Source organism: Emticicia fluvialis, from assembly GCF_024793945.1.
In the GTDB taxonomy this organism is placed as follows: Bacteria; Bacteroidota; Bacteroidia; order Cytophagales; family Spirosomataceae; genus Emticicia; species Emticicia fluvialis.
Genome location: NZ_JANUSD010000002.1, coordinates 288,358 through 345,853 on the forward strand (window position 1 = coordinate 288,358; position 57,496 = coordinate 345,853).

At 41.3% G+C, this 57,496-nt stretch carries 56 protein-coding genes and 1 tRNA gene (1 of these 57 cut by a window edge); 36 read left to right on the forward strand and 21 right to left on the reverse strand.

What is annotated here, in order from left to right:
* The 10 genes from NZ848_RS03160 to folE form a co-directional block, all read left to right on the forward strand.
* A protein-coding gene (locus NZ848_RS03160) for a CRTAC1 family protein (protein ID WP_259014325.1) crosses the window boundary here: on the forward strand, window positions 1–1,922 show its 3' portion. It extends 337 nt beyond the left edge of the window; 1,922 of the gene's 2,259 nt are visible here — the last part of the coding sequence; its start codon lies beyond the left edge, outside the window; it ends in the stop codon at window positions 1,920–1,922.
* Between the two features lie 35 nt (window positions 1,923–1,957).
* On the forward strand, window positions 1,958–2,812 hold the full coding sequence (locus tag NZ848_RS03165) for a hypothetical protein (protein WP_101725463.1): 855 nt from the start codon (window positions 1,958–1,960) through the stop codon (window positions 2,810–2,812).
* A 21-nt stretch (window positions 2,813–2,833) separates the two neighbouring features.
* Window positions 2,834–4,081 carry an MFS transporter gene (locus tag NZ848_RS03170; RefSeq protein ID WP_259014326.1) on the forward strand — a complete coding sequence of 416 codons (1,248 nt, stop codon included), beginning with the start codon at window positions 2,834–2,836 and terminating at the stop codon, window positions 4,079–4,081.
* An 11-nt stretch (window positions 4,082–4,092) separates the two neighbouring features.
* Window positions 4,093–4,662 (forward strand): carboxymuconolactone decarboxylase family protein, encoded by a 570-nt coding sequence (locus NZ848_RS03175; RefSeq protein ID WP_259014327.1) that lies wholly within the window; start codon window positions 4,093–4,095, stop codon window positions 4,660–4,662.
* A 231-nt stretch (window positions 4,663–4,893) separates the two neighbouring features.
* Entirely contained in the window at window positions 4,894–5,427 is a 534-nt protein-coding gene (locus tag NZ848_RS03180) for a hypothetical protein (RefSeq protein ID WP_259014328.1), read from the forward strand.
* Between the two features lie 161 nt (window positions 5,428–5,588).
* Entirely contained in the window at window positions 5,589–7,757 is a 2,169-nt protein-coding gene (locus NZ848_RS03185) for a TonB-dependent receptor family protein (protein ID WP_259014329.1), read from the forward strand.
* A gap of 58 nt (window positions 7,758–7,815) precedes the next feature.
* The gene (locus tag NZ848_RS03190) at window positions 7,816–9,006 is read left to right on the forward strand and encodes a DUF3179 domain-containing protein (RefSeq protein ID WP_259014330.1); all 1,191 of its coding nucleotides are present in this window, start codon (window positions 7,816–7,818) and stop codon (window positions 9,004–9,006) included.
* A gap of 109 nt (window positions 9,007–9,115) precedes the next feature.
* Window positions 9,116–9,607, forward strand: coding sequence for a gamma carbonic anhydrase family protein (locus NZ848_RS03195; RefSeq protein ID WP_101725458.1), 492 nt, complete (start codon window positions 9,116–9,118; stop codon window positions 9,605–9,607).
* A gap of 302 nt (window positions 9,608–9,909) precedes the next feature.
* Window positions 9,910–10,329, forward strand: coding sequence for a 6-pyruvoyl trahydropterin synthase family protein (locus tag NZ848_RS03200; RefSeq protein ID WP_253533847.1), 420 nt, complete (start codon window positions 9,910–9,912; stop codon window positions 10,327–10,329).
* Window positions 10,289–10,990: a GTP cyclohydrolase I FolE gene (folE, locus tag NZ848_RS03205; RefSeq protein ID WP_253533848.1), complete on the forward strand. Its 702-nt coding sequence runs from the start codon at window positions 10,289–10,291 to the stop codon at window positions 10,988–10,990. Before NZ848_RS03200 ends, folE begins: the two co-directional genes overlap by 41 nt.
* 14 nt (window positions 10,991–11,004) lie before the next feature.
* Here folE and NZ848_RS03210 read toward each other — a convergent pair whose 3' ends face one another.
* Window positions 11,005–12,822 carry an ABC transporter ATP-binding protein gene (locus NZ848_RS03210; RefSeq protein WP_259014331.1) on the reverse strand — a complete coding sequence of 606 codons (1,818 nt, stop codon included), beginning with the start codon at window positions 12,820–12,822 and terminating at the stop codon, window positions 11,005–11,007.
* A gap of 258 nt (window positions 12,823–13,080) precedes the next feature.
* Here NZ848_RS03210 and NZ848_RS03215 point away from each other — a divergent pair, with 258 nt between their 5' ends.
* Window positions 13,081–14,367, forward strand: coding sequence for a Gfo/Idh/MocA family protein (locus NZ848_RS03215; RefSeq protein ID WP_259014332.1), 1,287 nt, complete (start codon window positions 13,081–13,083; stop codon window positions 14,365–14,367).
* A 164-nt stretch (window positions 14,368–14,531) separates the two neighbouring features.
* Window positions 14,532–15,788 (forward strand): alkaline phosphatase family protein, encoded by a 1,257-nt coding sequence (locus NZ848_RS03220; protein ID WP_259014333.1) that lies wholly within the window; start codon window positions 14,532–14,534, stop codon window positions 15,786–15,788.
* Between the two features lie 14 nt (window positions 15,789–15,802).
* Here NZ848_RS03220 and NZ848_RS03225 read toward each other — a convergent pair whose 3' ends face one another.
* The 4 genes from NZ848_RS03225 to NZ848_RS03240 all read right to left on the reverse strand — a co-directional run bounded on the left by NZ848_RS03225 (window position 15,803) and on the right by NZ848_RS03240 (window position 22,955).
* Complete coding sequence (locus tag NZ848_RS03225) at window positions 15,803–17,305, reverse strand: malate:quinone oxidoreductase (RefSeq protein ID WP_259014334.1); 1,503 nt, start codon at window positions 17,303–17,305, stop codon at window positions 15,803–15,805.
* Window positions 17,306–17,353: 48 nt separating this feature from the next.
* Entirely contained in the window at window positions 17,354–19,855 is a 2,502-nt protein-coding gene (locus NZ848_RS03230) for a DEAD/DEAH box helicase (protein ID WP_259014335.1), read from the reverse strand.
* A 64-nt stretch (window positions 19,856–19,919) separates the two neighbouring features.
* Window positions 19,920–21,374 (reverse strand): S41 family peptidase, encoded by a 1,455-nt coding sequence (locus NZ848_RS03235; protein ID WP_259014336.1) that lies wholly within the window; start codon window positions 21,372–21,374, stop codon window positions 19,920–19,922.
* Between the two features lie 87 nt (window positions 21,375–21,461).
* A complete protein-coding gene (locus NZ848_RS03240) occupies window positions 21,462–22,955 on the reverse strand; it encodes a S41 family peptidase (RefSeq protein WP_101725450.1) in 1,494 nt (497 codons plus the stop codon).
* A 308-nt stretch (window positions 22,956–23,263) separates the two neighbouring features.
* On the opposite strand from NZ848_RS03240, the gene nusB reads away from it, so the two are divergent.
* The 12 genes from nusB to recJ all read left to right on the forward strand — a co-directional run bounded on the left by nusB (window position 23,264) and on the right by recJ (window position 33,644).
* Window positions 23,264–24,400 (forward strand): transcription antitermination factor NusB, encoded by a 1,137-nt coding sequence (nusB, locus tag NZ848_RS03245; protein ID WP_253533856.1) that lies wholly within the window; start codon window positions 23,264–23,266, stop codon window positions 24,398–24,400.
* Window positions 24,401–24,495: 95 nt separating this feature from the next.
* The gene (locus NZ848_RS03250) at window positions 24,496–24,816 is read left to right on the forward strand and encodes a YtxH domain-containing protein (RefSeq protein ID WP_101725448.1); all 321 of its coding nucleotides are present in this window, start codon (window positions 24,496–24,498) and stop codon (window positions 24,814–24,816) included.
* Window positions 24,817–24,845: 29 nt separating this feature from the next.
* Window positions 24,846–25,298, forward strand: coding sequence for a DUF1573 domain-containing protein (locus tag NZ848_RS03255; RefSeq protein WP_253533857.1), 453 nt, complete (start codon window positions 24,846–24,848; stop codon window positions 25,296–25,298).
* Between the two features lie 41 nt (window positions 25,299–25,339).
* A complete protein-coding gene (gene yajC, locus NZ848_RS03260) occupies window positions 25,340–25,618 on the forward strand; it encodes a preprotein translocase subunit YajC (RefSeq protein ID WP_101725446.1) in 279 nt (92 codons plus the stop codon).
* A gap of 77 nt (window positions 25,619–25,695) precedes the next feature.
* Window positions 25,696–26,349: a hypothetical protein gene (locus NZ848_RS03265; protein WP_259014337.1), complete on the forward strand. Its 654-nt coding sequence runs from the start codon at window positions 25,696–25,698 to the stop codon at window positions 26,347–26,349.
* A 116-nt stretch (window positions 26,350–26,465) separates the two neighbouring features.
* Entirely contained in the window at window positions 26,466–26,771 is a 306-nt protein-coding gene (locus NZ848_RS03270; RefSeq protein WP_101725444.1) for a DUF721 domain-containing protein, read from the forward strand.
* Between the two features lie 77 nt (window positions 26,772–26,848).
* A complete protein-coding gene (locus NZ848_RS03275; protein WP_259014338.1) occupies window positions 26,849–27,808 on the forward strand; it encodes an ion channel in 960 nt (319 codons plus the stop codon).
* A gap of 25 nt (window positions 27,809–27,833) precedes the next feature.
* Entirely contained in the window at window positions 27,834–28,745 is a 912-nt protein-coding gene (locus NZ848_RS03280; RefSeq protein WP_259014339.1) for a S66 peptidase family protein, read from the forward strand.
* 11 nt (window positions 28,746–28,756) lie between these two features.
* Window positions 28,757–29,119, forward strand: a complete 363-nt coding sequence (locus NZ848_RS03285; RefSeq protein WP_259014340.1) for a DUF1304 domain-containing protein — start codon at window positions 28,757–28,759, stop codon at window positions 29,117–29,119.
* Between the two features lie 149 nt (window positions 29,120–29,268).
* A complete protein-coding gene (locus NZ848_RS03290) occupies window positions 29,269–29,757 on the forward strand; it encodes a hypothetical protein (protein WP_259014341.1) in 489 nt (162 codons plus the stop codon).
* Window positions 29,747–31,891: a 3-hydroxyacyl-CoA dehydrogenase NAD-binding domain-containing protein gene (locus NZ848_RS03295; RefSeq protein WP_259014342.1), complete on the forward strand. Its 2,145-nt coding sequence runs from the start codon at window positions 29,747–29,749 to the stop codon at window positions 31,889–31,891. Before NZ848_RS03290 ends, NZ848_RS03295 begins: the two co-directional genes overlap by 11 nt.
* Window positions 31,892–31,928: 37 nt before the next feature.
* Window positions 31,929–33,644, forward strand: a complete 1,716-nt coding sequence (gene recJ / locus NZ848_RS03300; protein ID WP_259014343.1) for a single-stranded-DNA-specific exonuclease RecJ — start codon at window positions 31,929–31,931, stop codon at window positions 33,642–33,644.
* Window positions 33,645–33,683: 39 nt separating this feature from the next.
* On the opposite strand, the gene NZ848_RS03305 is transcribed toward recJ, so the two are convergent.
* Window positions 33,684–34,292 (reverse strand): DinB family protein, encoded by a 609-nt coding sequence (locus NZ848_RS03305; RefSeq protein ID WP_259014344.1) that lies wholly within the window; start codon window positions 34,290–34,292, stop codon window positions 33,684–33,686.
* Window positions 34,293–34,331: 39 nt separating this feature from the next.
* Complete coding sequence (locus NZ848_RS03310) at window positions 34,332–34,916, reverse strand: Crp/Fnr family transcriptional regulator (RefSeq protein WP_259014345.1); 585 nt, start codon at window positions 34,914–34,916, stop codon at window positions 34,332–34,334.
* A gap of 121 nt (window positions 34,917–35,037) precedes the next feature.
* Between NZ848_RS03310 and lptB the strand changes: the two genes are divergently transcribed.
* Both lptB and NZ848_RS03320 read left to right on the forward strand, forming a co-directional pair.
* Window positions 35,038–35,775, forward strand: coding sequence for an LPS export ABC transporter ATP-binding protein (lptB, locus tag NZ848_RS03315; RefSeq protein ID WP_101725435.1), 738 nt, complete (start codon window positions 35,038–35,040; stop codon window positions 35,773–35,775).
* A 143-nt stretch (window positions 35,776–35,918) separates the two neighbouring features.
* Window positions 35,919–36,638, forward strand: a complete 720-nt coding sequence (locus tag NZ848_RS03320; protein ID WP_259014346.1) for a Bax inhibitor-1/YccA family protein — start codon at window positions 35,919–35,921, stop codon at window positions 36,636–36,638.
* A gap of 64 nt (window positions 36,639–36,702) precedes the next feature.
* Here the strand turns inward: NZ848_RS03320 and NZ848_RS03325 are convergent, their stop codons facing one another.
* The 5 genes from NZ848_RS03325 to NZ848_RS03345 are packed head-to-tail and all read right to left on the reverse strand — an operon-like array spanning window position 36,703 to window position 40,278.
* A complete protein-coding gene (locus NZ848_RS03325) occupies window positions 36,703–38,250 on the reverse strand; it encodes a DUF4153 domain-containing protein (RefSeq protein ID WP_259014347.1) in 1,548 nt (515 codons plus the stop codon).
* Between the two features lie 52 nt (window positions 38,251–38,302).
* The gene (locus NZ848_RS03330; protein ID WP_253533869.1) at window positions 38,303–38,596 is read right to left on the reverse strand and encodes a winged helix-turn-helix domain-containing protein; all 294 of its coding nucleotides are present in this window, start codon (window positions 38,594–38,596) and stop codon (window positions 38,303–38,305) included.
* 44 nt (window positions 38,597–38,640) lie between these two features.
* Window positions 38,641–39,252, reverse strand: a complete 612-nt coding sequence (locus NZ848_RS03335) for a hypothetical protein (protein ID WP_253533870.1) — start codon at window positions 39,250–39,252, stop codon at window positions 38,641–38,643.
* Window positions 39,249–39,593: a diacylglycerol kinase family protein gene (locus NZ848_RS03340; protein WP_259014348.1), complete on the reverse strand. Its 345-nt coding sequence runs from the start codon at window positions 39,591–39,593 to the stop codon at window positions 39,249–39,251. Before NZ848_RS03340 ends, NZ848_RS03335 begins: the two co-directional genes overlap by 4 nt.
* Window positions 39,583–40,278, reverse strand: coding sequence for a DUF1361 domain-containing protein (locus NZ848_RS03345; RefSeq protein ID WP_259014349.1), 696 nt, complete (start codon window positions 40,276–40,278; stop codon window positions 39,583–39,585). The genes NZ848_RS03340 and NZ848_RS03345 overlap by 11 nt, the downstream gene beginning before the upstream one ends.
* 261 nt (window positions 40,279–40,539) lie before the next feature.
* Here NZ848_RS03345 and uvrC point away from each other — a divergent pair, with 261 nt between their 5' ends.
* A complete protein-coding gene (gene uvrC, locus NZ848_RS03350; RefSeq protein ID WP_259014350.1) occupies window positions 40,540–42,354 on the forward strand; it encodes an excinuclease ABC subunit UvrC in 1,815 nt (604 codons plus the stop codon).
* A gap of 2 nt (window positions 42,355–42,356) precedes the next feature.
* Here the strand turns inward: uvrC and NZ848_RS03355 are convergent, their stop codons facing one another.
* A complete protein-coding gene (locus NZ848_RS03355) occupies window positions 42,357–43,235 on the reverse strand; it encodes a serine hydrolase (protein WP_253533874.1) in 879 nt (292 codons plus the stop codon).
* 187 nt (window positions 43,236–43,422) lie between these two features.
* Here NZ848_RS03355 and NZ848_RS03360 point away from each other — a divergent pair, with 187 nt between their 5' ends.
* Complete coding sequence (locus NZ848_RS03360) at window positions 43,423–43,560, forward strand: hypothetical protein (RefSeq protein ID WP_259014351.1); 138 nt, start codon at window positions 43,423–43,425, stop codon at window positions 43,558–43,560.
* Between the two features lie 61 nt (window positions 43,561–43,621).
* Here NZ848_RS03360 and NZ848_RS03365 read toward each other — a convergent pair whose 3' ends face one another.
* The gene (locus NZ848_RS03365) at window positions 43,622–45,271 is read right to left on the reverse strand and encodes a lamin tail domain-containing protein (RefSeq protein ID WP_259014352.1); all 1,650 of its coding nucleotides are present in this window, start codon (window positions 45,269–45,271) and stop codon (window positions 43,622–43,624) included.
* 94 nt (window positions 45,272–45,365) lie between these two features.
* The gene (locus NZ848_RS03370) at window positions 45,366–45,746 is read right to left on the reverse strand and encodes a hypothetical protein (RefSeq protein ID WP_259014353.1); all 381 of its coding nucleotides are present in this window, start codon (window positions 45,744–45,746) and stop codon (window positions 45,366–45,368) included.
* A gap of 181 nt (window positions 45,747–45,927) precedes the next feature.
* On the opposite strand from NZ848_RS03370, the gene NZ848_RS03375 reads away from it, so the two are divergent.
* The 3 genes from NZ848_RS03375 (at window position 45,928) to NZ848_RS03385 (ending at window position 47,297) form a co-directional block, all read left to right on the forward strand.
* Window positions 45,928–46,575 carry an MgtC/SapB family protein gene (locus NZ848_RS03375; RefSeq protein WP_259014354.1) on the forward strand — a complete coding sequence of 216 codons (648 nt, stop codon included), beginning with the start codon at window positions 45,928–45,930 and terminating at the stop codon, window positions 46,573–46,575.
* A 50-nt stretch (window positions 46,576–46,625) separates the two neighbouring features.
* The gene (locus NZ848_RS03380; protein WP_259014355.1) at window positions 46,626–47,051 is read left to right on the forward strand and encodes a hypothetical protein; all 426 of its coding nucleotides are present in this window, start codon (window positions 46,626–46,628) and stop codon (window positions 47,049–47,051) included.
* A 63-nt stretch (window positions 47,052–47,114) separates the two neighbouring features.
* On the forward strand, window positions 47,115–47,297 hold the full coding sequence (locus tag NZ848_RS03385; RefSeq protein ID WP_101725422.1) for a hypothetical protein: 183 nt from the start codon (window positions 47,115–47,117) through the stop codon (window positions 47,295–47,297).
* Window positions 47,298–47,761: 464 nt separating this feature from the next.
* On the opposite strand, the gene NZ848_RS03390 is transcribed toward NZ848_RS03385, so the two are convergent.
* Complete coding sequence (locus NZ848_RS03390; protein WP_259014356.1) at window positions 47,762–51,856, reverse strand: hybrid sensor histidine kinase/response regulator; 4,095 nt, start codon at window positions 51,854–51,856, stop codon at window positions 47,762–47,764.
* 322 nt (window positions 51,857–52,178) lie between these two features.
* On the opposite strand from NZ848_RS03390, the gene NZ848_RS03395 reads away from it, so the two are divergent.
* From NZ848_RS03395 to NZ848_RS03410, 4 genes are all read left to right on the forward strand, one after another.
* Window positions 52,179–52,622 carry a GNAT family N-acetyltransferase gene (locus NZ848_RS03395; RefSeq protein WP_253533881.1) on the forward strand — a complete coding sequence of 148 codons (444 nt, stop codon included), beginning with the start codon at window positions 52,179–52,181 and terminating at the stop codon, window positions 52,620–52,622.
* Window positions 52,623–52,743: 121 nt separating this feature from the next.
* Complete coding sequence (locus NZ848_RS03400; protein ID WP_259014357.1) at window positions 52,744–53,187, forward strand: hypothetical protein; 444 nt, start codon at window positions 52,744–52,746, stop codon at window positions 53,185–53,187.
* A gap of 11 nt (window positions 53,188–53,198) precedes the next feature.
* Window positions 53,199–53,498 carry a DUF3817 domain-containing protein gene (locus NZ848_RS03405; protein WP_253533883.1) on the forward strand — a complete coding sequence of 100 codons (300 nt, stop codon included), beginning with the start codon at window positions 53,199–53,201 and terminating at the stop codon, window positions 53,496–53,498.
* 21 nt (window positions 53,499–53,519) lie between these two features.
* A complete protein-coding gene (locus NZ848_RS03410; protein WP_259014358.1) occupies window positions 53,520–54,449 on the forward strand; it encodes an AraC family transcriptional regulator in 930 nt (309 codons plus the stop codon).
* Between the two features lie 23 nt (window positions 54,450–54,472).
* Here the strand turns inward: NZ848_RS03410 and NZ848_RS03415 are convergent, their stop codons facing one another.
* Both NZ848_RS03415 and NZ848_RS03420 read right to left on the reverse strand, forming a co-directional pair.
* Entirely contained in the window at window positions 54,473–54,682 is a 210-nt protein-coding gene (locus NZ848_RS03415) for a hypothetical protein (protein WP_101725415.1), read from the reverse strand.
* A gap of 104 nt (window positions 54,683–54,786) precedes the next feature.
* Window positions 54,787–55,608 carry a class I SAM-dependent methyltransferase gene (locus tag NZ848_RS03420; protein ID WP_259014359.1) on the reverse strand — a complete coding sequence of 274 codons (822 nt, stop codon included), beginning with the start codon at window positions 55,606–55,608 and terminating at the stop codon, window positions 54,787–54,789.
* A gap of 159 nt (window positions 55,609–55,767) precedes the next feature.
* Between NZ848_RS03420 and NZ848_RS03425 the strand changes: the two genes are divergently transcribed.
* Complete coding sequence (locus NZ848_RS03425; RefSeq protein WP_259014360.1) at window positions 55,768–56,601, forward strand: universal stress protein; 834 nt, start codon at window positions 55,768–55,770, stop codon at window positions 56,599–56,601.
* Window positions 56,602–56,657: 56 nt separating this feature from the next.
* Here NZ848_RS03425 and NZ848_RS03430 read toward each other — a convergent pair.
* The 3 genes from NZ848_RS03430 to NZ848_RS03440 form a co-directional block, all read right to left on the reverse strand.
* Window positions 56,658–56,731 (reverse strand) — tRNA-Ile (locus NZ848_RS03430).
* An 87-nt stretch (window positions 56,732–56,818) separates the two neighbouring features.
* Window positions 56,819–57,040, reverse strand: a complete 222-nt coding sequence (locus NZ848_RS03435; RefSeq protein ID WP_253533887.1) for a hypothetical protein — start codon at window positions 57,038–57,040, stop codon at window positions 56,819–56,821.
* A 5-nt stretch (window positions 57,041–57,045) separates the two neighbouring features.
* Window positions 57,046–57,486 (reverse strand): SRPBCC family protein, encoded by a 441-nt coding sequence (locus NZ848_RS03440; RefSeq protein WP_259014361.1) that lies wholly within the window; start codon window positions 57,484–57,486, stop codon window positions 57,046–57,048.
* Between the last annotated feature and the right edge of the window lie 10 nt (window positions 57,487–57,496).

Sequence of the window (57,496 nt, forward strand, 5' to 3'; positions counted from 1 at the left end):
ATGCCGAAAGAACCCTGACCAGCCTGGGAATTGCCAGTTTGCGATTGGCCGAACGCCAGAATTGTGTGAATAATCATACGGCAGAATCGTGCGTGATACCCATAATTAATACAGGTATCCATAAAATAAAAGGCGGGTCTCGCAGAGCCATAGAGGTTTATGAGACAATTCTTTCAAGAAACCCTTCTGATTATGAAGCACAGTGGCTACTAAACATAGCCTACATGACCATAGGTGAATATCCGGCTAAAGTACCGGCTCAATATCTGATTCCTGATTTAGATAAAGACAAGTCAGGCTATGATTTGAATCCTTTTACTGATGTAGCTCCGGGCCTCAACCTGAATTTAAAAAACAAAGCAGGTGGAACTATCCTGGAGGATTTCAATAATGACGGATATCTGGATATAGTAATTTCAGACCTGGGGCTTGATGGTTCAATGCATTATTTTAAAAACAATGCAAACAACACTTTTAGCGATGTGTCGGAGAAGTCGGGCCTGTCAAAATTTAAAGGTGGGCTGAACATTATGCAAACCGATTATAACAATGATGGATTCATCGACATTTTTGTTTTAAGAGGGGCCTGGATGCCCGACCCGTTTGGTAAACAGCCTAATTCGTTATTAAAGAATAATGGAAACGGAACCTTTACTGATGTGACGATTGACAGCGGCTTGTATTCGTTGCACCCAACACAGGCCGGGGTATGGAGAGATTTTAATAATGATGGCTGGCTGGATTTATTCATTGGCAACGAAACCGCCAATATGGGCGAAATGCACGGTTGCGAGCTGTATATAAATAATAAAAACGGCACTTTTACCGATATAACCATTGACGCCGGCTGCGACCTGAATCTGTTTATTAAAGGCGTAACCGCAGGCGACTACGACAATGATGGGTGGCAGGACATATTTATTTCAACCCATCAGGAAACCAAAGTGCTTTTAAAGAATAAAGGAGTGCAAAAGAATGGAAAACTAAAATTTGAAGATGTTACGCAGGCCTCCGGTTTGAGTGAGCTAAGAAATTTTACGTTCCCGACCTGGTTCTGGGATTACGATAACGACGGCTGGCTTGATATATTCGTTTGCGGATACCAGGCCGACCACTCAATGGCTTATTCAGTAGCCACTGATGCGTTGGGCATACCTAACCGCGGAAGTAAAATGTATCTTTTCAAAAACAACCATGATGGCACTTTCAGGGATGTATCGGTTGAAGCGGGCATCAGCCACAGCATATTTGCGATGGGGTCTAATTTCGGAGATATAGATAATGACGGATACCCGGATATGTATCTCGGAACCGGAAATCCTGATTACCAGTCGCTAGTTCCTAATAAGCTTTTCAGAAACATCGGAGGTAAAAAATTTGCTGATGCCACCATTTCAGCGCGTGTGGGTAATCTGCAAAAAGGGCATGGTGTGGGTATCTCTGATTTAGATAATGACGGCGACCAGGACATTTTTATTGAAGTGGGTGGGGCTTATCCCGGTGACTCCTACAATAATTCATTGTATCTGAACCCCGGTCAGAATAATAACCGCTGGATTAAACTCATACTGGAAGGCAAAAGAAGTAACCGTTTAGGAATCGGTGCCAGAATAAAAGTTACGTTCAAAGAAAATGGAATAAGCAGGTCTGTTTATCAGGACCTGAGCTCAGGGGGAAGTTTTGGTTCATCATCTCTCAGAAGAGAGATAGGCATCGGAGAGGCCAATATAATTGATGAAATTTCTATCATCTGGCCGGGTTCTGGCACAAAGCAGGTTTTCAGAAATATAAAGCCAAATCAACTGCTTAAAATTACCGAGCGAAACAATAAACCCAAAGAAATTAACATTAAAACCCTTAATTTTGGAGGAGATAATAAAAATATTCCTATTTGTATTACACCTGCCGTTAAAGCCATTTAGCGCCTCAATGGCAGGATTGAAAGATTCAAAGACTGATGAGTACTAAAAGTTTAATTCTGATTAATCCATTTTCGGGGCGGTATTCTTATGAAGAAAAACTTTTCTTCTGGTTGCGCTTTGGCGTTTTAGGCTGCTTTGTAGGGCACGGATTCTGGGGCCTTGTATTAAAGAAAGGCTGGGTTCCATTTTTTAAGGTTTTCTTTATTAATGAACCCATAGCTTACAATTTTATGCCTGTCATTGGCACTATGGATATTCTGATTGGCTTGGTTGTGTTTTTTTATCCCAACAGAGCTTTCCTGTTATGGGCGTCTTTCTGGACATTATTTACGGCCATGCTGCGCCCTTCGGCCAGTATGGGTATGTCTGAGTTTTTTGAAAGAGCTGGTAATTATGGTATACCCATTCTGTTTTTGCTGGTGCATGGCTTGCCTGCTACTGCTAAGCAATGGTTTGAGAAACTGAAACCTTTGGGCTCGGTATCCTATATGCAGGCAAGTGTAATTGAGTGGGTATCAAGGCTGAGTCTGTTCAGCTTACTGGCCGGGCATGGCGGGTTGGCGGTATTCATGAACCACCCAACACTAATTAAGAATATGACAGGGGTAGGGTTGCCGATGACCGGAGTAAACCTGCAGATTTTTGGTCTGGTAGAGATATCGCTGGCGTTTCTGGTTTTGCTCAAGCCTCGCATACCTGGTCTGTTAATCTTTATTTGCTTATATAAGTTAGGCTATGAGTTACTTTTTCCGATTGTGGGCAACCCGATAGATATTTTTGAAACCATTGAACGCATGGGTGATTACGTTTTGCCCATTATACTTTTTGAGTATTATCAATCAAAACATTTTAACCAGAGCCGGCAACATACAATGGCGCCGAAAGCCTGATTACTAACCCTAAAAACCTGAATGAAATTGAAAACTAACCCGACACAAACAATTTTGTCTCCTAAAATAAGAGCAATGGCATTTATTCTTTGTGTAATCAGCTATGCTTTCGGAGGTACGGTTTCAACGCTGATGTCGGTGTACTTACCGGTTGCGGTACCACAACTGCTGAACGGCACAATAACTGAAGCCCGGCTTGGCGAAGTTGGAGCCTACATTAGTGCAGTATCGTTATATGGCTGGATGATAGGCGGAATACTTTTTGGAATCATAAGCGATAAAATCGGTCGTAAAAAAGTTCTGGTTTTTGTTACAGCTCTTTATGGCGCCGCAACCCTTCTTACAGTTTTTGTGCCTAACTGGTATATGCTGCTGGTTTATCGTTTTCTTTCCGGCATGGGTGTGGGTGGGGTGTTATTGGTAACTACTATTTATATATCAGAAATTTGGATTGAGAAAACGCGTCCGATTATGGTAGGTGTGCTGGCAGTTGCTTTTCCGTTGGGCATTGTGGCATCCGGAGGTTTAAACGTACTTTTTTCAGAGTGGCGTCAGGCTTTCTGGCTTGGGCTTATTCCTTCAATTACGGCAGTGCTGATAGGATTATTGCTGCCTGAATCTCCCAAGTGGAAAAACATTCAGAATGGGCCCGCTACTTCAATTAATGATTTGTTTAATGAAGCTTATCGCCCGAATCTGGTTACTGGTTCAGTTATTTTCGGGGCAGTGTTGATAGGCCTGTGGGGCATTTTCTCGTGGTTGCCTACCTGGGTGCAATCTTTGTTACCTGCCGGGCAAGACGGCCAGAAAGAAAGAGGAATAACCATGATGCTGCTGGGTATGGGAGGTATTGTCGGTGGGGTGATGTCTGGCTTTCTGATACGCGCTTTTGGAAGCCGAAAAACGCTGATGCTTACCTTTGTGGGTTGTGTAGGTGCCTGTTGCCTGCTTTTTATAACCAATAAGGTATTCAGTACGATTGTTTATGCCGAAGCCGGTTTGCTTGCTCTATGTTTTGGTATCAGTCAGGGTGCATTATCAAGTTATATTCCTGAGTTATTTCCTACCAGCATAAGGGCAACGGCAACAGGTTTTTGTTTCAATGTGGGTCGTTTCTTTACTGCCACTGCTGTGTTTTTTGTAGGTAGTCTGGTTACCCTATTCGGTGGATTTGGAAACGCGTTGCTTGCCTTTTCAGTAACATTTGTAGTGGCCCTGCTGGCCGCATACCTAACCCTGGATAAGAAGTCGAACCTGATTAACTCATAATATTTGTAGCAATGGCACATATAAAATTACCTGAAGAAGATTTACTGCCCGGCATACGCGGGTTAATGGCTTTCAGGCCAGATACAGCGAAACCACTTAATGCTTTAGCTGAGGTGTTGCTGAGAGATGAAAACAATAGTTTGTCAAGGGGAGAACGCGAGGCCATTGCCACGTACGTATCTTACCTGAACGACTGCTTCTTTTGCCAGCATGTGCATGGCGCTGCCGCGCAATGTTATCTGGAAGACGATGGCACGCTGATTGGCCAGATAAAGAGAAATTTAAAAGAGGCACCCATTTCAGACAAACTGAAAGCGCTGCTGGCCATTGCAGCCAGCGTGCAGGAAGGAGGAAAAAACGTGACTACTGAACAGGTTGAAGCTGCCAAAGCCGCAGGCGCAAGCGATAAAGAGATTCATGACGCCGTTTTAATAGCCGCCTCATTCTGTATGTTTAATCGTTACGTTGACGGTCTGGGAACATGGGCACCCACCGACCCACAGGTATATATACCCAGAGGTATGCGCATAGCGGCTGAAGGTTATGCCAGCTTTGATTCCATGAAAAGCATAGGAAAATAGAAGATCGGTACTTTGTGGTTTTGTTTTTACATACGTAGTTTTCATACACTGTGCATTATTTTGGTGCACAGTGTTTAGCTTTAAACATTGGGTTTATACCCAGAACAACCATTGCCTGACAAAGAAATTAGTGTTTTGTTTTTAGTTAAATAATTTCAACTCTGCACTTCTTTTAGAGGTGCAGAGTATCTTACAAACTTTTAAAATATCTCTTTAGCTCAGATTCATATATTGAAAAGAATAGCATCCATAGGCCTCTTACTGCTTTTGCTCAATCATTTGTTCGGGCTTACAATTGCCATGCTGTTTTTTGAAGATAATTATCAGACACATTCAAATACAATTATAGAAGATAAGTGGAAGGTGATAAAATTGCCGGCTTCAAACAAAACCATAAGTATTGACAATACCATAAAAGAAGGTTTAATAAGAAGTGGCAATGAGTTTTATAACGTAATGCACGAATATCAGGAAAACGATACTTTGTATGTAATACTGAAGTCGAACCAAAATGCACAGGAACGATTTGATGAACTGACTTCGCTGGTTCAGGGAATGTTTGACGCTGACACGCCACAAAGTCCATTGAGTAAAGCCATGAAGTTATATGGTGGTTTGCTTAAGGTGTATCTGTCAAACGACACAGACCTTCAACTTATTAAACCATGTTTGGTTTCTAATCCTTCACAACCATTTAAAGAGCCGGAAAAACGGTATGCCAGCGTTATCAATCTGTTGCATACACCCCCTCCTGAGTTAACCTGATTTTATATACAAGTACAAAGGTATAATGGTCCGGCTTCGGAGTGTTATACCTCTTTTCTGTTTAATAAAATCAGTATTAATCTAAAGGAACAGAACAAAAGAGCGTTACAGGTGGTAACTTGTATGGCTTTTTTGTTCCGGTAAAACACGTTATGAAATCAATGCAAATACTAGGCATACTGCTGGTATGTCTCAACCCACTATATGCCCAGAAGACAGATACCGTCAAAGTAAGAGAATTAGAGCAGGTAAACATAATAGACCAAAGCTACCGAAACAATGTAGAAAGGCTACCGCTTACCCAAGGTACGTATCTTTTAGGAGGTAAGAAAAACGAAGTAATTAATGTGCTGGGTCTGGATGCCAACATTGCAGAAAAGACACCGCGCCAGATATTTGCCAAAGTGCCGGGCGTATTTGTTTATGACATGGATGGCACCGGCAACCAGACCAATATTTCAACCCGTGGTTTAGACCCACACCGTGGTTGGGAATTCAATATCCGGGCTGATGGTGTCATTACCAATTCTGATATGTATGCTTATCCGGCCAGCCATTTCAGCTTACCGATGGAGGCTATCCAGACTATACAGTTGGTACGAGGCACGGGCTCGTTACAATACGGAGCCCAGTTTGGCGGTATGCTCAACTATATATCTAAACAACCGGATACCACCAGAGCCTTCAGTTTTGAAACCATTAGCTCTATTGGCTCTTTTGGTCTGCTGAGCAGCTACAACGGTGTAAGCGGTAAAATAGGTAAATTACAGTATTATGGGTATTTTTCGAAGAGACATTCAGATGGTTACAGAGATAACTCTCAGAGCGATTATAATGGCGAAGCCATCGGGTTAATTTATGAGGTCTCTAAAAATGTAATATTAAAAGCCGATTTTAAACATTCAAAATATCTATACCATGTGCCCGGTCCTTTAAGTGATAGTATGTTTTACGCAAATCCGCGTCAGTCAAGTCGGTCGCGTAATTATTTTAACCCATCAATTTACATTCCGTCTGTATCTGCCGATTTTCGGTTGGGTTCGCGCACGCGGGCTTCAGTGGTAGCATCGGCAGTTTTGGGTGCAAGAAACAGCGTATTATTTGATAAGACCGTAAACATAGCCGATGCCATTGACCCAACTACTTTGCAGTATGCCAACAGGCAGGTTGATATTGATAAATTTAACAGTTACACGCTTGAAGCACGTTTATTACATCATTATAATTTAGGCGGTGTGTCATCGGTGCTGGTAACTGGTGTGCAGTTGATGAGCAATGACCTGAATCGCCAGCAATTGGGTAAAGGCACAACAGGAACCGACTTTGATTTATCAAAAACCGGAGATTGGGTGAGAGATATGCACCTTAAAACAAAAAATGTGGCTTTTTTTGTAGAGAACAGGTTTGCTATCACTTCAAGGTTGTCAATAACGCCGGGCCTGAGGTTAGAAACCGGAGCCTCCAGGCTAAGCGGCAGAATAGCTTATTATGATGCTAATCAATTGCCTACCACTATTTCGCATCATTTCCCTTTATTTGGTTTGAACACCACTTATCAGTTAAATAAAGACCAAAGCATTTATGCGGGTTTTGCTCAGGCTTATCGTCCGGTGGTTTTCAAGGATATTATCCCGTCGGCAACTTATGAGAAGATAGATAAAAACCTGAAAGATGCCTCAGGATACAATGCTGAAATAGGCTACCGAGGCCATACCGAACACTGGAAGTGGGATATCAGCGCTTTTCAGATTCAATATAATAACCGCATGGGTATGACCTACGGAACCGAGGCCAATGGTAACTTTTATTATTTGCGTACCAATATTGGCGATTCGAGAACGAATGGTATTGAAACTTTTATTGAGTATGATACTCGTTTTTCGTCTAAATCGTCAATGTCAGTTTTTACTTCCACTTCTTATATGGATGCCCGTTATCAGGATGCTGCCATACGTGTTGGCGACAAAAATGTGAGTGTAAAGACCAACAAAGTGGAAAGTACCCCGGAGTGGATAAGCCGCAACGGAATAACATTCCGTTATACGAAACTCAGCGTAACTGCTTTGCATAGCTATACAGCAAAAAGTTATGCCGATGCCCTGAATACCGTAAAGCCGTCTGCCAATGGTGCGGTAGGTCTGGTACCTTCTTATGCCCTGCTTGACATAAACGCCAGCTACCGTTTAACAAAAAACCTGATGGTGAAGCTGAATATCAATAACCTGACCAACAAACAATACTTTACCAAACGCCCGGGTTTTTATCCGGGTCCTGGGGTATGGTCATCAGACGGTCGTAGTATAAACCTCACCGTAGGATTGAAATTATAAACGAATTCCCTTTTGTGGCCCAATCCGGGCGACAAAATTTCAATTTAACCACAAAGCAATGAACCTTACACTCAAAAACCGTTTGTTCTGGATAGGCGCAGTTGTGTTTATCTTACCTGCACTGGTTCAGGCGTATTTATTAATGCCTTTTCCCGGAAGCCAGGATTTAGAGGCAATTAAAACAACCTATTTTCTTGAGAAAATTATTCTGCCGTCAAGAATTATAGGTTTGTTGTTACTTATTGTTCCGGTTTGGTCTTTTCTAACAAACGGCACAATAAAGCAGAAGGTCTGGCTGGGAGTCGTTGCGCTCATAAGCATAGGTTTATTTTATTTTACGGATGTGGCGTATCGCGCTCAGGAAATGTTCAAAGAACCTGTAAAAATACAATTTGCCGGTAAAAAGGACAATCGGGTACCTGACAGCCTGTTGGTAATGACAGTAGTTAACGGTGGTGTGGCAAAGGCATATCCGATTCAATATGTTGGGTACCACCACAAAATACAAGACAATGTAGCTGGTAAGCCCGTGTTAGTTACCTATTGTACCATGTGCCGCACTGGTTTGGTATTCAGCCCGCTTGTTGATAGAAAACTGCAGACTTTTCGTTTGGTTGGTGCCAGACATTATAATGCTGTGATTGAGGATTCAGACACCAGATCGTGGTGGTATCAGGCAACCGGAGAAGCCGTTGCGGGTAAGCAAACAGGGAAACAACTGGATATCATTCCGTCAGAACAGATAACCCTGAAAGCATTTTTTGAGCGGTATCCGGAGGGATTGGTTTTTCAACCAGACAATACTTTCAAAGAAGGATATGAAGTTTTAAAAACGTATGACCGCCGAGAGAAAAAAGATGAAGACTCTCTTACCAACCCCGGTAAAGTATGGGATAAAAGCTGGGTTGTGGGTATTAGTGCAGATGGAAAAAACAAGGCTTACGTCTGGAAGAATCTGGTAAATGTAACAACATTGAATGATAAAGTGGGCAATACCCCATTGGTTATAGCCATAGAGGCCGATAACTACTCGTTTCATGTTTTTACCAGAACCGTTGAAGGTAAAATTCTGAATTTTGTGCCTGACGCTGCAGGTATAAGAGACAAAGAAACCCATAGCCTCTGGAACTGGCAGGGCGAATGTACCGAAGGGGAATGGAAAGGTAAAAAACTAACAAAGATATACGCAAGGCAAGAATACCTGAGAGCCTGGAAACAGTTTCATCAGCCTACAGAAATCTGGCCCTGATAAAAGGCACTAACTGGTATCAATTTTAAATGCGGTGAATTTTTGCGAATTTGATTAGTGAAAATTCATCGCATTTGTGTTTCTTCGTAAAAGATTAAACAAATATGATATGGCTAATTTTATAGCGCCCGGTGCCAGTGTGATGGGCGATGTGTCGCTGGGAGACGATGTTTCTGTCTGGTATTCAGCTGTAATAAGAGCAGATGTAGAAAAAATTGTGGTGGGCAATAGAAGTAATATTCAGGACGGTGCCATTCTGCATGCTGATTTTGGCGAGCCTACCATTATTGGCGAAAGCGTAACTGTAGGGCACGGCGCCATTGTACATGGGGCTAGTGTGGGCGATTACTCGCTGATTGGCATGAGAGCTACCATTTTGAATAGAGCCAGAATTGGCAAATACTGTATTATAGGCGCCAATGCACTGGTAACTGAGGGAACCGAGATTCCGGACTATTCAATGGCCGTGGGTACCCCTGCCAGGGTAATTAAAACTTTGCCTCCTGAAATAGCCGAAAAACTTGCCATGAGCGCCGACCACTACGTTGAAATGGCTCTGGCGCATAAAAAAGGTACTTACCCATTAATGAAACCTGAGTAAATTTGTGCATTAAGTAAAACAAAAAAAGAATCCTATATAGTCTGTGTTTTTTTTGTAAATAGTTTATAGTAAGTTGATTAGTGTATATTTGTTAAATTTCTGTAACTTTTTTTGTTTTATTTTGTTATAGAAATATTAAACAGAATATAATTCATTAAAGACTTAGATATCCGCAGGTTTAGTTTAAAAGTGTTGCTGACAACCTTTCAGACGACTTTTAAACTTTGAGACTAAATCTATGGCATCTCACCGAAATGACATTAAGAATAAGTGCTCAAAGTTATTAAATCAGAAAAAAAATAATGAGTTCTAAAAGAGTTGCGGTGTTCAGGAAAGAACATTTCAATGCCGCTCATCGTCTGAATAATCCTAACTGGTCAGACGAAAAAAACGAACGCGTGTATGGAAAATGTAATAATTACAATTTCCATGGCCATAACTATGACCTGATTGTGCAGGTAACCGGCGACGTAGACCCGGAGTCAGGATATGTTATGGATATGAAGCTGCTCAGCGATTTAATAAAGATGGAAATACTGGATAAGTTTGATCATAAAAACCTGAACCTGGATACAGACGAATTCAAAGATTTAAATCCGTCGGCTGAGAACATAGCCATTGTAATTTACGAAAAGTTGCGGGTAAAACTGCCTGAACATTTAGACCTTAGAATCAGATTATATGAAACCGAACGAAACTTTGTTGAATACCCTGCTATTTGAACAAGATACCAATACTACACTTATGGAAGACGAATTAGGCGATGACCACAGAGGAACAGCCGAGGATACTCCCTTGCGTGCCGATGCTTTTGACCTAAGCGATGAAGAAAAAATTGCCCGCATTGAGTTCTATTTCCGCCAGATAATGGATACCCTGGGCCTTGACCTGACTGACGATTCGCTCAATGGCACGCCCAAAAGAGTAGCCAAAATGTATGTTAAAGAGTTATTTCAGGGCCTTAACCCGGAAAACAAGCCATCAGTAACCCTTTTTGACAACAAGTATCAATATAACGAAATGCTTGTAGAGAAAGATATTTCGTTTTATTCTAATTGCGAGCACCACTTTGTGCCTATTTTCGGTAAAGCTCATGTAGCTTATATCGCTAACGGTAAGGTAATAGGCTTATCGAAGCTTAACCGAATTGTGCAGTATTTTTCTAAAAGACCACAAGTGCAGGAGAGACTTACCGTGCAGATTGCTAAAGAATTGCAGCGTATACTGAACACAGAAGATGTAGCAGTGGTGATGGACGCCAAGCATTTGTGCGTAGCCTCACGCGGAGTTCAGGACGATACCTCATCAACCATTACGAGTTTTTATGGGGGTAAATTTCAGCAGGAAGCAACTAAGGCTGAGTTTCTGAAGTATATCGGATAATTTTGTTCAATTCATCAAATGTCCTTTGCCGATAGGGTAAAGGACATTTTTTTTACCTCTTCGCCCTGCAATTGCTTTTCGTAAAGCTCTTTGTAAACGCCTGCTTTTTTTATTAATTCTTCATGCGTGCCTTGTTCAACAATTACTCCCTCATCCAGCATCAGAATTTTATCGGCCAACTTGGCTGATGAAACCCGGTGAGAGATAATAACCGAAGTACGGTTCTTCATAATTCTTTCCAGGTTATTCAGAATAATGTTTTCGGTGTTGGTGTCAACTGCCGACAGACAGTCGTCCAGTACCAGTATTCTGGGTTCGCGGGCTATGGCACGTGCAATAGAAAGGCGTTGTTTTTGTCCACCAGATAATGTAATTCCCCTTTCACCCAGTTTGGTTTCAAACTTGTCCGGAAAATCCATAATGTTTTTATACAAATCGGCATCTTTTACTGCCTGCACTACTTGTGCATCAGTAATGTCAGGCGAACCGAATTTGGCATTATTCAGAATGGTGTCTGAAAACAGGAATACTTCCTGTGGTACGTATCCCATCTGGCTGCGTACATGTTGAATGTTATAATCTTTAATAGAAGTACCATCAATCAGAATATCGCCCGATGTAGGGTCATACATTCTGCCAATCAGGTTGGCAATGGTACTTTTGCCTGAGCCCGTTGTGCCGAGTATAGCCACCGACTCCCCGGCTTTAATATCCAGATTGAATCCTTTCAAAGCCTGAATACCTGAGTCCGGATAAATGAAGTCTACGTTTCTGAATGTTATATCACCTTCAATTTCTTTGGTCAGGTTCTTTTCAGAAACAATATCGGTTTTTATCTGCAGAAATTCATTGATGCGTTGTTGTGATGCCGCTGCTCTTTGTATCTGGCTTGAGGTCCATCCCAGTGCTGTCAGTGGCCATGTAAGCATAAAAACATACATGATAAACTCTGTGATATTGCCCGGTGTAAGCCTGCCGGCTATAATCTCCTGCCCGCCAATATAAACACAAAGCACTGTACTTAAGCCAATCAGCAAGGCAATGGTAGGCGAGAACAGCGCATCAAAACGGGTAAGCGACAACGATTTTGATTTATATACATTGCTTTCTTTTCTGAATCGTTCAACCGAGTCATCCTCACGGGCAAATGCTTTTAGCACTCTGATGCCCGAAAACGCTTCCTGAACAAATGTTGACAATTGGGAAAGGCTTCGCTGAATTTCTTCTGAACGCTTATTAACAGATGTACTTACAAAAAATATACTGGCCGATAGCAAAGGCATAGGTAGTAAAACCCACCAGGTGAGCCTTTCATTTACAGAAAACATATAACTGATAACCAGTACAACCAGCACCACCATGTTCATGAGATACATAATAGATGGCCCGATATAAACCCGCACCTTGCTCACGTCTTCCGAAATACGTGCCATTAAGTCGCCGGTGTTATTTTTCCTGTAGAAACTCAGGGGCAGTGATTGATAATGCGCGTAAATCTCGTTCTTCATGTCATACTCAATATGGCGCGACATCACAATCAGTGTTTGCCTAACAGCAAACAGAAAAATGCCTTTCAGAATGGCCATTACTAAAATCAGTAATCCATAAACCCCTATGCTTGTGCTGAAAACATCATACATATCGTTCTGTACCCTGGTGTTGTCGAACAGCAGGTAAACATCATACGTTTCTTTTACAAGGTCCAGGGCATGGCGTACAACCTGTGCAGGTATGATACCAAAAAGATTCGATATGATTGTAAAAATTGTACCCAGTATGAGGTACCATTTATATTTAAGCAGAAACTTGTTGAGGTAGGCTAAATGCTTCACAAAAAATACAGGTTTTATTTCGGCAGGCATACTTTACCCGAAGAAACTATATAAAGCTAACAGCAATTTTTTGAAATTTGTTGCATCTTCGGTGAAAGCCCATAAAAATTATTCTGAGGTAATTCTTTCGCCTTCTAATCTGAAATAGCCTTGTGCCGGTGGTAAGCCGGCCACTTCTAAATTAAATTGTTTGTTGCAAAGTATTTTTTTAACTTGTATGCTTCAAATATTCACCCCTCTACTATAATAATCTTAACAATGAAAAACCTTATCAATCGTCGTGATTTTATCCGGCAAGGTGGTGCAGCAGCATTAGGAATGGCACTATTACCCGGCATGGTGCGCAAAGTAGCTCCCAGCGACCGTCTGCGAGTAGCCCATATCGGCCTTGGCGGAATGGGCAACAGCCACATGAACTGGTTTGCCGCTTTGCCTGAGGTAGAGGTAGTGGCATTGTGTGATGTTGATTCTGAACACCTGAACGCCAGTCTCAAAAGCCTGCAAACCAAGCAACCCAATACCAAAGCACAAGGCTATGCCGATTTCAGACATATTCTTGACCGTAAAGACATTGACGCCGTAACCTGCGCCACCCCCGACCACTGGCACGCCCAGGTAGCTATTATGGCTTTTCAGGCCGGAAAAGATGTTTATGGCGAAAAACCGCTATCTTATAACGTAAGAGAAGGCCAGCAGATGCTGAAAGCCATGAAGAAGCATGACCGTATTTTTCAGCTGGGTACCCAGATACACGCCGGCGATAACTACCACAGGGTTGTGGAGCTGATTAAAGCAGGTGCCATTGGTAAAGTACATACTGTAAGATTATGGAAAAGCGGCTTCCCTCCGGTTTTAGGGCCTGCCAATTACCAGACGCCACCTGCAAACCTTAACTGGGACATGTGGCTAGGGCCTGCGCCTTATTCGCAGTACACGCCTGAGCGCTGCCATTTTACCTACCGTTATTTTCTTGATTATTCAGGCGGGGTGTTTCAGGATTTCTGGTGCCACATTGCTGACGTAGTCTGGTGGGCTATTGAACCTAAAGGTCTAACAACTATAAAAGCCAAAGGAGAAGCACCTGAGGGCATTGGCGATGCACCTAAATGGATAGATATTGATTACCAGTTTGATGGCCTGAAATTGCACTGGACATCTCAGCCACCGGCCAATGTAGCAGGTGCCGAAAAAATGGGGATAGGGGCGTACTTTGAAGGTGAAAAAGGAACCCTGCTTTGTGATTATGGCTCTCGCACTATCACCATCAATGGAATTGCCATGAAAGATATACCAGAGATACCGGTTACAATTGTCCGTTCTGCGGGGCATCAGCAAAACTTTGTTACGGCTGTAAAGAACCGCTCTTTACCGGAGTCTCACCTGGAATACGCCCGGCAGATGACCATGCCCATGCACCTGGGGCTGATTTCGTACAGATTGGGCCGTGAGCTACACTGGAATGCCAGAAAAGAAAGATTCAGACACGATTCTGAAGCCAATGCAATGCTTTCGAGGGAATATCGCAAAGGTTGGGACCTGATATAAGTACACATACTTTTTTCATTTTAGAAGAGGGGCTGTCTTGTTGCAAGGCAGCCCCTTTCTTAACAATTTTATATCAATGAGTTTGACAGAATTTTTACTGATTTATACTACATTGCCGCCATTTGGCACTTCTTGAAGTTTTTACTTTATTAGTCAATACCATCATGTTTCGCTTCTCAAAAAATGTATTTTTTCTGATGGCAGTGATTTTTGCCGGTGGTTCGGTATCAGTTTTTAGCCAGAACGCAAAAAAGCCTTATGTAGTTATGGTTTCGTTTGATGGTTTCAGACATGATTATGTAGAGAAATACCAGCCAGAAAATATCAGGAAATTTATAAAAAAAGGAGCCGCTGCCACCAGAATGCTGCCTTCGTATCCCAGCAAAACATTCCCCAATCATTACACGCTGGTAACAGGATTGTATCCTGAGCATCATGGGCTGGTAGACAACAGTTTTTATGATGCAGGCAGAGACGCCCACTATACCATCAGGCAGAGAGACAAAGTGGAGGACTCATATTATTACGGCGGCCAGCCCCTCTGGCAATTGGTACAGCAACACGGCATGAAAGCGGCTTCATTTTTCTGGGTGGGTTCAGAGGCGCCGGTAGGGGGCCAGTATCCATCCTATTTTCATAAATATGATGGTGCCGTGCCGTATAAAAACCGTATTCAGGCGGTTTTTGACTGGTTGAATCTGCCGGAGGCACAAAGACCACATCTGATAACTGTTTACTTTGACATGGTAGATACCAAAGGGCATGAGTATGGCCCCAATGCGCCTGAAACCAAAGCCGCAGTAATGCAGGCAGATAGTCTGGTTGGGTTGCTTATGAACGGTTTAAAGAAGATAAAATTACCTGTGGATGTAATACTGACAGCAGACCACGGAATGTATGAAATGAAAAACCAGCCCGAAACATTTATTTATACCGAAGACCTGCTGGAGGGATTTGATAAAAACGACTTTGTGTTTGTGAATAGTGGTACGCACGCCGGTATTTTTCTGAAAAATAAAGGTATTGAAGATGCTATTATCCGGTCTATCGGTGCCAGGCAGAAGCATTTTAAAGTGTACAAAAGAGCAGATATGCCACCGCATCTGCATTTCAATAATCACCTCCGAATCGGTGATATAATGCTACTGGCTGAACCCGGCTACGGGTTTTATTCAAAAGAAAGCCTTACCAAAAGACCCGAGGTCAGAAAGGTTTGGGGGGTACATGGGTACGACCCCCAGGCCGTACCCGAAATGGGAACCATTTTTTATGCGCAGGGGCCACATATTAAAAAAGGAATGGAAATCCCTGAGTTTAAGAATATCCATGTCTATCCATTCATAGTAACTTTATTGGGGATACCCATGCCTGCCGATATTGATGGCGATGCCACAGTATTACAAGCAATTATTAAGAAATAATACCCAATGGTTTTTCAGGAGAAAGTTTTCTCTTTCAGGCGTAGAGCTTCTGTTGTGCGCGCTCTTACAGCTAATGCGAGTTCGGCATCGGTTTCAAGCGATTGCCCGTAAGACGGAATAAGCTTTTGCAATTTGCTTTGCCATTTTGGAGAGGCTTCTAATGCCGGAAAGCACTTTTTTATTAAATCGAGCATAATAGAAACAGCAGTAGAAGCACCAGGAGAAGCACCCAGTAAAGTAGCCAGTGAGCCGTCTTTGGCATAGACTACTTCAGTGCCGAATTCAAGTACGCCACCTTCTTTTTCGTCTTTTTTAATTACTTGTACGCGTTGCCCTGCTGTCATCAACTCCCAGTCTTCCAGTCTGGCAGTGGGCATATAATCCAGCAATGCTTCCAGGCGGTCTTGTGGCGACTGCGTTACTTGTTCAACCAGATATTTGGTAAGTGGTATATTATGAGCCCCTGCCGAAATAAGTGGCCAGATATTATTCCATTTAACAGAGTGGGGTAAGTCCATATAAGAACCATGTTTCAGAAACTTGGTAGAAAAACCTGCAAATGGCCCAAAAAGCAGGGCTTTCTTGCCATCTATTATTCGGGTGTCCAGATGTGGAACAGACATAGGCGGAGAACCCACACTTGCTTTACCATATACTTTAGCGCAGTGTTTTTCTATTAAATCTGGTTTGTTGCAAACCAGCCATTTACCGCTTATCGGGAAACCCCCATACCCGCGGCCTTCCGGAATATCAGATTTTTCAAGTAGTGGTAACGAACCCCCGCCGGCGCCTATAAAAACAAACCGTGCCTTATGATTTTGCTCTTTGCCCGTATTCAGATTCTTTACCTCTATTTCCCATTCGCCGTTGTTTAGTCTTCTGATGTCTTCTACCTCATGGTGGAGATTCAATTCAACACCATCAGATTTTTCAAGATAATCAAACAAAAAACGTGACACAGCCCCGAAGTTTACGTCAGTACCTATTTCCATGCAAGTGGCTGCCACTTGCTGTGTTTTGTCTCGCCCTTCCATAATCAGGGGCGTCCAATTTTTTATTTCATCATAATTGTCCGAAAACTCCATGTCTTTAAACAAATGATGCTGACGCAGTGCCTGATATCGTTTTTTCAGATATACAGTGTTTTCTTTACCCCATACAAAACTCATGTGGGGTATGCGCCGTATCATCTGGCCCGGGTCATTGATGATGCCTTCCTGTACCAAAGTAGACCAGAACTCTTTGGAGGTTTCAAACGAGGCAGCAATTTTAACGGCTTTATCTATATTGATACTGCCGTCAGGTTTTTCAGGCGTATAGTTGAGTTCGCAGAAAGCAGAATGGCCTGTGCCGGCGTTATTCCAAGCTTCCGACGACTCCGCCGTTACTCTGTCCATTCGTTCAAAGATTTTTATTTTCCATTCAGGTTCCAGTTTTTTTAATAAGGTACCCAGCGTGGCGCTCATGATACCGGCGCCAATCAGAATAACATCACTTACGCTATCATTACTTGTCATATTTTTAATCGGTTTTTAAGAACCTTAAATGGGTATCAGAGACCTTCATTACTGTTTCATAATCACCCCAAATAAAGAGCCTAATGCCTGCACGGCATCATTGATTACTTCCTCGTTTTCTACTTCTATTTTCAGAAACACACGGCCAGTCTCATCTTTTTGCGTAATACTGTCTATCATGTCTCTGGTTGCCTGTGGGTCTTTCAGGGTTTTACCTAACTGTGCTAAAAAATGAATGCCAGTCTGAATTAGCTCATGCGTTGGCTTGCTGCTATTAGTATTGATGGCGGGCTCTGGCTCTGGTTGATTTACATCATCATCACCCGGAAAAGCCGCCGACTCATGGGTTGTGCTTGCGGTAGTTTCATCGGCAATTTCATATTTAATATTTTCTTCAGCATTTTCAGCAACTTCTTCGGGTTCTGTCATCTGGTTGTCTTCAGGCACAAGTGTCTCCACCGAGTCCATAAATTGCCTGAACTCATCTTCACCTACAAAGATGGTGTCTTCTCCGCCGTCAAGTACGCCCTTTGCTATCGCGCCTTTAAATTGCAGTACATCCAGCATACGTTGTTCTATAGTACCTGCGGAAATGAGATTGATAATGGAAACGTTGTTTTCTTGTCCGAGCCTGTAAATACGGCCAATTCTCTGTTCAAGCACCGCCGGGTTCCAGGGGATATCCAGATTAATCAGTAAAGAGGCATTTTGCAGATTCAGGCCTACGCCTCCGGCATCTGTTGATAAAAATACACGGCTGGCAGGGTTGGTTTGAAAGTTCTCCAGTAATTCTTTTCGTTTTAGGCTTTCAATCCCTCCGTGCAGGTGTTCAAACTGTACATGCCGTTTTTCGAGTTCTTCGGCTACCAATCGGGTCATCCGTTCCCACTGGCTGAAAACCACCACTTTTTCATCTGAATGCTGCAATACTTCATCCAGAATATTCATTACCTCATCTACCTTGGTATCATGTCTTGTTTTCTGGTCAAGTATAAAGGTGCTGTCACAAATCATCCGCATCTGGTTGAGTGTCAATATCAGGCGTTTGCGGTCTGTTTCGTTCAGGAATCCTGCCTTTCGCCACCTTGTTACCAATTTGGCTACATTGTCTCCCAAATCGTTATGGATTTTTGTCTGCTGGGGTGTCATTGGCACCAGCAGGTTTTTATCCATCCGTATGGGTAATTCAGAAAGTACCTCCTTTTTTGTCCGTCTTAATAATACATCGCTCAGGTCTGCTGCAATCTTGTTCAGATTCTTATAGCCAATAATTTGCCCCGACTCATCAGTTATCTGATGTTCGTTCAGAAAATGATGCATTGGGCCTAACCGGTACACATCTATAAACTGCATAATTGAATACAGTTCTTCCAGCTTGTTTTCAATGGGGGTGCCGGTCAAAACTATGGCGTAAGGTGTAGAAATCTTTTTAATTTGCTGCGAAACCTTCGTTTTCCAGTTCTTGATACGCTGGGCTTCATCCAGAATAACCAGGTCAGGCTCCATTCTGTTCAGCCAGTCAAGGTCATGTGTCATGGTATGGTAACTTACCACCACATAAAAGGCATCTGTACTGCGCCAGTAGCGATCTTTGCGCTTTTGCAGGCTACTTTCCACTACATAAACACTGCTGTCTGTAAATCTTTCAATTTCGGCCTTCCACTGATATTTTAGCGAAGTAGGACACACCACCAGAACCCGGTTAATACCCAGCTCTTTTTTGTAGAGTTCGGCAGTGGCAATGGCCTGCAGGGTTTTACCAAGCCCCATTTCGTCGGCTATCAGGCTTTTACCAGCCAGAGCAGCAAAAAAGACACCTTTGCGTTGATAAGGGAAGAGTGATGCCTTTATCAGGTTATTGAAATAACCGTCGTTTTCGCCATCAGGAATAACCCGCCAGAGGTAATCCCGTCGGCGTATCTTATCTCTTTCGGCAATTACAAAATCAAGGGCATCAGGGTAGCACCTGAAAGTATTGCTTAATGCTGCGGCTTTTTCAAGAAACAACTCAAATACAGCAAAAGAAGCAGGCTTTAAGGTTCCATCGGCATTAAAATAGGTTTGTGCCAGCGCTTCAAATTCATCTTTCTTATAAGCACCGATACGGATTCTGATCAGTCGGCCATGCCTGTAATCGACATATACAGAGGTATAAGCAGGCTCAAAACCATCTTTCATGGCTTTTTTGAAGCCTTTCAGTTCGCTCAGATGGTGCATTACTGCACTGATATGCTTGCAGACACCAAGGCGGTTCGTCTTGAAATCGAAGCAATCGCAGTAGTTCCGGCTGTCGTCGGCACTTCTGATAGCAACTTTGTATGTATTATTGGTGAGGGCATTGGTTACCTGGAAATCGGAGAAGAACTCCCGGTTGCCCACATTGATGATTCTGAATTCGTGTTCATTGTCTTTTCCGAATTGCCTGCGTAATGCCACCTGCCATTCTTCAAGGGTCAGATTATCCGGTTTGCGATGATAGGATATTTTCTTAGGTATTTCAACCTTGCTTTTCTTGGTATCCTTGCCCGGAGATGTTTTTTTAATTGCCATTTCAAAATTGTAAAAAACAGATGAAAAGTATTCAAATTGCAACTTATGAATTTTATGGCCGAAGTTATCTTTTGCCAGCCTCCTTGCTTTTTCTAATCATATCTACCGTAAAATCAATGACACTTGTGTTATTCTTTATCAGTTCTTCATAATTGCGGTTTACCTCGTAGTCAAGGTCAAGAAAAAATCCTTTATTTACTTTATTTGGTAAGCGATGCACAATTTTGTAAAGCGGAGTATGTACAATAAATCTGGTGTTGGGCAGGCTAAAGTTGTCCCAGGTTCCGGCAAAACTCCCCCATGTTGCTCCGCCTACCTGCTGGCCTATCACTTGCCCTATGCCTAAATCATGTGCCAAGTTCATGGTAAAAGTGGTGGCCGAGTAGCAGCCGGGGTCGGTCAGAAAATAAGTTTTGCCTTTAAAGCCCAAAACCGGGTCAGGTTTATTTTTTGAGTTTCCTTTGTTTACCCTATACATAAACCCATCTTTCTGTTTTCTGAACGCCAGCCATAAAAAAAGCGGAGGGCTGATATACCATGGTTTGGCAATAGAAAAGTAAGCCCCTTTTTTAAAGCCCATGGTATCAATAAGCGTAAAGGGCTTGGGCGAAAGGTACTTTAGCAAGCGGGCAATGTTGGGTATATACCCACCGCCATTGGCTCTGAAATCTATAATCAGGTGTGCTACTTCTTTTTGCTTTATCTGACTGAATCTATGCCGCAGAACCCGTTTGAATTTCAGGTGGTCTAAATCAAACATGTGGCCTCTCATGCTGAACTCTGTGATGTCGAGCATAGCAATGTGATTGACGCTATCAACTATTTTCAGACCCAGATTTGGTCTTTTAAATGCTTTGTAGCGTTTGTCTGAAAACTTATTTATGGCAGGTGTTGGTAAGCAAGCCAGCTTTTTAGTGCGGATACCGGTATCAAATGGCAGCCTGTACGTAATGCTTACCGAATCTTTTTCTCCGTATTGCCTTAAATAGTAACCAGGAAAAAAATGAGTAGCGTAATATTCTTTCGCCTCAGGGTTGTTGCGGTCGGCAGAAACCATCATCTTTAACTTATTGATGAGAAGTCTGATAGGTTCGTTATTTATACTGATAACCTCTGAGCCTCTTATGACGGTTGAGTCTTGCGAGCCATTAATGCTTATGTAGTATTTGTCCTGAATTTTGCGCAGATAAAACGGAACATACTTCACTTTTTTGGCATTGAAACGCTTTTTGTCGAACCGTAGGTTGGTGTGCCCGTCTTCTACGGCGGTCACCAGCTGCCCAATAATCTGGTAGGCCTCCAGATAGCTTAAAGGTTTTGAAATGCTGTTATAGAGCGAGTCATATAATTGGTTATAGGCATCTTTTGATTGATAATAGTACATACCCGGGTGCAGTTTTTCGAATTTGCGTTTCAGGGTAGCCATGTCTTCTCTTACTTCTTCTACCGAAAATACCTGCTTTTGTGCGTGGCAATTCATGCTTAGAATAATAAAAAATACTGTCAGAAGGCGTCTCATTAAATATTTTATAGGGGTTATAGAGCTATAAGCAGGTAAAAGCGGTTTTTGACTCTGAAACTGATTAATGCATATCAGGCAAGCCAATTATCTTACTTTTATTTTATTCTTAATCAGGTCTAATGTAAACTTCAACACCGTATCTTCGTTGTTCAGGAAGTCTTCCAGATTGGCCTTAACTTCAAAGTCGGGATACAGAATAGGTTTATCGTATTTTTTTGAATCTATGTTGTAGAGAATCCTACCCAGCGGAAGAGAGATTTCAAGCGAGGTGTTGGGTAACTGAATAGTAGAAAACTGGGCCGCCGAGCAGCCGTCATACGCGCCGCCGCAACTCATGCCTACGTAGGTGCCTACGCCCATATTATGTAGTTTAGAAACCAGCAAAGCCGCTGCCGAAAACGTGCCTCCGTTCATTAATACATACACATTGTTACTGTAACGGAACTCATCATGAGGGCGTTGTTTGCGAGAATATTTACTTTCAAGGAAGCCATCTGAGTCGCGCACGGAAAACTCGGCGCTTAGCCTTGTGGCGGCCTCTCTTGCAAATTTGCCATCATACTTTTTATAGTCTTGTTTCAATCTTTGCAGACTTTCATCTCTGAAACCCAGGCGATAAGCATCAAATGGCTGATTGGTAAAGTAACGTAACAAAAATGTTGAATACTCAAGTAAACCGCCTGAATTGCCACGCAAATCAAGAATCAGGTTTTCAATTTTGTTTTCCTGTAGTTTTCTGAAAATCTTCTTCGTTTCTCCTTCAAAATTAGCCCGTTTCATGTTCTGGAAATCATACATAAACGAGCGTACATCAACCAGCGCTACTTTACGTGTAGAGTCAATAACCTTGTAAGACACCATACCGGTAGTGTCTTCGTCTACATCAGGGTATCTGGTTTCAAGCATCTTTTCCATAAAATAAGAGTCTTTTGCCTCTATTTTTATGGTTTTTGGTTTGTCGGTGCCTGGTTTTCTGTAACTGATCGTGAAAAAATCCTGTTCACCTTTCCATAAGTAGTATAATTTTCTGAACTCCCTGATGGTATAATACTTGCGTGCGTTTGGGTTTATGCCATCGCCGCTATAAAAAGAATTTCGTTCCAGATTCTCCAGTATTTTCTTTACCGGCTGGCCGTCAATTTCCACAATTTCAGTGCCGCGGGTAATCTTCTTATCTGCCGAGTAATTTCTTGATACCAGCAACTGATTATTAATAAGCCGAACGCTGAACGGAAAATATTTGGGTTTTTCTGAAGCTGATGCACTTTTCGTGAGAAGTCGTCTGTCGAGCATCATGTGGGTATGCCCACACCCGATAGACTGAACCAGGGGCAAGAAGGCAAAATAAGCTTCACGCAAGGTCAGCCTGCCTTTTATGGTTGCCGCAATAGAGTCATAAAGGTGTTTATATTGGTCTTTCGATATGTATTTAAAAGGCGCCGGGTGGTATTTTTCAATATCGTTTTTCAGTACAGCCAGGTCTTCTTTGATTTGCTCACCAGAATAAGATTGGGCGCTGGTAATTGCATAGCAGCAAAGCAGTAAACACGTAAAAATATAACCGGATATCTTTTTCATTGGCGGCCTGTTTTCTTTTTCAAAACTAATTCAAAAAGTTGATTTTTCAAGCATTTACAGCCATTGGCCTTTTATAGAATTGTGCAGCTTCAGGCAATAATATAATGAAATTGGCAGCCGTTTATTTTAAATGGCACGTGATATTTATTGCCCGGGAAATGCAGATTAAAGAGAGGTAAAAGTCAGGGTTTCTGAACAATTTTAACCGGTGCCTGTATGAGAAAAATATAAATTCAAACGTTACGGCTTAGACCGTATGTGTTTTTTTATTAATTTTGTGCCTCATAAAACTCGTTCTTTGAACACCTATGCTTAACAGACGCCTCATACGGATTCGTGCGATGCAAGCCTTATATGCTTATAAACAAGCAGAAGGTGCGAATTTCCAATTATCTTTAGACCTTATTGCAGACGATTTTGCTCCTGATTTGAACTCAATGGAGTTTCAGGACCGGGAAAAATTAGAAGGTTACAAAAAACTAGGTCAGCAACTACTTCAGGAAGAATTTTCACGCCAGAAAGAAGAAGATTTCACAGCCCCACGAGAGGTGGTGATGTCGGTTGAAAAAGCAAAAGATTTTTTTCTGTTAAAAAATAAAAAAGATGTAGAACACTATGCCGGCCGGATGATTATGGAAGCCGAGAAAGTGTACGACTTATATCTGCTTCTTTTATTGTTTTTTATTGAACTGGCTAATCGTGCAGAGGCAGACGAAAGAGAAGTTACCCCATCTAAATTGTCTGACAACCAGATTATTAAAAAACTCCGTCAGGAAAAATTACTTGAAACACAGGCAATCAGACGCAATGTAAGCTGGGGTAGCGAACAGGTGCTTCCTGCCAAGTTGTATCGCGAGGTTCTTCGCAAAAATGCTCACTATATTGAATATTGTTCAAAGAGAAATCATACGCTTGAAGAAGATTTCTCGTTTCTGAAATACATGCTCAAAAATGTAATTCTGAAAAATGAACTTACCTGGGAGTATTTTGAAAAACAGGATTTATACTGGATTGATGACGTTGAAACCCTTAGAGCCGCGGTAACGCATACTTTCCAGTCTTTTGTAGAAGACGGCCGGCTTAAAATTGTAGTTTTAGACCAGGAATGGGAAGAAAGAAAAGATTTTTTACAAACTTTGTACCGCAAGAGCATTCTGGAAGCCAAAGCTTTGGAAGATGTTCTGATTCCGAAACTTAAAAACTGGGAAATTGAGCGAATCTCGGAAACCGACCAGATTTTATTGAAAATGGCGCTTGTTGAAATGCTTAATTACCCGAGCATTCCAATTAAAGTTACCATAAACGAAATCATTGAAATTGCCAAAGATTACAGTACTCCAAAGAGCGGCCAGTTTGTAAACGGTATTTTAGACGGCCTTTCAAAAGAACTGAAAGAAGACGGCAGAATACGGAAGAGCGGAAGAGGTATGTTAGACAATAAATAAGTTGAATAATCCGCTACGAAAAGATTACCTTTGGGGCGGAAAACTAAATCAAATTATTATCCATCATTAAATAAACCCTCAGGGAAAAGGATATTATGAGCAATTCATCAAGAACTTTTATCTCATTTTTAGTTGGTGTAGCAACCGGAGCTGCTTTAGGTATTTTATATGCGCCAGACAAAGGAGAAATAACCCGCGATAAACTGGCGTATCGATTGTCGAAATACCGTGAGCAATTACAGAAATTTATCAATGATTTGATTGAAAGAGGGGATGAAGTAGCCATGGAAGTTGTAGGTGGCGACAGCACCGCCAAGGCTGAAGGGCAAAAAGTAGTTAGTGAGGCACGCCAGAAAGCAGAGAAACTATTGGAAGACGTTGAATCTTTGATGAACCAGATAAAGGCAAAGAATTAATTGATTCGAAAATCTTAAAATTTCAGAAAATGAAGCAAATATTTGTATCAGTTTGCGCGGTAGTCATTCTGGCAGGTCTTAATTTTTCATGCAATCTGGTTGGCTCCAAAGAGTCAGCAGGCTCTGCTGCGGCTGATACCGCTGCTGCCTTGGCTAACGCGCCAAAAATTGCATTTGAAGAAGAGAATTTTGATTTCGGCAAATTAAAAGAAGGCGATATAGTAGAGCATAAATTTGTATTTACCAACGTTGGTAAAAGCCCTTTGCAGATTTTCAATGTGGGTGTGCAATGTGGTTGTACTGTGGCAAAAAAACCAGAAACTGCCATAGGTGTGGGCCAGAAAGATACCATCGTTGTAAGTTTTAACAGTACCGGTAAAGTGGGTGTAAATAAAAAGTTTGTTACGGTTTACTCTAACGCTAATCCGTCTCAATCAACTATTTCATTTACAGCAGAGGTGCTGGCGAAAGAGGCTAAATAATTTAAATTTTATTCAACAGAAAATATAATAAATAATATAAAATGGTACTCTTACAAGCACAAGGCGGAAACGGAATGTTTTCTATAATAATGATGGTTGGTATGGTTGCGGTATTTTATTTTTTCATGATACGCCCGCAACAGAAAAAAGCCAGCGACCAGAAAAAAATGGTTGAAGAATTGAAAGAAGGAGATGAAATTGTAACTTTTGGTGGTTTGCACGGCAAAATTGTTGCCAAAGATGAAACAACCGTTACTATTGCAGCCGGTGGTGGCGCCAGACTTACTTTTGAGAAATCGTCAGTTGCAAGAAAAAAATAAGAAAGGTTATATAACCCCAAACCGGAATGCCGTTCCGGTTTGGGGTTAAAAACTACTTAGCCGGAATCTTAAATTATATGAATTTTAAGACACTAGTCTTGTGTTTTATTGCTGCCTCTGTATATTGGCTGCTTAATGCCCTCAACAAGTCGGGTTATACAACCAGAATTAACTACCCAATTGATATCAGGTATAACGATTCGCTCTATATTCCTGTAAGCCCATTGCCCAAAACCATTAAAGTGAGTGTGTCAAGCACCGGATGGAACCTGCTGAAAGACAATTTCTTTTTTAATGTATCTCCGTTAGAGTATGAAATCGTAAACCCCGAGCTTCAAAACCATTTAGACACGGCAGTGCTTACAGAAAAACTTACCCAAAAACTCCGCAATACCAAGGTAAATTTTGTTAATACAGATACGCTGGTTTTTAAATTCGAAAAGAAAGTAAGAAAAACCATAGTATTGAAAGTAGACAGTATTGCCGTTGACCTGGAGAAGAATTTCGTAATTGCAAGTCTGATAAATGTAACACCAACCGAGATTGTTATTGAAGGCCCGGCTTCGGCTGTTAATGATTTAAAAGACACTTTTTATCTGAAAGTGCCTGCCAGAAATCTGGCCATTAATTATGATGATAAAATCAGAGTTCCTCTTCCCCGGAATCCGATGCTAAAAGCCAGCGCTGAAAAAGCTGCCGTCAGTTTTGAAGTGGCCGAGTTGCTAAAATAGTTATGCTGTCTCACTTGTAAAATCCGTTATTTTTTTTCAACTTACTAAGCAGATGTTTGTAGTTTTTACAAACATCCGGTAAATTATTTGTTTAGAGTCTTAAAATTCATTGAACAATGCCATCAGAAACCGCTCGACGCTCGCAATCTACGCCTCTGAAAGATGCCATCGAAGGGTTTCTTAAAACCTTCAATCTGAAATCAAAATTCAATGAAACTTATCTGGTGGCATTCTGGGAACGCATGATGGGTAAAATTATAGCTTCCAGAACCAAAGAAATATACGTTAAAAACAGAGTGCTGTATCTTCGCCTTGAATCTTCCCCCCTCCGGCAAGAACTTTTTATGGCAAAAACCAAGCTCATAGACCTCATTAATAAAGATGTGGGTGAGTCGGTTATTGATGACGTTATATTTTTATAGTATACCTTAAACTTTTTTTTAGTTGGCTAATGTTATGATGCAAACATTACTACTCTAAAACACGCTGCAGGCAGGCTATGAGCAAAAAGAATATACTTGTCGAAAATGAGCGCAACCGCCAGGATCTTGGCTTCGGTACCAAATTTACTGACCGCCGCAAAAGGCTTCTCAAGGGCGATGGCCAATTTAACGTGAAGCGAAAAGGACAGTCTTTTGAAGCCTGGCTCAATATCTACAATCGTTTCATTACAATGCAATGGAAAACCTTTTTCCTCATTGTGTTTCTGGTATATATCTTACTTAATTTTTTATTTGCGGTAGCGTATTATTTAATAGGGGTAGAACACCTTATTGGTGTTAACATGACCAGCACGCACTCGCAGTTCTGGGATGCATTCTTTTTTAGCGCTCAGTCATTAACTACTGTAGGTTATGGTCGCATTTCGCCCGATGGGTTCATTGCCAGCTGGGTGGCAAGCATAGAGTCTATGATGGGGCTTATGCTTTTTGCAATTGTTACGGGTCTGTTGTACGGGCGGTTTTCAAAACCTAATCCGCGGATATTGTTCAGTAAAAACCTGCTTGTTTCACCGTACCTGAATACCAACGCAATGATGTTCAGAATTGTAAATGAACGAAGCAACCAGTTAATTAATATGGAAATAAGCGTGGTGTTTTCAAAAATTGAGCAAAAAGAAGGTAGGGCTAACCGGAAGTATTCTGGTTTAACGCTTGAAAGATCAAAAGTAAACTTTTTCCCGACTAACTGGACGATTGTCCACCCGCTTACTGAAGACAGCCCGCTGTATAATGAAACACCTGAATCTTTATTGGCAGGTGATGCCGAATTTATGATAGCAATTCAGGGTATTGATGATACCTTTGCAGACCCGATTTACTACAGACATTCATACACGGCTAATGAAATGGTTTGGGGTGCCAGGTTTGCATCGATGATTGAATCAGGTGAAGAAGATGCCTATATACTGGATCTTAAGAAAATCGGTGATTATGAGCCGGCCGAACTGAATTATTAGCATATCTTAAAATTGACATTCATATTTGAAATCTTTAATTGCTCCCCCGGTTTTAGGTAAAGGTGATAAAGTGGCCATAGTGGCTCTGGCTAGTAAGATTGACCCGGCGGATATCCAACAGGCCATTGAATTTATGCGTGAAAACTGGCAAGTGGATATTGTAACCGGTGATTCGGTAGGAGCGGCATATTTTGATTTTGCCGGCAATGACAATATCCGTGCAGCAGATTTTCAGCAGGCGCTTAACGATTCATCAATCAAGGCCATTTTCTCGGCACGAGGAGGCTACGGCAGTTCCAGAATTATTGATAAGATAGATTTCAGTCTTTTCAAACAGAATCCAAAATGGATTGTCGGTTTTTCTGACATTACTGCCGTTCATAGCCATATTCAATCACTTGGTTTTCAGAGTTTGCATGGGCCCATGCCTAAAACTTTCATGAAAGACAACGCCTCTCTTAGGTCGATAGAGCCATTTCTTTTTGGTAAAGAGATCATGTATGAAGTAGCGGCGCATCAGATGAACAGAGCAGGAGAGGCAGAAGGGCTTGTAACAGGAGGGAATCTGTGTCTGCTGGCGCATTTGATAGGGTCTGCGTCTGACATCAACTATGACAATAAAATACTTTTTATTGAAGACGTTGGTGAATACCTCTATAACATAGACCGCATGATGGTGCAACTGAAAAGAGCCGGAAAACTGAAGAGGCTGGCAGGCCTGATTGTGGGGTCTTTTAATGATTTGAAAGAAAACGATGAACCTTTCGGTAAGGATGCCTATGAGATTATTGCTGAACACGCGGCCGAATATAATTATCCAGTTTGTTATGGTTTCCCCGTCGGGCATGACACTGCAAACCGGGCTCTGGCATGTGGAAGAGCTGCACGGCTGGAAGTGAACGAAATTGGAGTAAGGCTTGAATTTTTAAACCCTTAATAAACAAAACCATGGAAATACTCTCTAAAATTCTGATTGCTGCGGTTGCTTTAGAGCACGTTTATATATTGTATCTTGAAATGTTTGCCTGGACAACCAAAGGACCTAAGGTTTTTGGCTCATTACCTAAAGATTTATTTCCTAAAACTGTAACGTTAGCTGCCAATCAGGGCTTATATAATGGCTTTCTTTCGGCTGGCCTTGTCTGGTCGTTGTTTATTACCGATGCAGTATGGAGTAAAAATGTGGCTTTTTTCTTTCTTGGCTGTGTAATTGTGGCGGGTGTTTACGGAGCCGTTTCGGCCAGCAAACGTATATTTTTTGTACAGGCACTACCCGCAATTCTGGCATTTATTATCACATGGCTTGCCTGATTACACGGTAAAAAATCAGTATTTTTCTTTCTTTTCCGGTCTTATTTTAAAGGCGGCTGGCCTGTTTATAAAATTTTATCGATAGGCTTCTTAGCTACGCTATTATTTCTATATTTGCATAACAGTATGCTTGCATACTTTATTTGACAATGACTCCATTCAATAAAATACTGGAATCTATTGAGAATCTGGCTGATGATTTGTCTGCATTGCAAGACCCCGTTTACATCATCGGCAGTTCGGCTCTTGTACTGGCTGGGGTACCTTTAGAGGTAACAGAAGACCTTGATTTACTGACATCCGCAAGAGATGCCGACTTTCTGAAGAATCGTTGGCAAGCCAGTAAAATAGAAGATTATGCACCTAAAGACTCAGACAAATTTCGTTCTCGTTTCGCGAGGTATCAGTTAGGCGGCGTTTGGGTAGAGGTAATGGGCGATTTGGAAGTTTGTAATAATAACCAATGGCAAAAGTTACGGGTACATCAATATTCTGAGCTAAGCATAGGCCAATTAAAAGTTAGAATACCAACGCTTCCGGAGCAGGAAAGGGTTTTCCGGCTGTTTGGGCGTTCAAAAGATATAGTAAAAGCAGATTTAATTTTAAAGCACATAATTCAACCTGACAATGGAAATTAATTATAGAATTGAAAACAATGTGGCGATTCTCAGCTGGAACATGACCACGTCGCCCATGAATGTACTGAATGATGTTTCTATTCCTGAATTTGAATCACATCTTAAAAATGCTTACGCCGACTCCGAGGTAAAGGGTATAATTATTACCTCAGAAAAAAATGAATTTATAGCAGGCGCAGATGTGAAAATGCTTTTAAAAAATAACGATAAAGACCCTTCAGAAACCTATAAATTTTCGCTCGACTTTAATAAGATTTTCAGAACACTTGAAACCTGCGGCAAGCCGGTTGTTGCGGCCATTAACGGCACAGCGCTGGGCGGAGGCTTCGAGGTGTGTCTGTCTTGTCATTACAGAATAGCTTTAGACAACCCCAAAGCACAGATTGGCTTGCCGGAAGTGCAGCTGGGTTTATTGCCCGGCGGTGGCGGAACACAACGTTTACCACGCCTGATTGGCATGGAACCCGCCTTGCTGTTGATGGTTGAAGGCAAGCGCATAAGCCCCAAAGAAGCCTTTGGCTATGGTATGGTAAATGATTTGGCCGCCACCAGAGAAGAGCTTATGGAAAAAGCCATGAAGTGGATATTAGCGAACCCGAAAGCCATACAACCCTGGGACGAATTTGATAAAAAGACGGGTGCTATTAAAGCGCGCGAAAACTATAAAGTACCGGGTGGTAATGTGCAGTCGCCAACGGGAATGCGTACCTTTGCCGGTGGCACAGCCATGATTATGGATAAAACCAAAGGGAATTATCCGGCACCGATTGAGATACTTTCTTGTGTTTATGAAGGCCTACAGGTAAATATTGACAGAGCCATTGCCATAGAAGTACGGCATTTTGTAAAAGTTGCCACCTCAAGAGAAGCAAAAAACCTGATTGGCGTAATGTTTCTGGGCAAAAACGAAGCCGATAAAGGCGCAAGCCGCCCGAAGGATGTTCCTAAAACTGAGGTAAAGAAACTTGGTATATTAGGAGCTGGCTTTATGGGTTCGGGCATAGCTTATGTATCGGCAATGGCCGGTATTGAGGTAGTTTTAAAAGATGTAAGTATAGAAGGTGCCGAAAAAGGAAAGGATTATTCACGGTCTTTAGTACAAAAAGGGATAGAAAAAGGTAAAACCACTAAAGAAAAAGGAGACCTGTTACTAAGCCTGATTCAGCCAACCGACAAAGCAGCAGATTTAAAAGGCTGCGATTTGATAATTGAGGCTGTTTTTGAGAACCGCGAGTTGAAAGCCACCGTAACACAAGAAGCAGAACCCATGCTGGCAGAAGGTGGGGTGTTTGGCTCTAACACCTCAACTATACCTATCTCAGGCTTAGCAAAGGCATCTGCCAAACCGGAAAACTTCATTGGTATACACTTTTTTTCTCCGGTTGATAAAATGATGCTTGTAGAGTTGATTCGTGGTAAGCAAACTTCAGATTATGCAGTGGCATTAGCCGTCGACTACGTAAAGAAAATCAGAAAGACACCTATCGTGGTAAATGATTCAAGAGGCTTTTACACCTCTCGTTGTTTCAGTACCTATACCAGCGAGGGTATTTATCTGCTAAAAGATGGCGTAGACCCGGTTCTGATTGAAAACGCAGGCAAATATGCCGGAATGCCGGTAGGGGCTTTGGCTGTATCTGATGAAGTAGCCCTTGATCTGGCTCTTAAAATTACCAGGCAAAGTATTGCGGATGGCGCTTTAACTGAAAGCGATGACACGTATCAGGCTATCAGATTGATGGTGGAAGATTTGGGCCGGTTGGGCAAAAAGAATAAAAAAGGATTTTATGAGTATCCCGCCGATGGTAAAAAATATCTTTGGGATGGTTTGGCTGAATATTTCCCTGTATCAGATTCGCAGCCTGAAATGGATGAAGTGAAAAAGCGCCTGCTTTACCGCCAGGTGGTAGAGTCAATCCGTTGTTTTGATGAAGGCGTGCTGACAACAAAACTGGATGGCAATATTGGTTCTATTCTGGCCTGGGGATTCCCGCCTTACGCAGGTGGAACGCTCAATTTTCCTGAATTTGTAGGCAAAGAGACTTTTATAAACGAATGTAACCGGTTAGCCAACACTTACGGAGAGCGATTCAGGCTTACACAAAAACAAGAAGAATTAGTTAGGAACTTATAATTACGGCGTTGTAATCAGCTGAATAAAAGAACGATAAATGTACGAAAAGAGGTGGGCATATAAATCTGTCCCTGATCAACAGGTGGTTAAAACGTTAGCCGGGCAATTGAATATTGATAATACCCTGGCTAATATGATGGTGCAGAGAGGTATCAGTAATTTTGAACAGGCAAAAGATTTTTTCCGTCCGCAACTGTCGCATCTGCATGACCCATTCCTGATGGCTGATATGGACAAGGCAGTTGCACGGCTGGAAGCAGCCATTAATACGAAAGAGAAGATACTTGTTTACGGTGATTATGATGTGGATGGCACCACGGCCGTTGCGCTGGTTTATGGTTTTTTAAGTACTTTTTACCCAAACATTGAATACTATAACCCCGACCGTTATCTGGAAGGATACGGTGTTTCATTACAGGGTATTGAGTTTGCCGCACAACAGGGCGCTTCTTTAATTATTTGCCTCGACTGTGGCATAAAAGCGCAAGACAAAGTAAAAATTGCTAAGGAACAGTATAAAATAGATTTTATTGTATGCGACCACCACGAGCCGGATGAAAACCTGCCTGATGCTGTGGCTGTGCTTGACCCCAAACGCAAAGATTGCGCTTATCCTTACAAAGAATTAACCGGCAATGGAGTGGGCTTTAAGCTTTTGCAGGCTTATTGTGTCCGAAACAATATTCCATTAACCAAACTGTATCAATATATTGATTTATGCGTAGTTAGTATAGCGTCTGATATAGTACCAATTACCGGCGAAAACAGGATTTTTGCCTATTATGGTTTAAAGAAACTGAACGAAAATCCGCAAATTGGACTAAAAGCGTTGAAGAGTGTGGCAGGTTTCAATAGTAACATGAGCATTGAAAATGTTGTGTTTGTATTGGGGCCGCGCATAAACGCAGCAGGCAGAATAAAGCATGCCCGTGATGCCGTAAGACTGTTGTTGTCTGATAATTTTGATGAAGCGCTTGCTTTTGCCGAAGAAATACAAAAACATAATACCGAACGCCGGGGCCATGATACCCGCATGACCGAAGAAGCCCTGGCCATGATTGAGCAGGATGCCTGGTTGAGTAGTACTGCCAAGAGTACGGTTCTGTACAGAGAAGACTGGCACAAAGGCGTAATTGGAATTGTTGCCAGCCGCTGTATTGAAAAGTACTACCGGCCAACCATTATTTTTACTAAAACCAAAGAGGCAATGGCTGCCGGTTCGGCACGTTCGGTAGCCGGATTCGATTTGTATTCAGCTTTAGAAGAGTGTTCGCATCTGTTAGAGCAATTCGGTGGGCATAAGCATGCTGCGGGTATGACCCTGAGCATCCAAAATATTCAGCCGTTTCAACAGGAGTTTGACAAAGTAGTAACCAGGTATATAACAGAAGAGCAGCAAACCCCGGTAATAAATGTAGATTTAAAAATCCGGCTGGCAGACATCACCTCTAAGTTTCATCGGATAATAAACCAGATGGCGCCGTTCGGGCCGGAAAACATGCAGCCTGTTTTTGTTACAGAAAACCTTACGCTGAAGTACACGCCCCGTATCATGAAAGAAAAGCACCTGAAACTGGAGCTTCTGGAAGAAGATACCGGTGCTGTCTTTACGGCTGTTGGTTTTGGTATGGTAGAAGAACACTTCAGGAGGCTGACACAACAGAAGTATTTCAGAATTGCCTACCAGATTGAAGAGAACACTTTCAATAATAAAACTACTTTGCAGTTAATGCTGAAAGACATTAAGTATTAGAAAATCATAAGAGGGAAAGGCCTGTGCCGTCCCCTTTTACTATGCTATCTTCTCATAACTCTTTAGTGCATCTAATACTCTGCCTGCCTGTTGAATATGGCGTTCATTGTGTGCTATGATAAACTGAAACACATCGCCCAGTTTTAATTTTATAAATTTCCCAATTGAAATAGGTATTCGAATCGCATTCAAATCTACCTTTCCGGCTTCTTTCAAATACCGGAGCAATGTTTCCTGTTGATTAATGAACTCGGCCATTACTTCGTGCGCATTCAGGTCAGGAGCGGGTATATGCCCTTTAAATGCTTTGTATTTTTTGGTGTTTGATGGTAACATCATCCGGGTAAAGTAGCGGCCCAGCCAACTGCTCTTAAAAGTATCATTGAACGGTTTTTCCTGATTTTCTCTAATGCCTTTTTCAATTTGTGGCAGGTAGTATAAGCCGTAGCTGTTCAGGTGTTCAAAACATTGGGCAATGCTCCACCCACCATTATAAGGCGGCTTCAATAAGATATCTCCATTCAGGTTCTGAAAAGTGCTGATGGCTGCATGCAGGTGGTTTTCTACCTCGTTCTCCAATTTTTCCAGCAATTGTATTTTATCAACTTTCTCCATGTAAGCTATTTTGTTTTCTACTGCAAAATTCATCAGGCCAGACTTCTTAATTCTTGGTATTTACCAATATTTCTAAATTTTTATCCGGTTAATAAACTTGCTGAAGTTGGTGGCATCCATACCCAGATAATTGGCCAGATACTTATGTGGCACCAGTTGCAGAATATGCGGGCTGCGTTTCAGCAACTCCATAAAGCGTTCTTCGGCTGAATAACATTGCAATTCAACCAGTCTGGTCAGTAAACCAGACAACGCGTGTGTAGTTCCCTGTCTGATAAGTGTTTCAATGGCGGGTCGGCTTTGCATAAGTATCTTTAGCTCGCTTACGGGCGCCCGAAGAAAAATCGAGGGTGTCAGGGTTTCATAAAAATATTTTGAGGGCGTTTGCAATAGCAATGAATCAAGCACACCACCAAACGAAGGACAATAAGTGAAAACCAGTGTTGCTTCCCTGTTTTGCTCGTCAAAATAATACACTCTCTGCACGCCATCTATAACAAAGTAGAGATACCTTTCTTTTTCGCCCATAGCAGTTAACAGCTCTTTTCTTTTGGCTGTGAAGGGCCTCCAGTGTGTCGAAAACTCCTTCCAGTCAGCATCAGATAAAGGGTGGATGCCTGATACCAATTGCTTCAGTTGAAGTAAAGCTGTTTGCATGAAAAAAAGGGGTTTGGATGTTACGCCAAATATAAGGCCCTGACAATGATTTAATAAATATTAACAAGATTTATGAAGAAAAGACGTTAGTTTTGCAAAAGAAACGGCTGAATAGCAAGAGATGATTCTACGTACTGAAAACCTTATTAAAAAATACGGGCAACGCTTAGTTAACAATAACGTAAGTTATCAGGTAGCACAAGGTGAAATTGTGGGGCTGCTTGGTCCTAACGGTGCCGGAAAAACCACGTCGTTTTATATGGCCACTGGTCTGGTAAAACCCAATAGTGGTAAGGTTTGGCTTGATGACCTCGATATTACTGCCCTGCCTATGTACAAGCGTGCCAAACTGGGTGTAGGGTATCTGGCACAAGAACCCTCGGTGTTCAGGCAATTAACGGTTGAAGAGAATATCCTGGGGGTGCTGGAACTGGCAAAACCCGGCATGACAAAAGCAGAGCGAAAAGAGAAAACCGAAACCTTGCTGGAGGAGTTCAGCCTTACGCATGTCAGAAAAAATAAAGGAATTGTTTGTTCGGGTGGCGAACGCCGACGTACAGAAATTGCCCGCGCATTAGCTGTTGACCCCAAGTTTATATTGTTAGACGAACCCTTTGCAGGTGTAGACCCCATTGCCGTAGAAGAGATTCAGGGTATTGTTGCCAAGCTCAAACACCGTAATATCGGCATTCTGATAACCGACCATAACGTAAACGAAACCCTTTCGATTACCGACAGAGCCTATCTGTTGTTTGAAGGTAAAATTCTACGGCAGGGTACAGCCGAAGAACTGGCAGGTGATGAACTGGTACGAAAGGTATATCTGGGCCAGCACTTCGAGCTGAAACGCAAAATTTAAACGGTTTTCTGAGAAGATATTCTTTTTTCAGGCATTGAATACCTAATATTTTATTTAAAATAAATTCATTTACCGGTACTTGTATAGGAACCGGAAATTTGCTAATTTGTATCTTCATACAATCACTTAAACAATTTTTAACTATGGCTAATCCGGTATTTTCGGAAAAAACATTTACAAAGATTGACCTTGCTTATAGCAATGGCGAGGTCATGACAGTACAAAGTACACTCACCAAAGTAGGTATTTTGTTATTCATTCTATTAGCATCTTCGGCCGTTTCCTGGGTGGGTTTACTAGAAGGTTGGAGCATTGCCCCGATGTTGATACCCGCCGGATGCATAGGCGGCCTTCTGTGTGCCGTTGTGCTGGCATTTAAAAAAGAATGGGCACCGCAGCTGGCACCTACTTATGCTTTGTTAGAAGGTTTAGCTATTGGTGCAATTTCTGCCATTTTTCATCAATTTGCTTTTATTGCGGCAGGTCTTACTTTCGGAGTTGTATTTGTTATGTGGGTATTATATAAAACCGGTATCATTAAAGCTACCAGAGGTTTTATGGTTGGCGTTGCCGCGGCTACCGGCGCTGTTTTTCTGTTGTATATGCTTACCTGGATTTTAGGTATGTTCAGCATCAGTATTCCTTATATTCATCAAGGCGGTACCATCGGTATCATCTTCTCAGGCGTGGTTGTAACCATTGCTGCCATGAATCTGATTATCGATTTCCACCTGATTGAAGAAGGAGCACGTATGCAATTGCCAAAATATATGGAGTGGTATTCAGCCTTCGGACTGATGGTAACAATAATATGGCTTTATTTAGAGATTCTGAAATTATTAGCCAAGTTGGCGCGTAGATAATATCCATTAATCAATATTTTATGAAAGCCTGCCTTAACCGCAGGCTTTCATTTTTTGTGCCGTTTTAATAAGCACTTTCAGGGGTATTAGACCCAGGTTGTTTATTAGGTATTTCAATTTTTTTGTCTTTAAAATAGTTAACCGCTTTGCTGTTTGATAAATCCCAGGATACCCAGTTGTATCCCTTTTGTTTTTTGAGATAATAACTGATTCGTATATTAAGCCTGTCGGTATCATATAGCTTATTAAAATGATTATGTATCCTGCTGCTTTCTTCTATCTTCGATCTGTTTTCATACAACAAAGGAAGTGTTCGGTCTGAGAGCGTATTCAAATAATAGTAATCAATGTCTGCTGCTTTTTGGGTAGATAGATTATACTGCACAATCATGCTGTCCCAATCAAAAAGTGTAAAACTTACCAGTGATAAAAGTAAACCCCAACACGCCTGTTTGAAAGAATGCAGGATTGTGTATTTATGCTTGATTTTGAGCCAAAGTAAAATTAAACCGATAGTAGTAATTAGCAGTAAGAAAATTACGACTATGCGACCGTGAGCGAGCCCATAATTGGTAATATACTCATAATTTCGTAGGAGAACCGAGATAATCAGGAAACCGTTCTGAATAATCCATACGTAGGAAGCCACAACAAGCCACCGGTTGCCGGGCAGGAAATTGAGCTCATTACGGAAGTAATAGATTAGAATAAATATTGAAAGTACAATGCTTAGAATAAGCAGGTAGGTTCCCTCATGTACGAGTTTAGACAACTCATGCGCTGATTTTAAGTCTGCTCCCAGATTAAACCACAAGAATTTTATGTCAATAATGTTAATGATAAGCAGTAAAATATTAACCGATACAATTAGTAATAGCGCAGTGCTGTATTCATTAATTGCCGACTTTTCATTGGGTTTTTCCGGGGTAGCAATTGTTCCAGGTCTTTGTTTGATTTGGTACAGATTATTTACTCGTCCCCAGTTAAACAATACACTGAAAATAAAGCCGGCACCGAATAGCAGAAAGATGAAATGACCTATCGAAAAATCAGTAAAAAACCTTTCCATGGCCTCAAAAAGCCAGGCAAAGGGGGTTGTAACTATGTCACTAAAAATTGGATTGGCTGATTTAAAAATAAGCAGGAAAACCGCAAAAGCAATAATTGGAATCAGCAACAATTGTGCAATGCTGACCGATTTACCCAGAAGCTGATTCTTATTGTTTAGCTTGTTTTTGGTTTCGGCAAGCAGGAGCAGGGGTTCAAAGGTAGTCATAAGCAGGTTTAGTCCATACTGCCATAAGGCGCCGCCAACACTTGTAAGTTCACGCCGGTGTATAAAACCTGTCAGAACCAAGAAACATAACAAATGCACTAATATACTGAGAACAGAATTATAAACAATTACCATAGCACCTGTCAGCAATACCGTACCCAAAGCAACACGCAAGGGTATGGTGTCAAATTTTATTTTGTTATACAGGGCCAGCAAGGCAATGAGTGAGGTATTGAAATGCAAGAGATTGATGCCGAATTTCTCAAGCCAGAAAAAATAATTAAAAACGATGGTAAGTATTACTACTGATAGTAAACGAAAACTTAGCTGATTCATAAATATATAGTTAAAAAGTTCTTTGTTTTACAAAGTAAAATGGCAAAAAAAATCATGTCCCTTTAATAAATTTCTCCAACTCGTTCAGGTGTTCGTTAAAAGCCTTTTTGCCTGGCTCAGTTGCCGAATAAACGGTATTGGGTTTGCGGCCTACAAATTCTTTTCTGAACGAAATGTAATTAGCTTCTTCCAGTGCGCGTAGGTGTGTGGCAAGGTTACCGTCAGTCAAAGACAATATCTCTTTCATGGCATTAAAAGAGACGTCGTCATTCACCATCAGCACCGACATGATGCCCAGCCTGGCCTTGCTTTCAAATGCTTTATTAAAATTCTGAAGTAAATTCATATTATTCACCAGCGTCAGGCGCTTTTAGCTACCTGGCGCCAAAACTATTTTCTATCATATCTGAAATACACCACTAATCCATAAATAATGTGCAACCCACCAAACCCAATTGCCCAGAACAGCAAATTCCATTTTGCCAAAAACAAAGCCACAATACCCAGCACAATCTCACTTATGCCCAGATAAAAAGTATCATGAACAGTATATTTACTGGCATTTACCAGCGCAATGCCATAAAAAACAAGTGTAGTTGGAAAACAAAGCCAGAAAAATCCGTGATACAGCAACCCCAAGCCGAAGATACCTCCGGCAAATAACGGAATAAGCATGCTTGTCAGCAAGCGTTTTGAAGTAGATGTCCAGACATCCAACCCTTTTTTACGGGCTTTTCTTACAGTAAAAAACACTCCTGTTACCAGTGCAGACACCAACACAAGGGCTGCGTCAAGCAGCAGTGCCGGAACAATCTCATGCCTGACGGCCGGGTCAAACAACTGATATAAACCATCAACATGAATTTTCTGGTGTGCATACCAGGCACCTATTAAAGCACAGATACCGGCTGAAATACCGGAAAACCCGCTTAAGGAAAGAAACTTAGACGAACGTTCCATCAGAGAGCGTATTTCCTTCAGTTGTTCTAGGTGCTCGTTCATAGATTAGCTAAAATTTTAGGCAAAAATATAATAATTCCGATAATTGCAGCACAAACCGAAATGATTAAAACTGCGGCTGCTGATAAATCCTTTATTTTACCGATTAAAGGATGGTAACCTTCCGAAACAAAATCGCATAGTTTTTCTAACGCGGTATTAAAGGCTTCGGCCATCCATACCAGTCCGATTGATATAATGGTAGCTGACCATTCGGCAAAACTTAGTTTTAAGAGTATGCCACTTAAAACAACCGCAACCGTTGCCAGCAGATGAAACCGGGCGTTGTTTTCCTGAAGCAGCACTTTTACACCCTTAAAAGCATATTTAAAACTATGCAACATTTTTGGAACGTTCATAAGAGGCAGGCATCAACAGAATTAATGAAACATATAGCACCATAACCACCAGCGAGAAAACCATTGTGGTTTGTATAGCCAGCGGATTTTGAAGCTCATGGATTGATTTTCTGAACAAAAAAGCAGGGTTGGTGAACAAATCCCAGCTATTGAAACGGATATACCGGCCCAGGTATAAGCCAAAACCAGACAGCACCACACTCGAGAAAACTATCGCCCAGGCCCATATTCTGCCTGTTAGCTTTTCAATAATTTCGTGCGCCACCAGCAGAGAGTAAAGTCCGGTTGCTAAACCTGCCAGCGCTACAATGAAAAAACTAACGGAATCAAACCACAATAGGTGCAGCTGCGACTCTGTTAGGTGAATCAGATCCGTAATTATATAAGGCGAATTTGGAAAAAATAACAGCCAGAAACCCAGGCAGCTGTAAACTATAGTCTGGCTGAAACGAAATGAGGCATGTGGCAAAGACTGATACCTGCGGGCAACCAGAATAAAAAATAATGGAACCCAGGCTAAAAACAGATTCCAGAGTAAGTAGATGCCCCTCAGATGATGCGTCTTTATTACACCAGCCAGTAATAATACAGAACTGAGCAATGTCAGTAGTATCAGACTTAAAGTCGGTCGACTGATATTAAACGCTATTGTAATTTTTTTAGATGTCATAAGGATAAAAAAGAACTTTGTATTGCAAAGTAAATTTGAAATATGATTCTTTCCAAATTATGTGGCAATTTTTTTGTTTCAATTTAAAAAATTGATTCAGGCGGGTCCTTAAATGCACAAAAGCCGGGGTTCTGCTCAGTATGCTGTCTTAATCCGGAATAAATGTTATAAATTAGAAACTTTTATAAAGCCTGATTGGGTAAGTGTTGAACAGATTAAGATTGGGTAGTGTTATTGGTTATCAGAGAGAACATTTTTTTTATGTCGGAGATTAGTTTTGATTATAAATCAGAGTTGGTTAAGGTACCCGAAGAACCGGGGGTGTATCGTTATTTTGACGACAACGGCGAGGTTATTTACGTAGGTAAGGCCAAAAATCTTAAAAACAGAGTAACCAGTTATTTTGCAAATTTTAACAGGCACGACCGCAAAACCCGCAGATTGGTAGTAAGCATAAGAAAGCTGGAATTTACTATTGTGCCTACAGAGTTTGACGCACTCCTGCTTGAAAATACACTCATAAAGCAATATCAGCCGAGATACAATATTTTGTTGAGAGACGACAAGATGTATCCTTACGTTTGTGTTACCAATGAGCGTTTCCCAAGGGTAATTACGACACGTCGCATGGAAGACAGGTCGCGCGGGAAACTCTATGGCCCGTTTGTGAACTCAAAAGCTATGCACGCCCTGCTTGAGATGTTCAGCCAGCTATATACCATCAGAACCTGTAACCTTAACCTTTCGCAAGACAACATAGATGCCAAAAAGTTTAAAGTGTGCCTTGAGTATCATATCGGTAATTGTAAAGGCCCTTGTGAAAACCTGCAAACCGAGGCTGACTACCTGAAAGAGATTGAACAGGTGCATCATATTTTGAAGGGGAATCTGGCGCCTGCCAGGCAGTACTTTGAACAGCGCATGCAGGAGGCCGCGCGTAAGCTGGCATTTGAAGAAGCGCACCAGCTAAAACTGAAACTCGATTTTCTTCAGAGTTACCAAAGCAAGGCAACCGTTGTTAATCCGTCTATTAAAGACGTAGATGTGTTCAGTATTACTTCTGACGAAACCACCGCCTACATCAATTATCTGAAAGTGGTAAATGGTACCATTATTCTTACCCAGACACTTGATGTAAAGAAAAAACTGGAAGAGACTGATGAAGAAATACTGGTTATGTTTATTGTTGAGCTGCGCCAGCAATATGAAAGCACCACAAAAGAGATTATTACCAACATACCGGTAAGTATTGATATGAAGGCAGATATTGCGGTACCTCAGATTGGTGATAAACGCAAGCTGCTGGATATGTCGTTAAAAAACGTGGTGTATTTCAGAAAAGAGAAAGCTGAAAGAGAAGCCATTGCAGCCAGTGGCGCTACCAATAAGCGAGACCGAGTGCTGGTAAAACTGAAACAGGATTTACAGTTAAAGAACCTGCCACGCCATATAGAGTGTTTCGACAACTCAAATATACAGGGTACCAACCCGGTTTCGGCAATGGTTTGTTTTATAAACGGACAACCCGCCCCCAAAGAATACAGGCATTATATACCCAAAACAGTAGAAGGCCCGAATGACTTTGCCACTATGAAAGAGGTGGTAACACGGCGGTATACAAGGTTATTGGAAGAAAAAACGGATTTGCCTGATTTGATTATTATTGACGGAGGAAAAGGACAATTGTCTGCTGCCTGCGAAGCCCTGAAAGAATTGAGCCTGTATGGCGAGATTCCGATTATCGGGATTGCCAAGCGACTGGAAGAAATTTATTTTCCGGAAGATACGCTTCCGCTTTATATTGACAAGAAGTCTGAGTCGCTGAAACTCATTCAGCGCTGTCGGGACGAAGCTCACCGTTTTGGTATTACCCATCACCGCGACCGACGTAGTCAGAGCTTCCTGATTAGTAGTTTAGAAAGTGCTCCGGGTATTGGAAAACTTACGGCCACCAAGGTGCTGAAACAGTTCAAGACCATATCAAACATCAAGAGCGCCCCAGACGAAGAGCTGATAAAACTGATTGGCAAAGACAAAACCCACCGCATCAGGGAGTTTCTGGCTAAAGAAAGCTGAATCTAGTGTTGAAGACTGTCATATATCATTCCAGATACATCGGCCAGCGCTTCAACACCTTTTTTAGCATCCGTTAGTTTTCTTGATAGTATAACCAGTACGTATTTACGTCCGTCTGGCAAATATATAATTCCGGAGTCATTTTGTACCCCTGTAATAGAACCAGTTTTGTGGGCTACTTTTACAGTGGCGGGTAATCTGGCAGGTATAATCTCGTTGAATTTCTGGTCGAGTAGTATTTTTATCATGGCCTCAGAGTCTTTCCTGCTTACTACCTCTCCCTGTGCCAGTTTCTCAAAAATAAGCATCAGGTCATAAGCAGTTACGGTATTGTTCATTCCTGATTGAAAGGCTTTGCTGTCTTCTACCCCGCGTAGCACCTGTATATCATTAGCCCCAAGCGTACGCATGGTCGCATTGGCATTTTTAGCCCCCACCAAATCAATGAGAATATTGGTAGCCAGGTTACTGCTTACAATAATCATCTGGTAGGTGAGGTCGTAGATAGTCATTTGCTGCCCTGTTTTCTTGTACATTTCATCGGCGCTGTCGTCACTTAAATCCAGTTTAAACGGGCTGCCATCTACAATACTGTTAAATTCATTTTTAACCAGAATAGAGTCTGTCAACTTAAATTTTCCGGCTTTGGCCTGCTTAAATACTTCAATCATAACCGGGGTTTTCATGGTACTTGCTGCATGAAAACTCTCTTTCTCGTTTATGAACACTGTTTGCCCGGTTTGCAGGTCTTTAAATGCCAAAGCAAATTCTCCCTCAACCGGGTTTAGTCTTGCCAGAATAGCGTTTTTCAATTGCTCTGATTGTGCAGCAGACTGCATAGCAAAAGCAAGGAATAGCGTAACGAAACAGAAGTTTTTCATAAAGGGTAAATCAAATTGTCAACAGATAAGGCCATACCTGCAATTTAAGAGAAAAATGCTGAATAGATAAAGACTCAGATGTGGAATGGTGTGTTTTTTGTAGAATACACTCCACAAAACTGCTTCAAATCTGTTAAAACCCGCTTTGGCAAATGTTTTTTATTTTAATACATAAACATTTAAAGCCATGATAGTTGTATTATTTATAGTTACACAATTTATAGCCATGGGGTGTGTGTCTGCCTATGGATTGCATCTGGAAAGAGAAGAGCAGAAACTTTACCGAGAGAGTATGATGTCTAACAGAAAGCAAAAAAAACCGTGACAGTTTTATCAGACTCCCACAGCATAAACATAAGAATGGTGGTTTTATTGCACTCGCCAACTCAATATTTGGCTCCCAATACCACTTTTGCTTTAAACTCCAGTTTATCGCCATTCGTGTTAAAAAGTTCGGCCAGAATAATATAATATCCTACTGGCGCAAGCTCATTATTGTAACTTTTTCCGTCCCAGACAATCTGGTCATTTACCCCCAGAATCTGGTTTTGTGCCAGTTGTTTCAGCATTCGTCCGTTTGCATCAAATACATATAAGTTGGCTACAAACCCGGTTTGAGTAAGCTGAAATTTTAACTGAGCAACATCATCAGAGCCGTCTCCGTCAGGGGTGAAAATCTCAGGTTCAATCATAAATGTATTGCTTTCAGCAGCGCTTTTATATTGAGAATTGGCATAACCGGGCGTGGCGTAGCCATCAGAGGCCGCTGCCGAATGCCAGTTAGATGGCAACGAGGAAGGTAGGTTATAATCTGACTTCTCAAGCGATACGCCCGCTTTATTGTCAATCAGCCCATGATGCATTGTTTCTGAGTAATCGAACCGGTCGAGTACTTTTCTGAATTGATTCAGCAAAATAACCGTGCCTTTTTCATTAGCAAATGCGGGCAGGCTTTCCATCTCCAGTATATGGCTTGCTACTGTTTTGTAATATTGACTGCTAATTACACTTGCATTGCGGGTTAAAACCAAAAACTGACCCGGCATCAAAACATAATGTGTTAAACTGATAGGCTTTATATTGGCCACCGTGCCTGTATTGTCTGCATTGGCCAAAGCCCAGTCTTTCAGACTAATAAATTTGTTGCTCCTGTTATAGATTTCAACAAAGTCTTCGCCTCCACTACCGGGGTTAAACAGTATTTCATTCAACACCACATCGCCAGAGTCAGCCTCACTTACAATGCCTACCTGCAAAGATGCCTCTTTCAGTACATTACCAGAACAGTCTGCAATATTTCTGGCAGTAAGCGTATAACTTGTTTTAGTTTGCAAACCAGACTGAAAAGTTAGTGTTACTGAAGTATTTGCCGGGCTTTCAGTGGCAATACTCTTTATTTGAACGGATTTATCTACCGTGTAGGCTAATTGACTAACCGCAGAAAGGCTATCCAGTTTTTCATTGAAAACGAGCTTTATCTGCTGGTTGTTGAGATATTCATAGCGCTGCAAAACAGGGGGCGTTAAATCAGGGCGGGAAGCCTTAACTGAATTTTCTTTGCCCGGTGTTCCTTGCAAAATGGCTTCGCTTGAAACCCAGTTTCCAGTTTCTACGCAGGCAAATTCTGTATCAATCATCTCTAGTGAGAATCCCTGTGTTTTACCTGTAGAATACCATTTGCTGGTATAAGTAACAGAAAAAACTGTTGTGTTACTGTTGGTTTTTAGTGTTAAGGTAGTTCCTGTATTCAGTAATGAAAAGCTACTCAGGCCTACGGTTCTTCCGATAGCCTGAAATTCCGAGACATTGTTTCGGTGCGTAACAATTACATATTCTTTGGGTTGGATGATAAAATCAGGGAAACTGACAGTACTGTTGTTATAGCCTAATACAAACTGGTTGAGGTTAAGCGCTTTGCCTGAGCGGTTATAAAGTTCAAGATACTCTTTTTCAGGCAGACCCTTAGCAGGGGAAGGGTCTGCCATTATTTCACTAATAATCAATTCATTGGTCTGCTGAGCCAATGTGGTGTTCATGAAAAGTAAAAGAAAGCAAATGGTGCAAATCAGTATAGATCTGCACCCGGGCTTGGCGCATGTCATGTCACAGCGTAAATAATCTATATTTAAATTATTTAGATTCTTCTTTAGGTTTAGCAGGAGCTACGGCTTTTGGTTTGGCTGCTGCTGCTTCGGGCACGGCTACTTTCGGAACAACCGGAGCCGGCGCAACTGAAGCTTTAGGGGCATTCGCTTTTGCGGTTGCAGGTACTGGCTTTTTGTCTTTTTTCTTCTCTTTTTTTACTTTTACCACGGCATTTTTAGCAGCCTTTTTCTCTTCTTTCTTTTTCTCTTTTTCTGCCTCTTTATTTACTTTAGCAATTTTTTTCGCTAGTTTTTTTGCAGTCTTATCAATGGCTTTTTTGATTTTTTTGCTGGCAGAATCTCCGCTGATAATATTGGCAAGCGCAGTTGAGATTTCAGAAACCTTCTGTTTAAGATCAGTTTTCATAATAATTTTATGAGATTGTTTAATTAATTTACAAATACAACCAAAGCAATCAAAAAAAACAAAAAAAATGTGTTAAGTTTTGCGGCAAACACTAAAATATTACTTTTGAGCCTGTATTTGTTGAAGTTTTATGTGTTAATTATGATTGTGATTTGTTTTTTGAAAAACTACTTTTGTTTTTATGGATTTAGAATTTGTAACCGAAGATATCTTTAAACTTTTGATTTCGGCAGGTACGGGCGCGATTATTGGTTTTGAAAGGGAATATCATAGTAAATCGGCCGGGTTAAGAACCATGATTCTTATTTGCGTTGGCTCTACACTTTTTACCCTGGTGTCTATCAAATTGGGTTCAGACCCATCCCGCATTGCAGCCAATATTGTAACCGGCATTGGGTTTGTGGGGGGAGGAATTATATTCAGAGATAACTCAAGCGGGCGCATTACGGGCATTACTACTGCTGCTACGGCCTGGGTTACGGCAGCATTGGGCCTGTGCGTAGGCGTAGGCAAAGACCTGTACGAAACAGGCTTTTTTGCCATGTTGCTTGTTATTTTTACTTTATATGTATTGGTGCCTTTGCAGGTGAGAATTAAACGAAGGAACCTGATACGTACCTACAGAATTGTTTGCAAGTACACCAACGGAACGCTCAGGCATTACGAGCATTTATTTGAAAAGTTTAATCTGGAGGCAGAAAGAAACATGCAGACCAAAACTAATGACCGTATCAGCGGTACCTGGACGGTCAGGGGGTCAGAGAAAAACCATGAGCAGATAATTAAAAGCTTATTGAATGACCCCGATATTATGGAATTTGATTTTTAGATTCCAACCTTTTTTAGCTAAAGGGTATCGAAACGAAAAACTGTATAACTATGAAAACCTTGTTAATACACATTCTCAGCATTTTGTTTGTCAAATCATGCGAGACTACCATACCTGACCCACAATTGAATGAAATAGACGGTAGATGGAAACTGGTAAAGATTGGAGTAGGTTTTCCGGCGCCGGGCAGCCCATCTGAAAAAGTGCCGGAATATGAAGAAGTTCTTGAATTTAACGCATCAAAACAGTTTTTTACCCGTACTAAAGATGGCAAAGTGGTAGAGAGGTCAACCGTGAGTATGCGTGTTGACGAAAACGCAAGTATCAAACGCGATATGATAGTTTTTGAAAACACTAAAACGTATTCTTACCTGTGGTTTACCGAAACACCCAGATACCTGGTTTTGTACCAGAGCGCTCCGGTAGGAGCCAGGCTGGCCGACGGCAATCTGTTTTTTTATGAGAAAATAAAGTAATATTTTCAATTATGATTCTTATGTCATAAATTGCAGCCGGAAATTAACGTATCAAGATAAATTATGGCAAAATCATCTGCTCCTCAACCGCTTCCAAGCTGGTTTATGTTAGTGCTTTTTATACTAATTATGACTATCCTTTGGGTTTTTGGCGATTTGTTTGTCTTTATACTTGGGCTGTTGGTTGTGGGCATTACGTTTGCTAATGGTTATAACCGCTCTCATGCCGACGAAGGACATCACTGATACAAGGGCGGTTCATCCGCCTTTTTTTATGTCTTTTAGTTAATACGTTCTCAATCAGATTGGGCGAATGCGTAAATACATTATTTTGTTTGAAGCGCTATTTTAAAATACCAATCTGCATCTTCATTCATTCATTTATATAAGACCTCACAGGTACTTATCAAACAACGCTTCAGCTTGTTTATCTGTACGGGCAAAAAAACTGAAGTTGCTTATATCTAGGCATAAAAAGAAGGCAAATATCCCAAGTTGATGTATCATGGAATATCAGAATATAACCAAGGAGGGCATTAATACTTGTTCAACAGGTATGCAGATGTTTACTTTTAAATCAGAGGGCACTCAAATGCTTTGAATCCCCGACTCTTCACGACTGAGGCTTCCTAGAATAATCACCATTACGATAACTGGTACATCAAAAGCAAATCGCAGTAGGATGTTCAACCTTAACAGAGTTATTCATGTTACTGTCTGGTTAAAATCAGTTTCCCCCACTTTTCAAGCACCGATACCAAAAATTCAAGATTAATAGGTTTACTTATGTAGTCGTCCATGCCGGCTTTGATGCATTCTTCGCGGCTTTCCTGAAGGGCGTTGGCTGTCATGGCAATTATAACGGGTTGATGAACGGATTGCTCTCTTATGCGTCTGGTAGCGGTTAATCCATCCATACCCGGCATTTGCACATCCATCAGAATCAGGTCAAAGTGTTTGTTGGCTATGGCTTCGAGCGCTTCAATGCCGTTTTCTGCAAGGTCGGCTTCATAGCCCAGTTTACTCAGAATTTTTAAGGCAAGTTTCTGGTTCATGATGTAGTCTTCAGTCACCAGAATATTCATCGGATATTTTGTGGCAAAATCTGCCGACAACTTTTGTGAAGGTGCACCCTGTGTTTTTTCATTACCGGCAGGAAAATCCTTAGACAAAATCTGATTATATATATTCCGGCAAAGCACATGAATTTTGGCGGGTTTTATCATAACCGAGCAAAATAAATCAGGATACTCTTTATAGAATGTGTCTGAAATAGAGCTCAGTAACATGATTGGTATTTTGGGCGCTTTCTGTTTTATCTGAAGGGCAAGCTGTATGCCATCTGTATCTGGCATTTGCATATCAGTAATAACAATATCGAAATTATCATGGCCATTTATCAGGCTTAAGGCTTCATGGGCAGAAGAAGCAAGAGTAGGAAGCATGTGCCAATACTCAAGCTGTGCCTTTAAAATGTTTAGGTTGGTCTGGTTATCGTCTACAATTAAAATCCTTTTACCTTTCAGTATATCCAGGTTAAGGGGCAAGGTTGATATCTTCACTGTGCTTATTTCGGCTTTAATAGTAAAGGTAAATTGGGTGCCTTTGTCTATTTCGCTTTGCACTTGAATGGTGCCACCCATCAGGTTTATCAGTTTTTCGCTAATGGCCAGGCCAAGGCCGGTACCGCCATATTTTCTGGTAGTTGATGAGTCAACCTGCGAAAAGGCCTTAAATAGTCGGTCAACTTTGTCGGCAGGAATACCAATGCCGGTGTCTTTGATCTGAAAGCCCAGCTCAACATGACTGTTCTGTTTATGAATCAGATACACTCGTAAAAATATTTCTCCCTGATGCGTAAACTTAATGGCGTTGCCAATAATATTAAGCAGTATCTGCCTTAGCCTCAGATTATCACCAATTAATTGTGTGGGCACATCCAGGTCAATCTGGTACAGTAAATCAACATTAGATTTGGCAACCCGCTCGGCAAATATGTCAAGCACTTCTTCAATGCTGTGCCTTAAATCAAAGTCTTTGCATTCAAGCTCCATATTGCCGGACTCAATCTTTGAGAAATCAAGGATGTCATTTATAACCGTTAACAGGCCATCGCCACAAATCTGAATTGTATCGGTATAGTTTCTTTGTTCTTCGTTCAGCTCTGTTTCATCCAGCAAAGATGCCATGCCAATAATGCCATTGAGAGGGGTTCTTATTTCATGGCTCATAGTGGCCAGAAAAGTACTTTTAGCAAGGTTGGCTTTTTCAGCTTCCTGTCTGGCTTTCAGTTCTTTTTCTGTTAATTTTTTCAGTTCGGCAGTTCTCATTTCTACCTGTTCTTCCAGAAAGGCATTCTGTTTCTGAATGTGGTTAACCCTGTATTTATAACTTATGTATGCCACACCCGCAATAATCAGGGCAAGTAATCCCCTGAACCACCAGGTTTCCCAGAAGGGGGGGAGGACCCTGATAATGATAGAAGTACCTTCTTCATTCCAGATGCCGTCGTTATTAGAGGCTTTTACTCTGAAAGTATAAGTGCCGGCGTCAAGATTGGTATAAGTGGCCAGTCGTCTGTTTCCGATGTAATTCCAGTTCTTGTCGAATCCCTCCAGTTTATAAGCATACTGGTTTTGCTCAGGTAAGATATAGTTTAAGGCAGAGAACTCAAAAGTAATTACCGATTGCTCATAGCTAAGTACAATTTTTTTGGCTTCGCTAATGGATTGTTTCAAAGGAGAACCGCTTTCCTTGCTTATGGGTACCGATTTGTTGAAAATCAGGAAATTGGTTATATGAACAGGCGGAATAAATGGGTTGTCTTTCAGGCTATCCGGGTAAAAAGTGTTAAGCCCATCGGGGCCGCCAAAGAACATTTCGCCGTCGGCAGTCTGATAGGCCGAGCGCAGCTTAAACTCGTTGCCCTGCAGGCCATCTGATATTCCATAATGCCTGCGGGTTTTTGTGGCAGGATTAAACTTGGTGATTCCTCGGTTGGTACTAATCCATAAAACGCCATTTTTTTCTTTTAAGATGGCATTGACTGAGCCATTAGACAGCCCGTCTTTTTCTCGGTATGTTTTAAATCTGCCTGTTTTTTTATCAAATAGGCTAAGTCCGTCTACGGTCCCAATCCAGATATGGTCTTTATCGGCCTCAACTATTGTATTTATATTGTTATTAGCTACGGTGGTTGTATCGGTGTTTTTGTGGGTATAATGCGTAAATGTTTTTGTTTTTAAATTAAATGCATCAAGCCCGTTTTCAGTACCCACCCATAATGTACCCGTGTTGTCTTCATATAATGCTTTTACGTACTCGCTGGCAACGGTATTCCGGTTTTTGGGGTCATGCTTATAATTGGTGAAAGTGTCTTTTTTGGGGTCATAGTAACTAAACCCCCCGGCAAGTGTACCAAGCCAGATACCCCCGTCTTTGGCTTTAATCATGCTGAAGACGCTTTCTGATGACAGGCTACCAGGGTTTTTAGGGTCTGGCATGTGGTGTTTAAATTTACCGGTTTTTTTATCCAGAATATCCAGGCCGCCCACGTACAAGCCAATGGCAAGCTGATTCTGATTTAACTCTAAAACAGATACAACGTGGTCGGAGTTAATACTGGCGGGGTTGCCGGGCTGTTTTCTGTAAGTAGTAAATGTTTCATTTTCTTTGTTAAAATAACTTAGTCCGCCACCGTCGGTTCCCAGCCAAACATTACCCTTATTGTCGCCGGTAATGGCAAGCACACTATTTTGTTGTAGCCCTTTTTTGGCCGTACCTTGTCGGTAAAGCTTAAATTTTCTGTCAAATTTTGGAGAAAAATTAACTCCCCCTGAAAAAGTCCCTACCCAGATGTTCCCCTGGTCGTCGGTGTACATACAGTAAACCGAGTTATTACTAATGGTTTTAGGGTCATCGGGCTGGTAGGTAAAGGTTTCAAATTCTTTTGTACGAATATCCCAGATACTTATTCCCCGGTTTTCAGTACCAATCCAGATATTCCCTTTTTCGTCTTCCATAAAAGACATGATGTCGTTATGGGCAATGCCTTTCGGGTTTTTGGCATTATATTTAAAGTGTTCAAACGTTCGATATGTCAGGTTATACCGGGTAACACCATTCCCCAGTGTACCTATCCATAAGTTATTTTTTGAGTCTTTAAAAATAGTTCTGACATGGTTGCCCGCAATGCTGTTAATCTGCTTGGGGTCGTTAAAGAAATGCTCAAATCTGTGGGTTTCAGGGTTAAACCTGTCCAGTCCGTTACGAGTAGCCAGCCATAGCCAGCCATCCTTGTCTTCTTCGATTTTGTATATCAGGTCATCTGTCAGGCTGTTTTTATTGGCGGGGTCATGTTTAAATTGTTTGTAGGTGCCGTCTGTAGCATTAATAAGAAATAGCCCGTCAGCGGTGCCGAGCCAGATTCTTTTTTTGCTGTCCTGAAAAATATCTTTTGAATTTACTCGTGTATTCTGATTGAAGAAATGTGAAAAATTCTCTTTTTTGCGGTTGAATCTATCAAGACCTGCCGAGGTGGCTACCCAGATTGTTCCTTGGTGGTCTTCCAGGAGGTCAAAGAGATAATTATCATTGAGGCTGAGGCTGTCTTCAGACGAATGCTTGTAAACGATGAAGCGGTAGCCGTCATATTTGTTCAGACCTTCGTCTGTGGCAAACCACATGAAACCCTTTTTATCTTTTAGTATTGCGCTGATATGACCCTGCGACAAGCCCTCATCAGTAGATATATGCTTAAATGATGGTTTACGAATTTGCCCGGTACCAGTTAAAGATTTTATCACAAGGAAGCAGCAAAACCACAAGAAATTACATTTCATAAATTATTAATTAGAACTTAATCTGTTGCTTCTAGGGTACAGCAAAGTCGGGAGATATATCAGGGAAACAAAACAAGGTAGAAAATTAAGAAATAAAAAAATATATTGTATTTTTTATAGAATAAAATAAACGAAATAATGCGATTTGAAGTAAGCGGCTACGTTTTGCCAAATTTTTGATTGCATAACCCATTGGCAGATTATTAAAATTTGTGAGGAGTTATAGCATTCAGAAAATTAAACAGTTTGCCTGTTATACCAATAAAAAATAAACCCGGATATTGTTATGGAATTGGTGCCTATAAGAGAGTACATGTATGAAAATGAAGAATTTAAAATAGATGACGAATGCACAGAAATTGTTGAAATGAGCGTTGAGTTTTATGAGAAAGTTGGGTACCACCCACCCTGGATATGCTATTTTGTTATGGAAGACGGAAATATAATAGGGAGCGCCGCCATTAAAGGCAAGCCAATTAATGGCACAATTGAAATTGCTTATGGTACCATGGATGGGTACCGGAACAGGGGGGTAGGAACCGAAATTTGCAGATTACTGGTTGAGTTGTCAACAAGAACAGATGCATCTGTGAAAATTACAGCCAGAACTTTACCGGAAAATAAATTCTCCTGCCGGGTACTTGAACGCAATAACTTTTTGTGTATTGATGTAGCGAATGACCCTGAAGACGGAGATGTGCTTGAATGGATGCACCGCGACTCACTGTAAATGGCATACGCGCTAATATTTAGAGTTGTTAAAATGATTGAAAAATCCTTTTTTTAGTGTGGGTTATCCTAACAGAGCAGGATGAGGCATGGCTAATTTTGTGCTTCATTAAAATCTTTTTATGTATACCTACACTGTATTTTTTCATTCTTTTTTCCGCTGGTTGGTTTTAATCAGTCTTCTAATGGCTATTGGCAGCAGTATTCATGGGCTTATAACGGCACGCACCTATAGTAAAACAGATAAGCTTTTACGCATTGCGGTTAATACTATTTGCCATACACAGTTAATAATCGGATTAGTGCTTTACTTTGCGCTTAGCCCAATAACTGGTTTTTTTATAAAAAATGGTGCTGGCGGCAATGGCGAAATCCGTTTCTTTGGTATGTATCATCTGGCATTGATGATTACTTCAATAGTAGTAGCAACTATAGGCAGTGCGTTGTCAAAGAGAGCGGTTTCAGACAGCCAGAAGTTTAAAACCATTGCCATTTGGTTTTCATTTGCCTTGATTCTTATTCTGTCGGCTATTCCGTGGTTCAGGCCACTGTTCAGAAACCTTTAAATTGATTACTAATGTTTAAATTTTTTAAAACATCTTTGGGCAGGTTAAGAGTACTGGCATTTATTGAAGGGGTGTCTTTTCTAGTGATATTGTTTATCACCATGCCTTTGAAATACCTATTACAAAATCCTGAACCCAACCGGGTCTTTGGCATGGCGCATGGCGTTTTGTTTATACTATATGTACTTGCGGTTGTTCAGATAAAAATAGAACAAAACTGGAGCCTCAGTAAAATGGGGCTTGCTTTGCTGGCTTCTGTTATTCCATTTGGTACTTTCTGGGCCGATAAAAAACTATTTCAGAATAATTAAAAACAATTAAACCATAGCAAATTGGCCTTAAACCGTCAGATAAAGTCTTTCAGCGCCGAGCTTTACAATAGAAACTTCATGATGAATAATGAGCAACTGGGGTCAATGCTAATGGCAGGCTCTGAGAAGTTTTTTATTGTGCGTGTGGAAGAACTAATAAGGCTAATGAGGCTTCCGGTTCCTCCCGGCAGGGTGGAGAACCACACCTTCATATATCTGACGGAAGGGGAGGCAGTTATGCGTATTGGAAGCGAGACTTATAAAATTGTAAAAGACCAGTGCCTGATAGTAGCCGCAGGGCAGGTTTTTTCATTTGATAAAATAGATATTAACCAGGGGTATCTGGTTAATTTTAATCAAGACATCTTTGCAGGCAGTGTCTATAAAAGTGCGTCGCTCCGTGAATTTGAGTTTCTTACGGTATGGAGCAATCCGAAAATAAGCCTGAATGCTGAAACTTCCGTTTTTGTAAACAATTTACTGGGCAGGCTTCTTAAGGGGTACCAGAAAGACGGGCTACAGAGCAGAAGCATCATTCAGGCATACCTGCTTGCTTTATTGCAAGAGTTAAAAACCGAATATGGCATTAATAATCAGGAGCCACAAACAAAAGCCCGGCTAATAGCCAACCAATTCAGAGAATTGCTTTTTACACACCTGAAAAACAAGCATCTGGTAAGCGAGTATGCTGAGTTATTAAACATAACGGCCAATCACCTTAATAAATCAGTAAAAATGGCAACAGGTAAAACTCCTACCCGATGGATAGATGAGGCCATTGTGCTGGAAGCAAAAGTGCTTTTATACCAGAGTGGTCTTTCAATCAGTGAGATTGCCGCCGAGGTCGGGTTGCTTGATCAGTCTTATTTCAGCAGGGTTTTTAAGAAATATGAAGGTATAACGCCTCTTCAGTTCAGAAAAACAATAGAGCGCCCGGATAGAAGTAGTTAGTGGGACAAAATTATTATTAATAATTAATATTCTGCATTATCGTCATAACCGATTGACGCGAAGAATTCAATTACTTTATCAGTATGTTCGCCCAGGTCTTTTCTGCCTTTTACAAAGTGTTGTAGCAATAAGTCGGGCAATTCAAGTTTTTCTTCTATTCCGCTCAATGAGAAGGTAGGCTCGTCTTTTTGTTGTTTAGTTAAGAAAGCTCTGAAATTATTAATGTTGGGCATTTTTGTCTATAACTTTTAATATGATGCTCCCAAATATAAGACAATCAATTGAACAAAATCAAAAATGAGGTATTAATTAATTTTTCTTTAAACAGGTGCATTTGTCAGGGTTTCCGGGCTGCCAACATCATGTGCGGGCTCAATGCCAGCAATGAGCGGTCATTTTCTGTTATTTTCAACAATTCCATCAATGCATTTTTCTTTGCCGGGTCAGCTCTGTTTTCAAAGTATTTTTTATCAAGCCATACAATGCCTTCAACTGCGTGTATGTCAATCATTTCAAGGCCGGAGTCTCTAAATTCCTGCATCAGTTGGTCCGGGCGATGATAGAATGCCTCCGCTAAAGAGCCAGGCATGCTTTCAGGTGGGGTGTGTATCCCTGACAGTAATTCCTGCCTGCACATATCCATAAATCCGGGTTCGTGCATAAAACCATTCAATAGGCCTGCAATGGTAGATGCCGCATAATTAATGGCAAAGCCCAGTATTATACCGTTTTTTTTCAAAACCCTTCCGGCTTCCACAATAGCAGCTATCCGGTCTTCTCGTTTCTGTAAATGATACAACGGTCCGTGTAGAATAACCACATCGGCAAACTCATTGGCAAATGGCAATTTTCTTGCTTCGCCCAGATACGCTTTAAAAGGCTTTTTGAGGCTGGCTGCCTTTTTATTTGCCTGCTTGATGTGCTTCGGCACCGGGTCTATCAGATGCACCTGGTAGCCAAGACCTGCGAGCCATTCAGAGTAGGCCCCCGGCCCTCCGCCTACATCAACTATGGTGCCTGCATTCGGTATATAACGCTTTAGCAGTTCTTTGTTGCGTTCAAACTCCAGAGGCCCCAGACCTAATTGAAGGCGGGCTTCTTCTGATGTATGGGTATAGAAATGCTCAATTTCAGAGCTGATTAATCTGTCGGTACTCATCGCCAGTACTACTATTACTTCTTTAAGGAATGTTTTTTTAGTTTGGGCGCAAAAATATGAAATATCAGCAAGAAATTTTATTGATAGTTAATATTGCGTATACGGGTGGTATGTTATTTTTTACTACTTTTATAAAAAGTAAATAAACGAATAATCGTCATGAAAAAAATAGTAGTAGCAACAGATTTTCAGAGCAGCTCAGAAGATGCCTTTGCCTATGCAACTTATCTGGCAGAGCAGTTTGAAGCTGAATTGGCTCTGGTGCATGTGTATTTCCCTATCTTGTCTACCGACCCAAACATGCCTTATGATAGCATAGCTCCGGTATCGTTGCAGGAGGAAATGATGCAAATCTATGAAACCCGATTGGCTGAAACGCTGGCCTCAATACCGAACAAAACCTTAAAAACTTCAAGTAAGTTGATAATTGGTAGTGTTTCTTCAGGTGTTTCCGGTTATGCCGATGAAGTAGGGGCCGACCTTATTGTGGTTGGCAGAAATCATGAAAGTTCTTTCTTTGAAAGAATCATCGGAAGCAGTGCCTCAGACATAGTAAAAAATACGAGTATTCCGGTTTTGATTGTTCCTGCAGCCAGCCATAAGCCTTCCGTTAAAAGCATTATTTACGGAACCGAGCTTGAGAGTGATGAAAAAGAAGTGCTGGCTAAGGTATTTGCTTTTGCTAACCAACTAAAAGCGAAAGTAACGCTCACTAAAATCAATGTTGCTTTTGAGCCTGATATTCAGGATGATAAACAAATGCTGGCTGATATTAAGGAGAGTTTTGCTGATCAGCATTTCTCGTACGAAATCGTAGATGCTTCTTTAGTAAGCGAAGGCCTTTTGCACGCGGCACATAAAACCGATGCTGATTTGCTGGTTATAGCAAGGCACCATCATAACTTTTTATCTCAGTTAGTGAATCCGAGTAAATCAAAAGTAATTATCGGTAAAACAGACATACCATTGCTGGTATATGACTTGGAAGCATAAGCAAATATATTACAGCAAAAAAGCTACACCGTAAGTGTAGCTTTTTTGCTGTTGTGTGGGCCCACCTGGGATCGAACCAGGCACCTACTGATTATGAGTCAGTTGCTCTAACCGAATGAGCTATAGGCCCTAAAACCGTTGTGGTTTTGTGGTGCAAAAGTAAGCATTAAGAAACAAACTTCAAAAAAAAATCTGTAAAGTTCATAAATGCTTTCTCTCATTCAAGTATCTGACAGTAATATCCATTAGTTGTAATAAGGCTGATAATCCGTTCGTTAGATATTCCTTCACCTTCAATTCTCAGTATTTTGTCGCAGTCTTCCAAATCAAAATTAATTTTAAAATACGGAAAATGTTTCGACAAAATCTCGAAAATCGCCCTTGCCTGTGTTTTTTCCTTAATATTTGTTTTAAAAACCTCAACCATTGCTTTTGCCATTACGTTTATGCGCTTGTTGCCAATTCTTCAATTTTTAGCAGGGCTTTATCCCAATGTTCTGCCATCATATCATAGTAGTCATCAATCATATCTGACTCAATTTCCAGCAAAGTTATGTTTTCCTTTTCAGTGAGTCTGTATGTTTCGTGTGTGCCTATCCAGGGTTTTGCTTCTTCGCTGGTGGTATCTTCCAGGTTGTTTTTCAAAAGCCCGTCATATTCAACAGAAATGATTTTATATGGTTCTTTAATAATAATCCGGCCAAAGATACCTCCACCAGAACCATCTGTAAATATTACTTTACCGCCCAACTCCCAGTCGGTAAGTGCATGAGACCCCGGGCTGAATATATCCATCCAGATTCTGCCGTATTTATCCTGCAGCAGCACATCCCAGATTCTCTCTTTTGGTGCTGCTATTTCAATAGATTTGCTTATTACTTTCATAGTCGGGTTT

Bases quoted from the DNA above. Each gene is read 5' to 3' on its own strand.
- NZ848_RS03165 (WP_101725463.1), top strand. From the start codon at position 1,958: ATGAGTACTAAAAGTTTAATTCTGATTAATCCATTTTCGGGGCGGTAT.
- NZ848_RS03170 (WP_259014326.1), top strand. From the start codon at position 2,834: ATGAAATTGAAAACTAACCCGACACAAACAATTTTGTCTCCTAAAATA.
- NZ848_RS03175 (WP_259014327.1), top strand. From the start codon at position 4,093: ATGGCACATATAAAATTACCTGAAGAAGATTTACTGCCCGGCATACGC.
- NZ848_RS03185 (WP_259014329.1), top strand. From the start codon at position 5,589: ATGCAAATACTAGGCATACTGCTGGTATGTCTCAACCCACTATATGCC.
- NZ848_RS03190 (WP_259014330.1), top strand. From the start codon at position 7,816: ATGAACCTTACACTCAAAAACCGTTTGTTCTGGATAGGCGCAGTTGTG.
- NZ848_RS03195 (WP_101725458.1), top strand. From the start codon at position 9,116: ATGGCTAATTTTATAGCGCCCGGTGCCAGTGTGATGGGCGATGTGTCG.
- NZ848_RS03200 (WP_253533847.1), top strand. From the start codon at position 9,910: ATGAGTTCTAAAAGAGTTGCGGTGTTCAGGAAAGAACATTTCAATGCC.
- folE (WP_253533848.1), top strand. From the start codon at position 10,289: ATGAAACCGAACGAAACTTTGTTGAATACCCTGCTATTTGAACAAGAT.
- NZ848_RS03215 (WP_259014332.1), top strand. From the start codon at position 13,081: ATGAAAAACCTTATCAATCGTCGTGATTTTATCCGGCAAGGTGGTGCA.
- NZ848_RS03220 (WP_259014333.1), top strand. From the start codon at position 14,532: ATGTTTCGCTTCTCAAAAAATGTATTTTTTCTGATGGCAGTGATTTTT.
- NZ848_RS03225 (WP_259014334.1), bottom strand. From the start codon at position 17,305: ATGACAAGTAATGATAGCGTAAGTGATGTTATTCTGATTGGCGCCGGT.
- NZ848_RS03230 (WP_259014335.1), bottom strand. From the start codon at position 19,855: ATGGCAATTAAAAAAACATCTCCGGGCAAGGATACCAAGAAAAGCAAG.
- NZ848_RS03235 (WP_259014336.1), bottom strand. From the start codon at position 21,374: ATGAGACGCCTTCTGACAGTATTTTTTATTATTCTAAGCATGAATTGC.
- NZ848_RS03240 (WP_101725450.1), bottom strand. From the start codon at position 22,955: ATGAAAAAGATATCCGGTTATATTTTTACGTGTTTACTGCTTTGCTGC.
- nusB (WP_253533856.1), top strand. From the start codon at position 23,264: ATGCTTAACAGACGCCTCATACGGATTCGTGCGATGCAAGCCTTATAT.
- NZ848_RS03250 (WP_101725448.1), top strand. From the start codon at position 24,496: ATGAGCAATTCATCAAGAACTTTTATCTCATTTTTAGTTGGTGTAGCA.
- NZ848_RS03255 (WP_253533857.1), top strand. From the start codon at position 24,846: ATGAAGCAAATATTTGTATCAGTTTGCGCGGTAGTCATTCTGGCAGGT.
- yajC (WP_101725446.1), top strand. From the start codon at position 25,340: ATGGTACTCTTACAAGCACAAGGCGGAAACGGAATGTTTTCTATAATA.
- NZ848_RS03265 (WP_259014337.1), top strand. From the start codon at position 25,696: ATGAATTTTAAGACACTAGTCTTGTGTTTTATTGCTGCCTCTGTATAT.
- NZ848_RS03270 (WP_101725444.1), top strand. From the start codon at position 26,466: ATGCCATCAGAAACCGCTCGACGCTCGCAATCTACGCCTCTGAAAGAT.
- NZ848_RS03275 (WP_259014338.1), top strand. From the start codon at position 26,849: ATGAGCAAAAAGAATATACTTGTCGAAAATGAGCGCAACCGCCAGGAT.
- NZ848_RS03285 (WP_259014340.1), top strand. From the start codon at position 28,757: ATGGAAATACTCTCTAAAATTCTGATTGCTGCGGTTGCTTTAGAGCAC.
- NZ848_RS03290 (WP_259014341.1), top strand. From the start codon at position 29,269: ATGACTCCATTCAATAAAATACTGGAATCTATTGAGAATCTGGCTGAT.
- NZ848_RS03295 (WP_259014342.1), top strand. From the start codon at position 29,747: ATGGAAATTAATTATAGAATTGAAAACAATGTGGCGATTCTCAGCTGG.
- recJ (WP_259014343.1), top strand. From the start codon at position 31,929: ATGTACGAAAAGAGGTGGGCATATAAATCTGTCCCTGATCAACAGGTG.
- NZ848_RS03305 (WP_259014344.1), bottom strand. From the start codon at position 34,292: ATGAATTTTGCAGTAGAAAACAAAATAGCTTACATGGAGAAAGTTGAT.
- NZ848_RS03310 (WP_259014345.1), bottom strand. From the start codon at position 34,916: ATGCAAACAGCTTTACTTCAACTGAAGCAATTGGTATCAGGCATCCAC.
- lptB (WP_101725435.1), top strand. From the start codon at position 35,038: ATGATTCTACGTACTGAAAACCTTATTAAAAAATACGGGCAACGCTTA.
- NZ848_RS03320 (WP_259014346.1), top strand. From the start codon at position 35,919: ATGGCTAATCCGGTATTTTCGGAAAAAACATTTACAAAGATTGACCTT.
- NZ848_RS03325 (WP_259014347.1), bottom strand. From the start codon at position 38,250: ATGAATCAGCTAAGTTTTCGTTTACTATCAGTAGTAATACTTACCATC.
- NZ848_RS03330 (WP_253533869.1), bottom strand. From the start codon at position 38,596: ATGAATTTACTTCAGAATTTTAATAAAGCATTTGAAAGCAAGGCCAGG.
- NZ848_RS03335 (WP_253533870.1), bottom strand. From the start codon at position 39,252: ATGAACGAGCACCTAGAACAACTGAAGGAAATACGCTCTCTGATGGAA.
- NZ848_RS03340 (WP_259014348.1), bottom strand. From the start codon at position 39,593: ATGTTGCATAGTTTTAAATATGCTTTTAAGGGTGTAAAAGTGCTGCTT.
- NZ848_RS03345 (WP_259014349.1), bottom strand. From the start codon at position 40,278: ATGACATCTAAAAAAATTACAATAGCGTTTAATATCAGTCGACCGACT.
- uvrC (WP_259014350.1), top strand. From the start codon at position 40,540: ATGTCGGAGATTAGTTTTGATTATAAATCAGAGTTGGTTAAGGTACCC.
- NZ848_RS03355 (WP_253533874.1), bottom strand. From the start codon at position 43,235: ATGAAAAACTTCTGTTTCGTTACGCTATTCCTTGCTTTTGCTATGCAG.
- NZ848_RS03360 (WP_259014351.1), top strand. From the start codon at position 43,423: ATGATAGTTGTATTATTTATAGTTACACAATTTATAGCCATGGGGTGT.
- NZ848_RS03365 (WP_259014352.1), bottom strand. From the start codon at position 45,271: ATGAACACCACATTGGCTCAGCAGACCAATGAATTGATTATTAGTGAA.
- NZ848_RS03370 (WP_259014353.1), bottom strand. From the start codon at position 45,746: ATGAAAACTGATCTTAAACAGAAGGTTTCTGAAATCTCAACTGCGCTT.
- NZ848_RS03375 (WP_259014354.1), top strand. From the start codon at position 45,928: ATGGATTTAGAATTTGTAACCGAAGATATCTTTAAACTTTTGATTTCG.
- NZ848_RS03380 (WP_259014355.1), top strand. From the start codon at position 46,626: ATGAAAACCTTGTTAATACACATTCTCAGCATTTTGTTTGTCAAATCA.
- NZ848_RS03385 (WP_101725422.1), top strand. From the start codon at position 47,115: ATGGCAAAATCATCTGCTCCTCAACCGCTTCCAAGCTGGTTTATGTTA.
- NZ848_RS03395 (WP_253533881.1), top strand. From the start codon at position 52,179: ATGGAATTGGTGCCTATAAGAGAGTACATGTATGAAAATGAAGAATTT.
- NZ848_RS03400 (WP_259014357.1), top strand. From the start codon at position 52,744: ATGTATACCTACACTGTATTTTTTCATTCTTTTTTCCGCTGGTTGGTT.
- NZ848_RS03405 (WP_253533883.1), top strand. From the start codon at position 53,199: ATGTTTAAATTTTTTAAAACATCTTTGGGCAGGTTAAGAGTACTGGCA.
- NZ848_RS03415 (WP_101725415.1), bottom strand. From the start codon at position 54,682: ATGCCCAACATTAATAATTTCAGAGCTTTCTTAACTAAACAACAAAAA.
- NZ848_RS03420 (WP_259014359.1), bottom strand. From the start codon at position 55,608: ATGAGTACCGACAGATTAATCAGCTCTGAAATTGAGCATTTCTATACC.
- NZ848_RS03425 (WP_259014360.1), top strand. From the start codon at position 55,768: ATGAAAAAAATAGTAGTAGCAACAGATTTTCAGAGCAGCTCAGAAGAT.
- NZ848_RS03435 (WP_253533887.1), bottom strand. From the start codon at position 57,040: ATGGCAAAAGCAATGGTTGAGGTTTTTAAAACAAATATTAAGGAAAAA.
- NZ848_RS03440 (WP_259014361.1), bottom strand. From the start codon at position 57,486: ATGAAAGTAATAAGCAAATCTATTGAAATAGCAGCACCAAAAGAGAGA.